The sequence below is a fragment of the Rothia sp. HMSC069C01 genome (assembly GCF_001814655.1).
GTDB classification, from domain to species: Bacteria; Actinomycetota; Actinomycetes; order Actinomycetales; family Micrococcaceae; genus Rothia; species Rothia dentocariosa.
The window spans coordinates 24,060-70,602 of the sequence record NZ_KV817383.1 but is presented as its reverse complement, the minus strand read 5'-3'; the positions used below and the strand labels follow the sequence as shown (position 1 = coordinate 70,602).

Here is a 46,543-nt window from a genome sequence, read left to right as displayed (position 1 = left end):
GCTGCCAAGGAATTTCTACAATCGGATCTTCATGGTGCTTCTTCAGGGTTTTTAAATCATCCGTTTCGTATATTGCATTCTTGAAACCAGATAAAGTATTATCTGGCATTGGGTGTTTATCAGTATCCATATTTTTATTATGAGAGGATAGTTTTTTCTTTTTCCAGTTATATATACTCACTACAATAATCGTGAAGATACTCATGATCGCTTCAAGAACGCAGGCACCTAGCATCCACTGTAATGGTCGGATATCGACATTTGAAGCCGTCACCTCTATAACGAACGATGTATAAAAAGCAGCAAGGGGCGCAATGATGAGCAGACTATAGATGTTTGTCCCCAAAACCCATGCGGTTTTGGTTCCCCGAATCATCTTTATACATGCCACAGTTTGCAGCAGAATATATACGATAAAGGGCGAAAAAAGGATGAGCGTAAGAAGAAGTACTCGAAAATCAACATAACCAGAACCATTGGGAAGGGCGGAAATCATCACGCCCTGGAGAAGCGTGGTTTCGAGCATTAGCCTAATAATCTGCACAGTTATAAAGATAGAAAGAAACAAGTTCCGATTCCCAGCTGAATCTGCCTCAGATTCTTTCTTTATCTCATGAGCATCTTGAGCTTGGATCGTTCCATGCTCAGGTTTTAGAAGGTCTTTATTAGTAGTCATGGCTTCACCCTAAGCTTATAGCCTGGGTATTCAGTGGAAGCTCCCTGAATATTCTCAAAAAACATTTTTGAATTTATTTAATGCTAAAAAGGAATTTTATTTAAATAGAAAAATATTTCTAAGGATTTTTGAAGGTTATTCATTAGTGGCATCTAAGTATTAGTAAATCGGGAGTAAAGATCTTCTTCGGGAACGGGGTAGTCGCCTCCGCCCCAAACTTCTACCCCCATTATGCATATTCGTCCTCTATGGTGTTCTGTCTCAATGAGTCCTCGCATCAGTAATTGACAACCAGTTGTCATTATTCGTAAACTGGTTGTCAAAATTGCTGCTGGAGGAAAAATGGATGCTTCATTACTGAGTGAACTCGTGGTGCAGATCTTCCGTGTGAACGGAACACTCACCGCATGGGGAGACCGGTTCGCCGCCGAAAGTGGTCTCACGACTGCGCGCTGGCAAGTATTAGGTGCAATCTCGATGGTGAAAGAACCGAGTACTTCTCCTCAAATCGCCGAACGTATGGGAATAACCCGGCAGGGTGTGCAAAAGCAGCTCAACCTCCTGCGGGACGAAGGGTTGGTTATGTCCGTCGAAAATCCCGCGCATAAACGTTCCCCGTGGTATTCCTTGACCGAACACGGCGAGCAGAAATTAGCGGAAATCCGAAAACGTTGGCGCCAACAGGTCGAACAATGGAGTGGGTCATATCAGCATGAATCTGTTATTGCCGCTCTTGAAGTTCTCGATGTTTTATCTGAACAATTTAATGAATAAAACAAATACAAAAAGCTACCGACGGAGGTTTAGATATGAATCCCGTTTTGCTAACTATAAATACTATTTCTGCGCTCATAACGATCGCCAGTGCGGTATTGGCAATGTATCGCCCAGGGCTTATGGTTCACGCTTCTTCCGTTGACGCTAATACTCGTTTCTACGTATACATGTATGCTGTGCGCGCCATACCGGTCGGATTAGCCGTTCTTATTGCACCCTTCTATTTTCGAGGCGGTGCCGTCGCCCTGCTTCTTGCGACTTTTGCGGTCATACAGGCGGGCGATGCCTTCATCGGTTGGACACGCAAAGAATGGGGCATGGTGTTCTTTCCCTCGCTCAGTGCGGCAGTACACACGGTCGTCGCGCTTTCGGTTCCGGGCGTATAGAGGTAGCTCTCAATAAAGGGAAGGATTGCCCGCAGGATATGTGCCTCCGTGTGCACCGGCTCAGCCAGCGGTACTGGGACGCGGAGCTGTGTATCACAGAGAAAACCTGCTTCGGATGTACGCTGACCACTCGGTTCTTCTAAGCAAAACTCTAGGTAATTCTGCGCTGGAACTGTAGTGTTAAAAAGAGCGTTGTATTCCCAAGTACTTCGTGGATTTAGTCATCGAGTAAACATAAAGAACGAGGAGGAAACCCATGAAACGCTTTGAAAACAAGACCATTCTGGTTACTGGCGCGAGCAGCGGTATTGGTTTGGCGGGCGCAAAACGCCTGATCGAAGAGGGCGCGCACGTTATCTTTACGGGTCGTACCGAAAGTCATGTGCAGGCTGCAGCAGCCGAGCTGGGCGATCATGCTACCGCCGTTCTGGATGATGTTTCGGATGGCAACACTCTGGAGCGCATCATGCCTGTGGTGGAGCGTGCCGGTGCGTTGGATGGTGTGTGGCTCAACGCCGCATACGCAGCCGGAGGTCCTTTGGAAGAGATGGACCAGGCGACTCTCGATCAGATATTTAAGGTGAATGTGGTGGCACCGATGATCCAAATGGGCGCGCTTTCTCCGTATGTGAAAGACGGCGGGTCGGTGTTGGTGACGTCTTCGACGGCGGCTTATGAGGGAGCGCCTATAGTCTCTGCCTATGCCGCAACAAAAGCTGCTATTCTGGCGGCGGCGCGCGGGTGGGCCTCCGAGCTTGCACCGCGCAATATTCGGGTGAATAGCCTGGTTCCCGGGCCGATTACGAGCAACCTGAGGTCGGTTCTTCCCGATGAGATGCGCGCCCAATTCGAGGAACGGCTTGCCGAAGCCGTGCTCCTCAAACGTGTGGGCGATGCGCGTGAAGCCGCCGCAGTGGCGCTATTCCTGCTCTCTGATGAGGCCAGCTATGTGACGGGTAGCTCGTATACAGTAGATGGCGGTCTGATCATGCAGTAGCGCTCTGCTGTTCGGCGGTGCGTGAATACGCGCATAGCTGTTTAGCCCCCAGGTAAGCGCTAAAAAGTGCCTTTATGTGAATAAAACATTTTCTAACGCATTATTCACATAAAGGCATTTTTTGATCGAAAAGTGTGACGAAGATTTTTAGCTATATGAATATCTACATTTTTACTCAGTTATGCGTGATGTACAAGGTTTCACAATACCTTGATGCCTAGAATCGTATTCCTATCCCCAATCACACATGAGTTGTAGCACCGGTAGAAATGTTTGCCCTTCCGCGCTTAGTGTGTATTCCACTCTTGGCGGTACTTCCGCATATACAGTGCGTTCGATGAGCCCATCTTCTTCGAGCTGACGGAGCTGCTCAGTCAGCACTTTTGAACTGATCCCTTCAAGTAGCAGAAGCAGATCGCGGGTGCGTTTTGCCCCACCGCTCAGATGGTAGAGAATGATGCATTTATATTTGCCTCCCACCAGATTCATTGCCATCTCTATTGCAGAAATTTTTTTCATTAAAAACCTAACGTAAATACTTAAAACTTACCTAAAAGTATGTATAGAACCTATAAGTAAGTTATGTTTTAATGCATTTTTGTACATTATACTGAATTTTGTAATAACCCGAAGAGAAAATGTTACCCATGACTTTGCAAGACCTTATACGTGACCGTCGCTCTACTCGATATTTTGACCCGGCCTGCCTGATAAGCCACGAGGAAATATACCGTCTTATTGATCTTGCTAACCAGGCTCCCAGCAGTAATAATTCGCAGCCGTGGCGGGTTGTGATCGTAACCGAGCAGCATTTACGCGAAAAGCTGTTGCCTATTGCGTATAACCAGCAGCAGATTATGACTGCATCGGCCGTGTTGATTCTGCTGGGTGATCGGCAAGCATACTATGCGGATAATTTGAGTCGAATACATCATGAAGAATATATTGCTGGATGCTTCTCCCAAGAAATCTGTGAGGCTCTGACCCAAGCCGCTATTGAATTTTATGAGCCGCGTAGCGAGCAGGAAATACAGAAATTTTTAGGTTTAGACTGCGGGCTCTGGGCGATGACTTTTATGTTGGCGGCGCAGGAAGCCGGGTGGAATACGGTACCTATGACGGGATATCAGCGTGCAGAATTGCGTGAGATGCTGCGCCTGCCAAGCCGATATCTTGACATTATGATGATTGCTGTAGGCTCCGGAACACGAGAAGGACATCGCACTTTACGGCATGAGGCGGAGCGCATAACGGTGTGGAATGCTCCTTCCTCAGAGCAACCTTAAGATCTCCGATTTGCCGCCCCGTATATGGTGGGATGCCGCTTTTCTATTCATAAGTGTCTTGCACATTCTATATGCATTTTGAATGCAAAACCTTCTCTGTAGACGGGGTTACGGAGCTCACCCTACAATGAGGGGAAGTACCCGCCAGAAGACAAGAAATAAAAGGAGCGTGCACCGTGAAAACCCTAGGCATTATCGGCGGCATGAGCCCTGAGAGCACCGCCCTGTATTACCGAATCATTAACCGTGAAGTCAACCGCCGCCTCGGAGGCAACCACAGCGCCGACATTGTGATGCACAGTGTAGATTTTGAGGAAGTCGTGCGTCTGCAAAAAAGCGGTGACTGGGAAGCCGCCGGGGCTCTACTGGCGGCAAGCGCCACAAAACTTGAGGGTGCGGGTGCGCAGCTGCTGCTGGTGGCCACGAACACCATGCACAAGGTTGCCCCCGCGATAGAGCGCGCCACCACCGTACCGCTACTGCACGTAGTTGACGCCACCGCCACCGCCATCCAAAGGCAGGGGCTGCAGAGGGTGGGGCTGCTGGGCACAACCTTCACCATGAGCGACGGGTTCTACACCAAGCGCATGGCGGCGCAAGGAATCCAGACGATCGTACCAACCGAACCGGAACAGGCAGAGACTAGCCGCATCATCTTTGAGCAGCTGTGCCTGGGGCGTGTGGAGCCTGAAGCCGTGCAGTATCTTCAGCAGGTCATTACAGGGCTGAAGGAGCAGGGCGCTCAAGGCGTGATTCTGGGGTGCACCGAACTCTGCCTGGCAGTGGATGAAGACAAGACCCCGCTGCCGGTCTTTGACAGCACCACCATTCACGCGCTCGCGGCAGTAGAGGCAGTGTTAGCGCCGCCGCTTACCGCATAAACCCCGCTTCTTGACCGAAATAAATAACTGTTCCCCATGAAAAGACTAGCTGCAGCCCTTGAACATAAAGTTCCGCCGCCACTTATAGGGGCACTGTGCGCCTCACTGATGTGGCTCATCTGCGGGATGCCGCCGCTGACAGGCAGACCACCGCTGCTGCTGGTTCCCGCCCTTGCACTGGTTGTACTCGGCCTAACGGTAGACGCGGCGGGGGTGCTGTCATTCAGACGTGCCCGCACCACAGTGAACCCGTTCGCCCCCGAACGCACCGTAAACATTGTCTCCTCCGGAATATATCGTTTAAGCCGCAACCCCATGTACTTGGGTATGGCCTGTATCCTTACCGGGTGGGCGGTGTGGCTGTGGCAGGTGCAGGCTGTGCTCGGGGTGGTGCTTTTCGTCGCCTGGATAACGCGTTTCCAGATTATTCCCGAAGAGCGGATTCTCACCCAGAAGTTCGGTACAGAATACCGGCATTACCGCCAGCAGGTACGGCGCTGGGTATAACCCAACACCTACCAAAAACTGTGTATGGCTGGCTATGCGGACATACATCCTGCCCAACCGAAACCCTGAATGGTTCAGGGAGTCACTATCGTATGTGTGCCTTTTACAGGATAGACTTAATAGCGGTGGGCTCTCATGAAAGACGGTGATATGCATGAATCGTATCTCAACCCATTTTCTCGATCTTGAGGGCATTAAAACCGCGTACTACAGTACGGAGGGTGAAGGCACGCCTATCGTGCTCCTTCATGGTGGCGGGGTGGATCACGCCATGCTCTCCTGGAAAACGATCATGCAGACCTGGACCGGATCTCAGCCTTTAGTTGCTCTGGATCTGCCAGGGTACGGCAACAGCGATAAACCCGAATTAGAGTACTCGCTGAGTTTCTACACGGGCTTCCTCAAAGCCTTCCTTGATACTTTGAACGCTCAAAATGTTACCTTGTGTGGCCTTTCAATGGGCGGCGCCATTGCTTTGCAATATGCGCTGCGGTATCCGAACTATATTGGCAAGCTGGTGCTGGTGGCACCTTGGGGTGTGTCCGCTTCACCGTATTCACTCATGGGACGGTTGCTGGTGCGTTTGCCGCTCAATCAGGCGGCATATAAAACCTTGCAGAACAGGTGGCTGGCAAAGAATATTATTGCCGGGTCACTGATTGGAAATCGCGAGAAAATTACCCCCGAAATTCTGGATGAGGTGCAAACTGCCGCCCATTCGAAAGATGCGGCACGAGTTTTTCAATCATTTCAGATCAGTGAGCTGTGGGGAGAACCTCCGGTCGGGCACCTAATACCGCTTCTGCCACAGATCAAGGTGCCAACCCTATTTATTCAAGGGGATAAGGACCCCGGCGTCAAAGTCGGTGATGTGAAGCAGGCAGCCGCTTCTATGCCGAATACACGGGTCGAAATTTTTGAGCATCATAAGCATTGGGTTCAGAAAGAGAGCCCCGAACGGTTTGTGGATATAGTGCGCGACTTCGTCGAATCGTAACTCTTGTCATACTGAACGAACAGCATAAAAATAAACCCCGAGAAGCGCTTTGAGAACAATACTTTCCGGTAATCGGCGGGAACAGCAGTCTCGGCTGGACACGCGCAAAACGTCTTTGAACTCTGAATAATGCAGCTTTGGGCGTATTACAAGGCCCTAGAGGGTAGGTAATACGCCCAAAGATGCGTTATTCGAGTTGGGAACAGAGGATAACCTACTTCACGATACGGTAGACTTTCGCTTCGTAGGGGCGTAGGGTGGTGCCCGCATCGGTCGGTGCGCCGGTGTCATCCTGGTAGTTGGAGTGCACCAGTTCGACGGATGCCCCGGCTGCACGCGCATCATCCAGCAGAGAGAAGGTGCGCTCCACCGAATCAGACGTGAAGTTAGAAACCACAAGCAGGGACTGGTTCGCGTCGGTGCCGTCCGGGCCGCCGGTACGGGTGTAGGCGTACACCGCCTCATCCTCGGAGTGCGGAACCTCAACCGAATCTACGGGCGCGAACGAACCATATACCATCAAATCTTTGAGCTCACCGCGGCGCAGCTTCGCCAATTCCTGATAGTGGTAGAACACCGAATCCTGATCGTCCAGGGCAGCCTGCGCATTAATCTGTGGGTAGTTCGGGTTCACCTTCAGCCACGGCTCGACTCCCGCGTTCGTGAACCCGCCGTTCGCCGAGTCGTCCCATTGCATTGGAGTGCGGGCGTTATCACGACCCTTAATGTAGATAGCGCGCATCGCATCCTCGTGGCTGAGTCGCTGATGATCCACGTGCATGTCCTCGTAGAAACGAATCGAATCGCCGTCGCGGTAGTCGTCGATCGACTCGAACCGCACATTGGTCATCCCAAGTTCCTCACCCTGATAAATATAGGGGGTTCCCTGCATAAAATGTAGGGTGGTTGCCAACTGCTTCGCTGAAAGCACCCGAAATTCGGGGGAATCGTTGCCGAACCGTGAGACCACGCGCGGCTGATCGTGGTTATTCCAGTACAGCGAACCCCACGCCTTGCCCTCAAGTTTCGTCTGCCACTCGTTCAGAATGCGCTTAAGCTCGGTCAGCTTGTACGGCGCATACGACCACTTGCCGCCCAGCGAACCTTCGGGGTCGTTATCGACGCCCATGTGGTCGAAGTGGAAGAGCATCTGCAGTTCGCCCGCATCGTAGCCCGCCCACAGCTTCGCGTCCTCGGGGCTGGTCGCGCTCGTTTCGCCCACGGTCATCACATCGTACTTCGAGAACGCCTCACGGTTGAGCTCTTTCATCCACGGATGCACCATCGTGCCGTTCGCAATCACAAACGGGATCGACGACGTATGCTTCTCAAAATCGGTGGAAGGATCATCCGGGAAGCCTTCGGGCTTAGAAATAATGTTGATGGCGTCCAGCCGGAAACCATCCACGCCCTTATCGAGCCACCAGCGCACCATCGCATACAGGTCTTCGCGCACCTTCGGGTTCGCCCAGTTCAGATCGGGCTGTTCCTTGAAGAAAATGTGCAGGTAGAACTGTTGCGTGGCTTCATCCCACTCCCAAGCGGAGCCACCGAATTCGGAAGCCCAGTTATTCGGAGGAATCGGGGCGCCATTCTCGTCAAACCCGTTGGGGTCTTTCCAAATGTAGTAGTCGCGGTACGGGTTATCCTTTGAGGAACGAGACTGCACAAACCACGGATGCTTATCCGAAGTATGGTTCGCCACCAAATCCATCAGAATTTTAATGCCGTGCTCATGTGCGGTCGCCAGCAACTCATCGAAATCTTCCATTGTTCCGAAATCGCTCATAATGTCGAAGTAGTCGGAAATATCGTAGCCGTTATCCACATTCGGCGAATCAAACACAGGGGAGAGCCAGATAACGTTAATGCCCAGTTTCGCCAGGTACGGGATTTTTTCGGTAATACCGGGCAGGTCACCGATACCGTCGCCATTGGAGTCGTTGAAGGAACGCGGGTACACCTGGTAGACCACCGCTTCCTTCCACCACTGCCGCCCGGCGTAGGAAGGAACCGCACGCTCTTCAGTCGTGGTTTCACTGCTCATCAGAAGCCTTTCTTTAAGGATTGCGTCGTTCGGCTCAGCGGGAAGACCCGTAAGCCGCATCGCCGCAGGTATATCTGTAAAAATTCTCAGTCAGGATGCGCCAGCGCTCCATCCGCCGCGCACTCTACGCCCTACCGGTACAGAACGCCCTACCGGTACAGATACACTTTTGCCTCGTAGGGGCGCAGAGTGGTGCCTTCGTCCGTGAACTCGCCGTGCTCATTCCGGTAGTTTGAGCTGATCAGTTCGGGTGCTTCTGCCATAGCCGCAAGCTCCTCAAGTTTCAGCACGCCCGGGTTCTTGAGCGCCAAAGAAGCGAGCTGACCGTCTGCATAGGGTAAAGACAGTGTTTCTTGGGTGAAATTAGCAACCACCAGCAGGGCGCGCTCGCCGGATGCGGCGGCAGCATCTTCGGCAGAGTTCACACGCAGGTAGGCGTACACCTGCTCATCCTCGGGGTTGAGCACACGGTATTCGCCGGTGAGCACGATGGGGTGCTCTTTGCGCAGATGAATGAGATCGCTGTAGTGATAGAAAATAGAATCATCGTTCGCCAATTCTTCGGCGGCGTTAATGTCGGTGTACCGCGGGTTCACCTTCAGCCACGGGGTGCCGGTCGTAAAGCCCGCATTGTCGCTCGCATCCCACTGCATGGGGGTTCGCGCATTATCCCGACCCGAAGCACTGATGTACCGCAGCATATCCTCGGGGCTAACCCGCTGGGACTCCACCACGTATTTACGCCAAGAATCATGGATTTCAAGGTCGTTATAGTCATCTACCGAGTCGAAGAAAACATTGGTCATACCCAGCTCTTCACCCTGATAGATGTACGGCGTTCCCTGCATCATGTGCAGAACCGTGCCGAGCATCTTACCGCTGACCTCACGGAACTCGGGGGAGTCATTGCCGAAACGTGAAACCGTGCGCGGCTGGTCGTGGTTATTCCAGTACAGCGAATTCCATCCGCGACCATGCAGCCCCGTCTGCCAGTGGCTGAGAACCTTCTTCAAATCCACCAGGTTAAAACGAGTATCCGACCATTTGCCGGTAGTGCCGCCTGCGCTGGCATCCACATCCATATGCTCGAACTGGAACACCATCTGCAGTTCGTGGCGGTCAAAACCTGTGTACAGGGCGGCATCTTCCACGCTCACGCAGGGAGTCTCACCCACGGTCATCACCGGGTACTTGCTGAGTACCTCGCGGTTCATCTCGCGCAGGAACTCGTGCACACGCGGACCGTTCGCGGCCACCGCCAGAGAATTATCTAGCCCTCCTGCGGTGACGGCGGGGTCATCCGGGAAGGAAAGATCCTTAGAAATCAGGTTGATAACATCCATGCGGAAACCGTCGACGCCCTTATCAAGCCAGAACCGCATAATGTCGTAGACCTCTTCACGTACTTTCGGGTTTTCCCAGTTGAGGTCGGGCTGCTTCACCGAAAAATAGTGCAGATAGAACTGCTGAGTGCCCTCGTCCCATTCCCAGACCGATGGTGAGAAACAGGAAATCCAGTTATTCGGCGGAATCGGGGTGCCGTCTTCAGAAAACCCGGCAGGGTCACGCCATACATAGTAGTCGCGGTACGGGTTATCCTTCGCAGAACGTGCCTGACGGAACCATTCGTGCTCATCCGAAGTGTGGTTCACCACCAAATCCATCATGAGCTTGATGCCGTGCTCATGTGCGGTCGCCAGCAGCTCATCGAAGTCAGCCATTGTGCCGAACTCGGTCATAATCGCCCGGTAATCCGAAATATCGTAGCCATTATCGTCATTCGGCGAAGCATAGATCGGGGAAAGCCAGATAACATCTATACCCAGCTTCGCCAGATACGGAATTTTTTCGGTGATACCGGGCAGATCGCCGATGCCGTCACCATTGGAGTCGTTGAAGGAACGCGGGTAAATCTGGTACACAACGGGCTGTTGCCACCACTGAATTTCAGTTTTCATGAGCTGTCCTTCCACGGAATACATATCAATTTAAAATCTGAAGGCGGAAACGCGCTAAGCTACGGCACCCCTAGGATCGCCGCACTATCCGGGCTGTACCTGCGACGGCAGCGGCACGGGGTGCATCCTGGCAGTGGGCTCGAAACTCGACTCGTTAAGCTCCACCAGCACGCCACTGTGATCGGAAATCGCCTTAGGAGAATTATCGCGAAATACCACCGCATGCGAAAGTACCTTCACCGCGCGGTCGGCAAACACGAAGTCAATGCGCTTGGCTTCCTCCTGCCCTTCCCACCCGGCAATACCGCGATGCACGGTGAACTCACCATCGGTACGGTCGGCAATCTCACGAGTATCCACCAGGCCGGAAGAAAGCACAAGATCGTACCCTTCGCCACGCACCTGCGCCGCCGTGTTGAAATCGCCGCCCATCAGAACGGGCGCATCCTGACCGCGCTCGGTGAGGGCCTGCGAAAGCCGTGCAAACTCATGTGCGAAAAGCGGTTCGCCCTGAAAATCCCACCACGACATATGGGTGCTTGCACACCATACGGAACCCGCATCAGTACCAACCCGAACCGCGAGAGAAGACCTGCGCTCAACCCGATCGTAGTCATACTGCGGGCTCATCACAATAGGCTCGATGCGCTCGATAGGCATACGAGAAAGTACAGCTACGCATTCGTCATACCGTTCCCATCCAATATGGGTTTCGGTTAGCGCCCATTCGTACTGAACCCCTAAATCAGCCAGGAACCGCACGAGCAGAAGTGCGTAATTATCCTCGCGGATAGGAATACCGGCCCCGCCTTGGTACCCCAGTGGCGTATCCACAATAGGGGAGTGCAGGTACTGATTCACCTCCTGCAACGCAATAACATCAACCCGATGGTGGGCAATGAAACGGGCAAGCTCGTGAATTTTAACGATCTGGTGAGGCTCGCACCAGCTGTGAGTGTTAAGAGTAAGAAAACGCATCGTCTCTAGAAATATAAAGGTGAGGGGACAACACGCGGTTCTCGCCCTCTGCACTTCGTGAAAATGTCGGTGGAAAACTACTTTTATATGCTAACCATTTGCATGGTCAATAACGCAGCAAAATACTCACCGGAAACACCAATACTTTTACCCGGTACTGGGACATGTTTCGGGTTCTGAAAAACTATGCCAAAAAACCCGATCAAGGAGGTTTTAGTCCGTAAAAGATGACATGATATTGCTATTAAATAAAACATTGCACCACACGCGCGGGCGCATCGCGCGGTAATTCCTGGCCAACACACGGCAGACACCTAGGCGCCCGCTCACTCTCAACCAGAAAGGGCGTCAGCCTTATGATGGAAAAAATTCAGAGGTTCGGGTCCGCCATGTTGGCGCCCGTGCTTCTTTTCGCCTTCGCTGGCCTAGCGGTCGGTATCGGCACCGTTGCCACCCTCCCAAATATTGTTGGCGATCTCGCGAACGAAGATACCTTCTGGTACCAAGCGTGGACTGTTTGGCTTGACGGCGCATGGACCGTTTTCCGGCAAATAGAGCTCCTTTTCGTGCTGGGTCTGCCGATTGCGCTCGCAAAGACCGCAAACGCTCGTGCCGTCCTCGAAGCCGGAATGGTCTATCTGACCTTCAACTATTTGGTGGCCGGTATGCTGAATTTCTGGGGCCAAGGCGGTTCGGGATTCTTCCAGCTGGATTACAACACCTCTATTTCGCTAGATAACTCGGATTCTTACGGTACCGGCCTGAAAATTATCGCCGGTATTAAGACGATCGATACCGGTATTTTCGGCGCTATCATCATTTCCGCGATCGTGGTGTGGGTCCATAACCGATACTTCGATAAGAAGCTGCCCGACTTCCTCGGTATTTTCCAGGGCACCCAGTTCGTCTACGCGATCTGCTTCTTCCTGATGATGCCCATCGCCTTTATCTTCGCGTGGCTGTGGCCTTACGCTCAGCATGGTATCGCAAGCATGCAGGGCTTCTTCATCGCCTCCGGCGCGTTAGGCGTGTGGATCTACACTTTCTTGGAGCGCATCCTGATTCCAACCGGCCTGCACCACTTCATCTACTCGCCGTTCATGTTCGGTAACGCTGTGACCCCGAACGGTATCGTGAAGGATTGGCCGACCCACATCAGCGAATTTGCCAAGAGCGACAAGCCTCTGCGCGAGCTCTTCCCCGGCGGCGGTTTCGCACTGCACGGTAACTCGAAGATCTTCGCGCCCCTCGGTATCTCTGCCGCCTTCTACACCACGGCACGCCGTGAGAAGCGTAAAGAAGTTCTCGCCCTGCTGATCCCGGTGACCCTCACCGCAATGTTGATCGGTATTACCGAGCCGCTGGAGTTTACCTTCCTGTTCGTGGCACCCCCGCTGTTCGCTGTTCACGCGGTGCTGGCGGCTTCGATGGCGTCGATCATGTACATGCTTGGCCTCTCAGGCAACATGGGCGGTGGCTTGCTTGATAACTTCCTCTTCCTCAACTGGGTTCCGCTGTGGCAGAACCACTGGCCCACCTACCTTATGCAGATCGGCGTGGGTCTGTCCTTCACCGTCATCTACTTCCTGCTCTTCCGATTCCTCATTCTGAAGTTCGATTTCAAGACCCCGGGTCGCGAGGCTGAGGGTGGCGAAACGAAGCTGTACTCGAAAGCCGAATACAAGGCCGCGAAGGCAGCCGAGAAGAAGGGTGCCGCATCCGCAGATGACGCTGGCGATGCAGATCTGTATGCCCCGCGAGCGGCAGGATTCCTCGAACTGCTTGGCGGTGCCGATAACATCACCACGGTGAACAACTGTGCTACTCGTCTGCGTGTCTCGGTGGCGGATGAATCCCTGGTTGATACTTCGGATGCTGCCTTCAAGGATGCCGGAGCCCTCGGTATTGTGCGCAAGGGCAAGGCATTCCAGGTGATTGTGGGTATGGACGTTCCGCAGGTTCGCGAGCGTTTTGAAACCATGGTGAACACCAAAGAGTAAGGTTATATTCACCTTCTAGGGAAACCTACCGAGCTCCTGAATCGAAGACGTTGTAATATTTATGTATTGCGCGTTTTCGATTCAGGAGCTTTTGAGTGGATTTACAAGATGTGGTGAACGCGAACCAACACAGGTTCAGCGATACCGAACGCGATATTTTGGCGTTCATGCTTGAAAACGAAGAATTTGTTGCGGAGGCGACTATCAACTCCCTCGCGCACAAGACCTATACTTCAACCAGCTCCATTATTAGGCTCACCAAGAAGCTCAATTTTTCGGGTTTTGCCGAGCTGAAATACTTCATTAAATCTTCCTTGACGAAATCGGAACCCTATAACCCGCGTTTTATCGAAAGCGGCCGCGAAGATATTTTGCGCACCTACGATTACCTGGAACATATGGAGCTTTCCGGGCTTTTGAGGAAACTTCATACGGCGCGCACAATCTACTGTTTCGGAACCGGGTACGCGCAACGAAACGCGGTACAAGAATTTGCTAAGTCTATGCAGGTCTGCGGCAAATTCTGCCATGTAATTCCTGCACGCAATGAATTTGAAAGCACCATGAGCGCTATGAATCAGGACGATGTCGTGATTCTTGTCTCCTTCTCAGGACAGACTGAAAATATGCGCGAACACGTCAAAATGCTGGCACTGCGGAAAATCCCCATGATCGCAATTACCGCTATTGGCGTGAACTTTATGTCCTCCTACGCCGAGTACTCACTGCACTACCAAACCACCCCCACCCAGTTGAGTACTCAGCGCAAGCCTTACCACTCGTTCGTGGCGCTCTCAGTGCTTTTGGACTATATTGTGCGCCGGTATATAGACCATGTTGAAACCCAACAGCGCGGCAACTCCACCAAAACAGCGCAGGTTCTTGAAAGTTCTGAATTTAGCGCCGAAACCGGGGCACTCGACGTCGCCGATATACGTGCCCAAGCTGGTGCAGTAGCTATTGATCGGCAGCACACAGACCCATCGGAGACCTAGCCCGTGATCGCAATCCTCGAACTTATCAATAATCCGCAGAAAATGCGCCGATACCTTTTCTGGTATCTCATTATCATGCCCCTGGCGCTCTTTGCGTGGATTCTGTTGGGCGCCGCCAACTCCGGCTTGGATTTCAAAGCTGCGATCAATATTCCGTTTTATGCTGTAGCATTTTTGAACGGGTGCCTGTCGATTCTATTCGCGGGACTACTCAAATTTGCTGCGAGCGAGAATGAACACACCGAACGCATGATTGCCTTCTACACCCTGGTGATGCTGGTGTTTGCAGGGAACCTGCCCGGTGCCCTGCTTGCGTTCTTCCTTTGGTGGGCACTGCGCGAGGCTCCTGAGGAACCCTTCGCCCCCAATTATCGATGGGTTTTTATCGCCTCGATGATTTTCCTCGGGCTGGTAACCCTTCTCGTACTTTTCGCAAATATACGCCTCTGGTCGGCATGATAACGGTACGTGAGGAACGCCCGTTCCCCGACCTGATCCGTGGAAAAGCACATCGGATACACGGGAATTAGCTAGAGCCTCCGTATGATGTTATGTAAGATTATCCCCACACTCACCACGAATCATCCAAGGACGAGCACACTGTGAACGAAACCCCGGATACACTGGAGAACACCGCTGCTAAGGAACCCCGCAGCGCCGAATTCCAGCCGGAATACCTGGATCCCAGCTCTCCCGCCTTCGACCCCTCGGGGGGTCTTGAACGCTGGGCGCAGCAGATGGACGTGTATACCGGGCCGGATGCGATGCTCGACTTCAACCAAGTCGATTACGTACACATCAATCTCAGTGACGCTAACCCTTCCGGGCTTGCGCAGCTGTTGGCCGGACGCAAAACACGTCTTTCCACCCTGATTCGCGATAAGTCCCTGCTGGGACACGAGATGCGTGCCGCGCGTACCCTGCGCACCAAAATTTATGAGCTCTCGACCGGACACGGGCTCGATGCCGGGTATTTTGTGGCGGGCACCGCATCATGGTTATCGCATGCGATGCGCGATGATGCCAAAGCCTCTGAAAAACGGTTTATCGCGCCAATTCTGATGGCGCCGCTGAACCTGACACCGCATCCGACAAGCGATGATTTTGAGCTGCAGCTAGCTGGTTCTGCACGCCTGAACCCCGCTATGGTGCGCCAAATCAAACAGGAATATGAGATCGACCTGGGCACTATGGATGTTGCGCAGCTCGCCAACTCAATGTCACGCCTGGACCCTGAACCCGTGATCGAGCGGATGCGTGCCTCCGCCGGGCGTATTCCAGGGATGACCATAGAATCAAAGTATTTTATCTCAACCTTTGCAGATCTGAAGGAAAGCATGGGGGAGCTGCCGCACACTGCGCATACCCCGCTCGTGCGCGATCTTGCGGCGCTCAAAGTTCCCGGTGCGCAGCCGCGCGAGATGAACGCGCACAACCTGCAGCAGCCCCTCAACCAGCGCGATCCCGCCCAAGAAACACTGCTGTTCGACGCAGACCCCGTGGCGCAGAATATTATTGATACCGCCGCCAGCGGATTTTCGATGACTGTGACAGCCGCACCCGGAACAGAACCGTTACGCACCGCCGTAAATATCGCCTCAACCCTGATGGGGCGCGGAAAGTCGGTTCTGGTCGTGGGAGAAAAACGTTCGACCCTCGCATCCTTCAGCGAGCTTCTGGGACGCACCGGGCTTAACGATCTGCGCTACGATCTGCTGGCAGAACACACTGCCGAAGATCAGCGAACCGAGTTTATTCGCGCTATCGTGCGTAACGAAAATACCGCAGAGCCTAATTCCACAAATCTTAATCGTGAGCTGATCGAAACCCGCACGGCGCTCACAGATCACACGCACGCACTGACGGCGCGCGACCCGCTGTGGCATATTTCTATCAGTGAAGCCTTGCAGCGAGTGGCCGAACTCGCCTCTGAGGAGAGCGCGCCGCAGACCCAGGTGCGTTTTAGCCGTCAGCTACTTGATACCCTGCAAGACCGCGAAGCCATTACCGCCGATATTGTGCGTTTTGCGGAACTGAACGGGTTCACACGCGCAACCCGCACTTCGCCCTGGCATCGTGCCCGTCTGCTTAACGAAGACGAGGCGGCGGACGCCTACGCCCTCGTCATTACCCTGCGTTCCTCGCTTCTTTCCCTGCGCGAGGCGATGAACGCCATGAACGCGAGCCTGCATCTGCGCCGGGCACGTACTATAGCCGATTGGGATGCGCAGCTTGCTATTCTGATTCGCATTCGGGAAACTCTCAAACGCTTCCGGGCAGAGGTGTACGACCGTCCGGTGACCGACCTGATTGCGGCTACCGCATCCGGCTCATGGCGACGGGAAAACCGTATCGACATGAGCAGTATGCAGCGTTCGCGCCTGCGTCGAGCGGCAAAAGAGTATATTTTGCCGGGAGTGCATATTGGCGATCTGCATGAACATCTCAAAGTTGTGCAGACCGAGCGCGCCGAGTGGATTCGGCTTCTTGATTCGCCCAGCACCCCGAAGATTCCCGAGAACCTGGATGCTTTGGCGAACGCCCTGCACTCGCTGGGCTCAGAGCTTTCGGGGCTTGAGATCATACTCCCTGATACCGCCGAAGGCGTCGACTTTGTGCATACGGATCTTGACCAGCTCGAAGCCCGCCTGGATGCTCTGCTCAACGACCGCGAAGTGCTCATGAGCTTACCCGAACGTGACGTACTCTTAGGGCGGCTCACGAATGCGGGTCTGAGCGATTTTCTGGACGAGCTGGGTGAGCGTGAGGCAAGCGCATCCGAGGTGACATCGGAACTCGAACTTGCGTGGTGGCAATCCGCACTTGAAGAGCTTCTGGAGCAGCACGCCGAAAAAATTCTTGACGGCGACGAGCTGCGCGATATTGAGGCTCGGTTCCGCCGCGCGGACTACGCCCATATGTCGAGCGCCCAGGCGCGTTTGTTGGCGCATACGGCACGGTTGTGGACGGAACGTATCGAAGAATTCCACGAGCAGGCTTCGTATCTGAAGAGTCAGCTGCGCGGCCGTGAGTTTGATCTCGAGTCGCTTCTGGTGAATGCCCCGGTCATGGCGCGTACTTTGCTGCCGCTGTGGACTGCCAGTCCGTTTTCGCTGGCGCGCCGGGTTCCCATGTCGATGCGTTTTGATGCGGTTATCCTGCTGGATGCTGAGTCCACCCCGCTGGCGGCTAACCTTCCAGCGATTACGCGCGCGGATCAGGTAATTGCCGTGGGCGACCCTCATGCCGGGTTCCCTGCGCCGTTTATTGTTTCGGCGCCAACTTCGGGTGCACCAGCATCGGATTCTCACCGGTTGGAGAGCACTTTTGGGGCGCTTTCACGTCTGCTTCCGAACCGCACGCTCTCGCTCGTGCATCGTCCCTTTGACCGCGTGCTTTTCGACTACCTGAATCGGGAATTCTATGGGTCTCATTTGCGCGAAATTCCGGTGAACCCGGCATCCCGCAAGCCCGTGAGCACGCTGAGTATTGAGTATATTGATACGCGCGGGAAAGTGAGCGATAACGCGAACCTGGAATCCCCGAGCGTTGAAGTGGACCGTGTAACCCGTTTGGTGCTTGAGCACGCCTACCGCCGCCCCGAACGTTCTTTGGCGGTGGTGACGGCGAGCCCGAAGCATGCCCAGCGGATTGCCGGGGCGGTGCGCCAAGCCTTGAATACGTACCCGCAGCTTGCCGAGTTTTTCAAGCCCGGTACCGAGTCTTTCCGGGTGGTGGATGTAAACCGTGCGGGGTCGCTGGAACGCGATACCGTCATTTTCTCGCTGGGTGTGGGGCGTGCCCGGCTGGGGCAGAGCTCCCATAATCTGGGGTTGCTATCGGGCCCGCACGGTCGTGAAGGCTTCGTAGTGGGACTCACTCGCGCACGGCGCGCTACGCATATTGTCAGCTGCGTGAGCCCAGCCGATATGAATGCGCAGAAACTCCACGAGGGTGCGCTGGATCTGTACCGGTTGATGCTCGCATATGAGGAGAACCAGCAGCAGATTGCGGCACAGACTCCACGCGAGGACGTTCTTGCGTCTAACGCCTGGCTAGAGACTGAGGACGAGCCAACCGATCCGGTAACTCAGGACTGGCTGCTTAACGATGCGGTAGCACGCCTGCGCGAACGCGGCGTTCGGGTGCGACCCGGCGAAGACGAGATCGCCTTTATCGCGCTGGCACCGCAACAGCTCATTCATACCGAATCTGAACAGGAGAGCGCACAGCAGATGCCGCTCATGGTGGGTTCGGATGTGCTGTTTGATTACACGACCGAGAGCGTGCGTGAGCATACTCGCCTGGTTCCTGAAAGGCTGAGCCGCACGGGCTGGAACTACGTAACCCTTAACACCTTGGAGGTTTTCGCCGATCCAGAGGCAGTGGTGGCGCGCATCCTACGGTATTTGGGCGTATATGCAGATTAGAAGCTTCTGCACCCTCCCAGCAGCGCAGAGTTGAAAGGACGACTCTATGGGCGAGTATTCTCCAACACCGAAACCGCGTAGAGGCCATCGCCGCGCCAGCGGGGGAGGCGCATTAGCAGGGGACGAGCCGCGCATCGCGGGCGTGAACGCACCGCTTCACGCACATACGCCAACGCCTGCACGCAAAGAGACCTCCGGGAAGTCAGCCGCGAATCGAGGAAACCTACGGCATGCCCGCGGCTCGACGCAGGAGCATTTGACCCCCGAAGAACGCGCCCGCCTAGAGTGGATGCGCGAACAAAAACCCCCGCACTGGGGCTAGTGCCGCAGTACAGGGAGGGAACGATTCTTCGTGTGACTACTCTGCTTGAGATGAGCTTGAGCTGGAACCTTTATCGGTGCTGTAGAACCCGGATCCTTTGAAGACGACGCCCACGGTGTTGAAGCGTTTGCGAAGTGTGTCTTCACCGCATTGCGGGCAGGTGCGCAGGGCGTCCTCGCTGAACGACTGGCGTTTCTCGAAAGCGTGCCCACAGTTTTTGCACTGGTAAACGTAGACCGGCATGGTTCTCCTGAATGACAGATCCTAGGGCAGCCGCGAGCGCGGCGGCTGCCGTGTGTTGCGTATAGAGTGTACCGCGAACCTCACCCGGTTTCGACTTGGGTGGCGTGCCGCGCGGGGCTTAGCGCAGGCAGAATGTTCTTAAGTTCTCGGTCTAGAGCGCGGAATCGCCGAGGGGCTCTATACCGTTCTCGGTCAGCACGCGGGGGAGCACGGCATCCCATTCATCGTAGGGAATGCTTTCGAGCACTTCGTGGGAAAACACCACGCCTACGGTGCTCTCACGCAGTTTATCTGCCGAAAGGGTAGGGATGATGCGGTCATAGTAGCCTCCGCCCTGCCCTAGACGGCGGCCGTTGCGTGCATAGGCGAGCGCCGGAACTAGCCGCAGGTCGGCGGCAACAAAAGCCTGGGTGTCATACTCTTCGCCTTCGGGTTCGGCAATGCCCAAGCCGTTGAGCGGATGCTCCACGTGTGGGTCCCAGATAACCCAGGCGAGGGTGCGTGCCGGGCGTACTACGGGCACCAGGATGCGGTGCCCGCGCGCGTGCAGGTCGTGAAGCGCCGCGGTGATAGGCGGTTCAGAGGTGGTGGGCAGGTACGCCGCGATAGTTTGCGCCTGCGCGTCCTTGGGGATCAGCGAAAGAATATGGTCGCGGTATTGCTGTTTCATCTGCTCGTGTTCCGCCGCTGTGCGGGCGTTTTTGGCGATCAGGCGTTGCGGGCGAATTTGGGAGCGCAGTATCTGCTTGTCGAGGGCGGTATCTTCGGGAGTTTTGCCGTGGGGTGCATCGTTGCTCTTGTGCGGGGTGGATAAGGTGCTGGGCTCGGGTTTCATGGTTCTCCTGGGTGAGTGCTTTCACCATTGCGATAACGTTGTGCGGCGAGTGCGATGCTCAGCGATATCTTATAGCGCCTAACCTGCAAAGGTACAGCGGGGTATTTTTAAATTCTTGCACGAAGGTACGTGTCAAATTGTAGTATTACAGGCTGTGAAAGAGGGTGCATGAGTTATGCTTATTGGTATGACTAAAGTATCTAAGTCTGTCACTAAGGCTGTTATTCCGGCGGCTGGTCTGGGGACCAGGTTCTTGCCCGCAACGAAGGCGACTCCTAAGGAAATGCTTCCGGTCGTTGATCGCCCCGCAATTCAGTACGTGGTAGAAGAGGCAATCCGCGCCGGCCTGAACGATGTTCTTATGATTACCGGCCGTAACAAGCGTGCGCTTGAAGACCATTTTGACCGTGTTCCGGTCCTAGAAAGTCAGCTGGCCGAGCAGGGTAAAGACGCCCTTCTGAAAGCTGTTGAAGCAACGAATGAGTTGGGTGAACTGCACTATGTGCGTCAGGGCGACCCTAAAGGTCTGGGCCATGCAGTTTTGCGCGGCAAGGTACATGTGGGGGATGAGCCCTTCGCGGTTCTGCTGGGCGATGACCTGATCGACGAAAAAGAGGATTTGCTCTCGCAGATGGTCGAGGTTCAGCAGGCTACCGGCGGCTCCGTGATCGCGCTTATGGAGGTTCCCCGCGAGTCTATCTCAGCCTACGGTGCCGCTGCTATCGAGGCGGTTGAAGGCCAGGACGGCTACGTGAAGGTCACCGGTCTTGTTGAGAAGCCCGCCCCCGAGGAAGCACCCTCCAACTATGCGGTGATTGGTCGCTACGTGCTCAGCTCGAAGGTATTCGAGGTGCTGGAAAACACGGCTCCGGGCCGCGGCAACGAAATTCAGCTGACCGATGCACTGCAGACTTTGGCAGTCGGCACCGGCGAAGGTGAGGGCGTATACGGTGTGGTCTTCAAGGGGCGCCGCTTCGATACGGGGGATAAGCTCTCGTATCTGAAGGCAAACGTTATTCTTGCTTCCGAACGCGAAGATCTCGGCCCTGAACTTCGTGAATGGCTGAAAGAATTTGCCGATAAGAACTGCTAATCACTCTTTGCATAATCTCTAGTCCTATCAGGGGCGATAGTTCGGTTTTATGACCTGCTGTCGCCCCTGATTCATTTACGTAATGTTCGACTGTGTTCGATAGTATTTATACATGCACGGGAAATGTGCTGAGCGCATATTTTCTAGAAGAGCCCTGAATAATCCAGGTTTCTTTGGTATATTTTCGCACGGTATACGTAGATGAATGCGAACACTGTCCTGTACTAGGTAAGATGAAAAGTCCTAGGTTTTATAAATGTTAGCTTGAAGGGATAGATACACATGACGATTTTGAGCACGTCGGGTGTTCTCGTAGTTTTAGCGGTCGTCATGCTGTTGTGGTTTATACCGCGGAATATGCGTCGTGCATCCGCCGCAGACACCCCCGAACAGACGGTTGTAAACCCACATTCCATGACTGATGATGTTCTGACCTCGCATTCCATTCTTTTTTCTGAGGAGTCCGCAGTGCCCGGTTCTGACCCCAAGAAATCCAACACCGTGAGCGGAAACGTGCCCCCGCTCAGTGAAGAAGAGACGAGCGCCGCGCTCTCCGATCTGCGCGAAGCCTCGCCGGTCGAGCCTTTTACCAGCCCTGTGCCCGTTTTAGAACAGAAACCTTGGCTGCCGGAACGCCTGCATCGCTTAGGAACCCTGCGCCTGACCCTGCTCGGTATCGGCGCGTTGGTGGCACTTATTCTGATTTTCTCGCTGATTCTCTCCCTCATGGGGTGGCTGCCGTGGAGCGCCCCCACGGTTTCCTTCGTGGCGCTCGCGGGGATCGGTGGTGCCCTCTACTACTTGGGGCAGCCTAAGGATGGACACGAAGAACCTGATGCGGTGTATCCCGAAACCTCCGGGCATAATGCGCTGCCCATCGAGGATGAGGCTGCCGAAGATGAATTCGCGCAGGATGAGGCACACGAGTTAGACGCCGAGGAGTCTGAAGAAACTTCGCCGAGTCGTTCGTCCAAGGCCAGCAGGTGGGGTTCGCTGCGCTGGAACTCGGGGCGCGCATCCCGCAAATCTACGCTAGAGGAAGAGTCTTCAGAACAGAGTGTTCCCGCCGACCACCCACCACAGATCGGTGCCGATGAATTCGCACCAGAGCCTCACGAGCTGAGCGAAGAGTCGGTGCACGAGGAATACGTCGAATACGCTGAATCGTACTCAGCTGAGGACGCGCAGCAGCACTTTTCCGGTACTTCGCACGCCCGCAGGCTTCCGGCGCAGTTGCACCCTAAGTACCCTCCGCAGCATGCTCCTGAACCCGTTCTGTACGATGAGGAGCAGGGTGCAGGCCACGAAGCTTCATACGAGCAAGCTCCTTCCGAGCATGCGTTTTTAGCATCGGCAGAGGAGGCTCCCGCACAGGATGTTTTTGCGCAGCCGAAGAACCTGCACCGCGCGCCCGCACCCCAGCCCGAGGCGCAGCGGCACGAGACCCGTTTTGTCGGGTCTGCATCTGCTCAGGGGCAGACCCCGCGCCGTCCGGCACGCATTCCGGGAACGCATCTGCGTCCGCTGGAACGCACGAGTGAACTTTTCGATCAGGAAGTTCAGACCACTCCAACCGGGCAAATCCCGGTGACTCCCGCACCCGGAAATACTGTGGATGCTCCGCAACGCGAAGGTGCTGTGCCTAGGAACGGATTCTTGGAATCGGCTCCTGCGAATACAAACCAGACTCAGGGTCATTCCGCGCCCTCCGGTATGAGCAATACTTCTGCTCAGGATGCGGCGTTCGACCCCGGCATGCAGGATTGCGCGGATGACTCTGCACGTTCCGCACCGTATCGTGGTGCAGCGCATAATCCATACCTTGCGCAACCGCAGAATACCGCGCAAAATCCGTATGCTGCGCCAGCTCAGGGCTACGGTACGCACCAAGGGCAGCGTGTGGGGCAACATCAGGGTATGCAGCAAAACCAAAACACTGGCCAGAACCGGCAGGCGGCTCAGACAGGCTTAGGACAGCAGAGTCTCGGCGAGCAGCAGGGATACGGTCAGCGCAGCTTTGCACCGCAAAACCAGAAGCATCAGACCTCCACGGCTCAGCATGCGAGCGCTCAGAATTTCGGGCCTGGATTTGCGCCTTCGCGCTCTGTAGCAGAGGAGAAGAATCTTCCTCCTGCAGGGTTCACCCCGCAAGGAGCTATCCGCCCCATGAACCAGGAACCTCCGCGGTCGCAGCGTCCGATGGGAACCCCCACAGGCTCAGATGCGCAGAATTCACGCTTCCAGCAAGGACCGGCGACCGGTTCTGTTCCGGTAGGAGGCGGGTCTGGGTTTACGAATACGAGCCAATTCGATGTTCCGGTTCCGCTTGATCTCGACGATTCTGAGTTCGAGCCTCTCGATATTATTCCGGTCGTGGATGAACCCGGCGAGCGTTCGGGCTCCGCCTCGAACGCATCCGCGTCCTATAAGCGGGGGAATATGCCGGGGACGGGAGCATCTTTCACCGGGGTATCGCAGAAAACATGGACCCCCACGCAGCTTCCGAAGCCGCTGAGCTCTTTGCATCAGAAGAAGCCCAATGGAAGTGATGGTGGCCCAAAGAACGGCGAGCAGAAGTAACGGTTCGTTGGATCTCTAGGTTATTTCTGCACCAGAGTAAAAAGGCTCCCCAGATATATGGGGAGCCTTTTTACGTACCCTGGGAAAAGAATGAAGTGAGTAATTCAGTAAGGATGCTTGCATAGGGAAAGGAGGAGGTTCCAGATGGAACCTCCTCCTTCGCATCACACACAGGAAGAAAAGTCTTCAAAACCGTATCTAGGAGGCCTTCCCACAAGGCGTATCCTATTTGGTAATAAAAATATAACCTAATTTTGAGGTGTCTGCCAACTGCAAATCCTGGAAAAATAGCGACATTCTGTCAGTATATTTAGGGTTACCTAACCGAAAACCCTGTGTTTACGGGGATAGAGCCCAAATAATAGGGTGCAGAAAAAATTTAAATTTTTTTGATTGCGGGATCATGTGCACTACGTAGAACCTCAGAGCAACATATGTACACCCTCAGCTGATGAGTACCATACCCAAAACATGAGAGAATGAGGGGGTGAAAGAATGGTTTGCGGCTCTGCCTCTCGAACTTGCCGTCGTCATCATGTGGGGCATCGGTATTTTGCGCACCAGCATCGTCTACGCCCTGGGCTACCTTGCCGCCACGGGAAGCGCGCGCCTAGAACGCATCCGTAACGCCATGCAGACCCCGCTCTACACACGAGCCACCGCCATGATCAACCGGTGGGGAGCCTACGCCGTGCCGCTCTGCTTTCTGACGGTCGGATTGCAGACCGCCGTCATCATTACCACGGGGTTCACGAAAATGCCGATGCGCCGCTGGCTGCCCGGCATGCTTCTGGGCACCCTGATATGGGCGATTATCTACGTCACGATCGGGTTTACCCTCCTTGCCGCCTTCGGATTTGAGCCGTGGATGGTGCCGATCATCTTTGTCGCGCTTATTCTGATCAGCGTGACAGCCTCAAAGATTCGCACCTATATTGCTGATAAGCGGCAGTCTTAGCCCGTTTTAACCTATATTCCATGGGTACACCCCGCGTACCCGCCCGCTGTGCTAGCGTGGTGGCATGAGTGAAAACAGCACCAACGCACGGGCAGAAGAAAAAGCAAGAACCAACGAGCTTCCGCACCATATCGCAAATCTTCTCTACACTCCGCAGGCCCTACCCGCCCAGGTGCTTGAACGCTCTGAGCTGCGCATTGCCTATGTGCCGGGAATTATGCCCGGAAAATGGTTCACCCGCTGGCATGAGCGCTACGGCGACCGCGCGCCCCTAGCTGAAATTCCGGTGGGGGAGGGGTTGGGAATTCAGGCCCTTACCACAGAGCTTTCCACCTCCCAAAGTGCAGAACCGCTTGCACATATGGCGATTGTGCGCCCCAACCACGAACCGCGCAGCAGAGACACAGACGAGTACCACAGCATCAGGCTGTATGAGGAAATACCCGTGCTGATCATGCCCAGCGACCACGTGCTCACGGTGCTTGACGAGGTGAGTTTTGAAGACCTCGCCGAAGAATTTCTGCTTCACGGCCCCGACGATTACCCCGCCTGGGCTGAAGTCTCCAGCGCATGGCGAGCCGAAAACCCAAGAGTCCTGCCCAAATTTACCGGCGATCGTGAGGCTCTTGAGCTCGTTGCCGCAGGAATTGGTCTGTACATTGCACCCATGTCCGTGGCGCGATTCTACCATCGTAAAGACCTCACCTATCGCCCGATGCGCGGCCTTGAACCCTACCCGGTGACCCTCACCTGGAGGCGGGCACCGGTGGCGCATCCGCGCCCCGAAAGAGAAGAAACCCTGATCCAGGACTTTATCGGTATTGTGCGCGGGCGAACCGCATCCAGCGAGCGAGGAAGTGAGACGAAGCAGAGTCGGGCTAAGCGCATTGCTGATGAGAAAGCAAAGACGAAAGCGAAAAACCGTGCCGCCAATGCCCGCCGTGAGGCTCGTGATCGGAAGAAATCGAACGCCAAAAAGAGCGGAAACCTCCGAGACTATGCCCGTCACAACGCTCAAGCCGCCCGTGCGCGGCGTGCCGGAAAGAAACGCTAAGGCGGTAAACTTAACATCATGGCATTGGTAATGGAAACTCGTCCCGCAGCCTACGCGGTCATTATCGAGCAGGGCAAACTGCTCATGACCCGCTGGGTGCCCGAGGACCGCGCCCAAAGCCCGCTCTGGTCGCTGCCCGGCGGAGGCATGGAACCGGGCGAGCAGGCCGACGAAACCGCCCTGCGAGAAACCCTCGAAGAAACCGGGTACAACGTTGCCATCGAAGATATTTTAGGCGTGCACGCCGGGCATTTTCCCGCGCGTAACGGGCTCTCCGACAGCACGCTGCCGTTCTGCGCTCTGCGCATCGTCTACCGCGCCCATGTGGTCACCGGCGAGCTGCGTGCCGAAGAGAACGGTTCTTCCGACAGCGCCTGCTGGGTGCCTATCGCTGAACTCGATACCCTGCGCTACGGCACCCTCATCGACGAGGTCGCATCCATGATGGGCTTTCAAAATGCCGCCGCCTGGTCGCGCGAATACCAAGAATTTCTTGCCGACGAGAACGCGAGGAAAATCTAGTGCATTACCCAAACCGCCCCGCGCCTACCCGCCGCACCATGATAAGCGCCTTAGCCCTAGCTCCGCTTCTTGCCGCTTGTTCGTCAGAGGACGATAAACCGAAAGTTGATCCTTCAGCATCAAGCTACGGAACCCTGCGCGTGGGCATCGGTGCCCTGCGCGAGATGCGGGCGGTCGCATACCTGTACGCTCAGGCGCTTCGCAACGTGGGATATAACGTTGAAGTCGTCACCAACGAAGACAGCCGCAGCAAATTTCTGGATGCGCTCAAACAGACCGAAGCGAACACCCCCGAACCAGACACGCTTGACCTTGTCATCGACTACAGCGGCGATTTGCTTCTGCATCTTACGAATGACGGCAAACTTAGCCCCGCGCAAATTCAGGCGGAGCGTCAAGCTGCCAGTGCCAGCGCATCTGCGGCGAGTGCCGGGGTCACACTACCGCCAACCCCCACCAACACGCCTTCGCATGATGCGTCTGCCTCCGAAGGTGCAACCGCAAGCCCCAGCGGAGCCATTAACGCGCGCGCGCTGAATATTACCGATACTGTTGCCGCTATTAACCGTGTGCTCCCTGAACATCTGGAACTTCTAGACGTTGCCAACGCCCAAAACCGTGATGTTCTCGTGACCACTCGCCAAAATGAAGTGCAGCATAAACTTCGCAGCCTCGCCAATCTTGCGGATGTAAAATCTACCCTAAGTTTTGCTCTTACCAGCGGATACACCAGCAGCAATTACGGCGTTGCAAGCCTCAAAACCGTCTACAAATACACGGTCGAAAACCCTATTCTCAACGAAAATTCGGCAGAACGGGTGAGTATGCTCAGCAAAGACACCGCGCAGGTGGTTCTTTTGCACAGCGCAGACCCGGCGATTGAGGATAACCGCTTCACAACTCTCGAAGATCCACAGACTACGCAGCTGAACCAACAACTTCTTCCGATTGCGCGTCGTAACCTGCCAGATAGTGCACGCGAAGCTATAAACCGCGTATCATCTACATTAGATACGGGAAACCTATCGTTCTTGCTTCGTCTTACGAGCGGTACTAACCCCATCGCTGACGACGAGGCCGCGAAATTCTTATTAGAGCATCCAAGGAAGTAATGTAATTATGGCGAAGTACCGTCAGTCCTCAAAGCTGAACAACGTCCTCTACGATATTCGCGGACCTATTCTCGAAGAAGCCAACCGCATGGAAGCGCTTGGCCACCGCATCCTCAAACTCAATATTGGTAACCCCGCCCCCTTCGGATTTGAAGCGCCGGATGCGATCATGATGGATATCATCCGCCACCTGCCCGTCACACAGGGTTATTCCGATTCTCACGGGCTGTACTCTGCGCGCACCGCCATTGTGCAGTACTACCAGAATCGCGGGATTCTTGACCTTGACACCAACGACATATATCTGGGCAACGGCGTTTCAGAACTGATTCCTATGACCCTGCAGGCACTATGCGAACCGGGCGATGAAATTCTGGTTCCAATGCCCGACTACCCGCTGTGGACCGCCTCCACCACGCTCGCAGGCGGCAACCCCGTGCATTACCTGTGCGACGAAGAGAACAACTGGTACCCGGATATTGAAGACATCAAGTCAAAGATTACCGAGCGCACCAGGGGCATTGTGATTATTAACCCCAATAACCCTACCGGTGCCGTGTACTCCCGCGAGATTCTGCAGCAGATTGCTGATGTAGCGCGCGAACATGAGCTCGTGGTCTTTGCCGACGAAATCTACGAGAAGATCACCTACGAAGGCGCCGAGGCTATCAACATGGCCACCATCACCGGTGATGATGTGCTTTGCATGACCTTCTCGGGGCTTTCCAAAGCATACCGTGTCTGCGGCTACCGCGCCGGATGGCTCGCCATTACCGGGCCGAAAGAGGATGCTAAAAACTATATTGAGGGCATTACCCTACTCGCGTCGATGCGCTTGTGCTCCAACGTGCCCGCCCAGCATGCAATTCAGACCGCACTCGGCGGCTACCAGTCTATTGACGAACTCGTTGCCCCCGGCGGGCGTCTCTACGAGCAGCGCACCCTGGCGTATCGTATGCTCAACGAAATCGACGGCATTACCTGTGAACAGGCCGACGGCGCGCTCTACCTGTTCCCCAAAATTGATACCGAAAAGTTCAACATCAAGAGCGACGAACAGTTCATGCTTGACCTGCTCAAAGATCAGAAGATTCTCTTCAGCCACGGCAGCGCCTTCAACTGGCACAAGCCCGACCACTTCCGCCTGGTTTTCCTGCCGGATGTGCAGACCCTCAAGAGCGCGCTTGAGCGGCTGGGTAACTTCATGGCGGATTACAAACAAAAGAATTAGCGGGGTTTGCTAGGCGGTTTTCCTGCGCTAGTTCACGCCCACTCCTACTGCTCTTGATGTGTTATCAAACGGATTTTTTCACGCCTGGTAACACATCAAGAGCTTTTTATGCCTTAGTCTTCGGACTCGGAACCCTCAGATTCAGCTTCTTCATCCGTTGTATCCTGAGTGTTACGCACCGCGTGCAGGCGTTCTCGGGCACCCTCAAGCCAGGCTTCGCACCGAGAAGCTAACGCCTCACCGCGTTCCCACAGGGCTATCGAAGACTCCAAATTTGAGGTGCCAGATTCCAGCTGCCGCACCACATTCTCAAGCTCGGAGCGCGCCTGTTCATAGCTTAGGGTCTCGACGGGAGCGCCCAGCTCTTCCGTATGAAAACTAATATTCTCAGACAATGATGTACCTTCCACCAGAGAGTTATAAATCAAGATTTGAGTCGTATGTTTTGACCACGCTGACCTCGGCGCCGCCCACCGCCGCGCGCATTGTCAGCTTGTCATGGACCGATAGAGTCGTGGCATTGCGTACCAGTTCACCATCGGCACGCTGCACAATCGTGTACCCCCGCTTGAGCGTTTCCATGGGCGAGAGCGCCCGCACCCGCGCAATCGTATGCGAAATCGCGTCCCGCTCGCGCGCCACACGGTACTCCACCGAACGGGCGGCTCGCTCCCGCAGCCGAAAAATATCCTCACTGCGCCACCCTAAATCCGTTTCCGGCTGGGTCAGCACCGGGCGCTCATGCAGCTGCCGAATATACTGCTCCTGATAGTTCAGGTAGCCTAAAACCGCGCGATCGGCACGCGCTCGCGCCTCACGAATAACCGCCAGTTCCTCGGCGACATCAGGCACAATACGCTTACCCGCATCGGTGGGGGTAGAGGCGCGAACATCCGCGACGGCATCCAGAATCGGACTGTCTGCCTCATGCCCAATTGCCGAAACGACCGGAGTTTGCGCCGCCGCCACGGCACGTACCAGAGCCTCATCAGAGAACGAGAGCAAATCCTCAAACGAACCGCCGCCGCGGGCGATCACAATCACATCAACCTCAGGATGCGCATCCAGCTCGCTCAGCGCCGCCATGACCTCGCTCGCCGAGCCTTCGCCCTGGACCTTCACGTTCCGTACCTCAAACTGTACTCCGGGCCAGCGTAGCGAAGCATTGCGAATCACGTCCTTTTCGGCATCGGAATCACGCCCGGTAATCAGTCCCACACGATGCGGCAGCAACGGGAGCGGCTTCTTACGGGCATCCGCAAACAACCCTTCGGCGGCCAGTTTTTCGCGCAGTATTTGCAGCTGTTCGTGCAGGTTACCCGTGCCCACCGCATAGATACGCCGCCCAATCAGGGAGAGCCGACCGTTCTTCCACAGGCTGGGCTTCGCTAGGGTCACCACCCGTGCGCCAACCTTCACATCCGAACCCAGGCCGCGCCCCGCCTGCCCAAAAAGGGCGAGCGTAAACGAAAAATCTTCCTGCAGATCCTTCAGCTCGATAAAGACGTTCCCGCCGCGCCCGTTGAGGGAAGCAACCTGCGCCTCAACCCACAGCTGCGGAACCTTATCGATATAGTTCTTCATATTCTGAGCCAAAAGTGCCAGAGGCCAAGGGTTCTGCGGTGTAGTCTCCTGCGACTTTGCAGGAAGCTGCCGCTCAGCCGCAGGCGGCACAATCGGGGGAGCCGACTGCGGGTATTCATGGTGCGCTGCCGAAAAATCAGTCATAACCCCATTCTCTCCCACAGCCTGCGATTTTGCCCATCTTTCGGTCATGCGCGTACTCTTCACGTCACAGTTTCCGCTGAGGGCACACTCATTCAACCTTTTCTGCCGAACCCGGTAATCTGTAACCTATGGGTGCACATGACGACCCCCAACCCCACGAACCCAAGCGCACGATCAAACTTGAGGTTCCAGAGGACTCACCAGACACCACCCGCGTATTGCCCGAACCTCCGCGCGATGACTACCGGGTTATCTCCAGCGAACCGCATGATCTTGAGGGCGCGGATGAAACCACCACGCTCTTATCCGCGCCCGAGATAAACCAGCAGACGCGAGTGCTCAACGAGTCCTCTGATGCGCTGCGCCCGCACAGCGAAACCCCGGAACCGACGGGTGCTCCCGTAGCCAACCTGGCGAATCAGAAACCGCAGCGGCATGTGCTAGAACCCACCAGCGTCTCAAAGCTGCGGTACGCCCTAGCGATTCTCGCCGCATCCTTGAGTATTCTGTGCGCCCTAACGGGTTCGGTTGCCAGCTGGGTCAATCAAAACCTCATCAGCCAATCCGGGTTCAACCAGCTCAGCACCCAGCTGGTGGAAGACCAAGACTTTCAAAAACGAATTGCCGATGCCGCCGTCACCGATGTTATGAACTCTGATGCGGTCAAACGAGTCTTCCCCGAATCCGGCAACAACTTTCTCACACAAATTCTGAGCACAAGCCGCGACGAGGTGAAGAAACGCCTCAGCGAGAATGCACAGAGGCTCACCGGAACCTCCGAATACCGCACCATGTGGCGGCAGGTTGCGGCAGATACGCACACCTACAACCTGGCGCATCCTGATGATCCAGCCGCGCTCGACATCAGCGCCTTCTATCGTGAGCTTGATGCCCGTGTGGGCAGCATCGGCATATACGACCCCGATATTTCATCCTGGGGAAAACACCTGATACCTATTGACCGTGACGGAAACCCCGTGCAGCATGCGGTGCAGCGGGCGCAGTGGGTTGGAAGTATGTCCGGAGCACTGATCGCAGCAAGTATTATCGGTCTAGTGATCGCCCTGATTCTGCTTCCGCGCGGACGCTTTGTGCTTCTGACCTGTGCATTCCTGATTCTTGCGGCGGGTCTGTGGATTCTGAGTGCGGTCATGGCGCAGCAAACCCCGCAGACACTTGGGCTCAGTACCGACAGCACGGTGGGAACTGTTTTCTTGGACGGCCTGGTGAATACGGCGCGCCCCATGCTGACGGGTCATCTGAATTCGCTCGCAAGTTACAGTGCATGGGCGGCCGTGGTCTCGCTTCTGGGTGGTATTCTTGCCAAACTCGTTGCGCTCACTGCGAGCGGCACCACAGTACGCACACACTAGAGGAACAAACAACGTAGGATAGTAGTCATGTCCACTGAAACCATTTCCCTCGGTCTGCCGCCGCTGCCGCGCACCCGCCGAAGCCGCGCCGATATTGAGGCTGCAACCCCCGTCACGAGCGCCAAAAAGGTACTGCTGGCCACCCCACGCGGGTACTGCGCCGGCGTTGATCGTGCCGTGATCGCCGTTGAGAAGGCTCTCGAACACTACGGTGCCCCGGTGTACGTGCGTAAACAGATTGTGCACAACCGTCACGTGGTGGAAACCCTCGAACAGCAGGGTGCCATTTTTGTGGATGAAGTGGACGAAGTACCTGAAGGTTCCGTAACCGTATTTTCAGCGCACGGAGTTTCCCCGGCGGTTGTATCTGCCGCGGGGGAGAGGCAGCTGAACACGATTGATGCGACCTGCCCGCTGGTGAATAAAGTGCACCGTGAGGCTGTTCGTTTCGCAAAACAGGACTACGATATTCTGCTCATCGGGCATACCGGGCACGAAGAAGTCGAAGGTACCGCTGGTGAAGCACCCGAACATATTCAGATCGTGAATTCGCCTGATGAAGTGGACTCGGTTACCGTGCGCGACCCCGAGAAGGTCGTCTGGATTTCACAGACCACCCTCTCTGTGGACGAAACCCTAGAAACCGTGGCGCGGCTGCGCGAACGGTTCCCCTCCCTTCAAGACCCGCCCTCAGACGATATTTGCTACGCAACCTCAAACCGTCAGGGCGCTATCAAAGAGATCGCCCCACAGTCAGATTTAGTGATCGTGGTCGGGTCTGCGAACTCTTCAAACTCTGTGCGGCTTAAGGAAGTCGCGCTAGAGTACGGTGCCAAACGCGCCGAACGTGTGGACTTCGCCCATCAGGTGGATGAATCCTGGTTTGAGGGTGTGGCGACCGTAGGGCTGACTTCTGGCGCATCGGTGCCCGAGGTGCTGGTGCAAGAGGTACTGGCGCTACTGGCTGAATACGGGTACGAGAACATCGAAGAGGTAGAAACCGCGAAGGAAGACATTCTCTTCTCCCTGCCCAAAGAGCTGCGCGCTGCCTTGAAAAACGACGAAAACACGGGCCGCCAGTTGGGAGGTCGCGGGGCAAAACCCACGCGATAGTTCGCACCTTACACGAACTTACGCTCCCGAATTAGCGGTACAACCGCAGGAAGCCCTAAAGCCAACCGTTATCGGCGGCTATACGTATTGCCTCCTGCCGGTTCGAGGCGTTAAGCTTCGCCATCGCAGAAGACAGATGGTTGCGCACCGTACCGGGGGAGAGGAACAGCTGCTCACCAATAGCGCGCGCCGTAGCACCATGACCGGCAACCCGCAGAATTTCGGTCTCACGCTCGGTTAGCGGAGACTCCCCATACGCCAAAGACTCTGCCGCCAACGCCGGATCCACCACATGCATACCCGCATGAACACGCCGAATACCCTCCGCCAGCTGGGATGCGCTCGTATCCTTCACCATAAACCCGCTCGCCCCAGCGGCGAGAGCACGCCGCAGGTACCCCGGTCTGCCGAAGGTCGTCACAATGAGCGAACGCACCGGCTCGCCGGTGAGCGTCACCAGTTTCGCATCCCGAATCGCAGCCGCCACATCAATACCGCTGGAGAGCTCAGAACCGGGCATTTCGATATCGAGAAGCACCACATCCGGGTGATACCGGTTGATCGCCGGAATAACCTCATCGCCGCCGCCAACCTGCGCGACCACCTCAATATCGTGTTCAAGCCCCAACAGCGCGGCCAGCGCCTCACGCACAAGCTGCTGGTCATCGGCGAGCATAATCTTAATCATCTGTATCTCCCGAAAGCTCGATCTCGGCGGTATTACCGTCCATACTAACCCGAACCCGCGTACCCCTAACGTCCACCGCCCCAGAACCGGCAGGATGCGCCCGCAGCCAGTGCGCCGGAGCATCCTCAACAATAAGGGTTCCGCCCGCAGACTCCACACGGCTCTTCATGCCCTTAATACCGCTTCCGGCGGCATACTCGGCGGGAATACCCACCCCATTATCAAGAATTTCAAGCCCGGTATTACTCAACCGCACCTCACAAAAACCGGCCTGCGAATGCCGCACAATATTCGTCACAGCCTCACGCAGCACCCACGAAAAAAGCGAAGAATTCACCCCAAACACTGAGAGAGCACGTTCCGCATCGGGCAGTTTCGCGGCGATCGACGCCGTCTGCAAGGCACGCGCCGACGCCTGAATCTCGCCCGAAAAATCCGGGATGCGCAGCCGCGTCACTGTCGAACGAACCTCCGCCAGCGAAGACCGAGAAAGCTGGGCAATCGCCTCAAGCTCCGCATCGGCACGGTCAGGGTCAACATGCAGAAGTTTACGCGCCAAATCAGCCTTAAGTGTGATCACGGTCAGAGAATGCCCGAGCACGTCATGTACATCGCGGGCGATGCGCTCGCGCTCGCTGACCATATCAAGTTTCGCTTGGGTTTTGTCGGCGTTTTTACTCAGCTGGATTAGGTAGGAGAACGCCATAATCCCGATCATAGGGATTCCCAACGATAAGGTTAGACGGGATTTATCCGCAAAATTGATAGGAAACCCGTCAGAGAACATATAAATTATCCAGGAAACTGCCGCTATGACGAAGGCGCCGCGAATCCGCGTGCTGTAGGGAATGTCCTCGGCAAAAGTCCACAGTGCCACAAAATAAATGGTGAACCCGATGAGTACATCTGCCGGTGGAATGGCGGCTATCAGCATTACGCCACATACGGGCATGAGGAGAAGAGCCGTCCAGAGAAGCATCCGCCTGAAATATGATGACGCCGGAAGAACCCAGGGGACCGTATACGCGGCAACATCTATGATCGAAAAAACGGCCAGGCAGATAATGACGTACACATGCTTCCACACCGGAGCATTAGGCTCTAAAAGACCGTCGTAGATGTACCCCAGGTATACGAGCCAAGGTGCGGAGAATCCTAGGCTAATCCAGTCGATAGTGCGGTTTTCAGGTGTTTTATTGCGGGGTTTTAGCGGTGTCATATGCTCCTCCTGGACTCTAGTATAAAGACGACTTTGTGCGTAGCGCAGAGGGCGCATCCGGCGGTGTGAATACCGGATGCGCCCAAAACCTAGCAGCCGTTGTCGTGAAAGACCTAGCGCCGCGTGGTTCGCCGCATAAGGAGCATGGTCGCCAGAATGAACAGCGCGCCCCAGGCAGCGAAGCTAACAACGCCGTACCAGAGTGGTTCGATCATGTTCCAGTCGGGGCCGCTACCGTTGATAATCGTGAGCCCTTGAGTGAAGGGATAGCGGGAGATTTCGGCGGCACCGTACAGCGGAGTGAACCGGGCGTAGGGCATAAGGTCTTTGGTGAGCGGGGCAAAGAGCGTGCCGAAGAATGAGAACACCACCAGAACGCCGTTGGCAATACCCACTGCGCTTTCGCTGGGTACCAGAAGCCCGATGGCCAGCCCGAAGAACCCGAAGACCATAGCGCATAGTATGCTGAGCGCGGCGCAGGCGATCTGCTGATTTAGCGGTATATCGATTCCGGTAAGGCGGGCAGCAATGTTCACTGCTATGACGGGTACCGCCGCCATTACGAACGCCACACAGCATTTGGAAAACAGATATTTACCGGTATTCATGGGGGTGAGGGCTAGCTGCCTGCCCCATCCGGCCACGTTTTCGACCACGGTCAAGCCACTGACCGATACGGTGCTGCTGATAGCGCCGTAGAGTGCCATGCCGATCATGACATAGGCGGAGGCGTTACCGTCTGCGACTTTGACCTTTGCGTAGTCCTGCAGCGCGCCGAAGAGCATGTAGAGCCCCACAGGCAGGATGATTGTGTAAAACACGGAAGACGGCGACAATACCGACCGGCGAATTTCGTAGAGCGTGTAACGTAGCATGTCTAGGACTCCTTTGTGGCGCTAGATGCGGCTGAATCGGTGTCTGAGGTGAGGAGCATGAAGGATTCGTCCATGGAGGGCTTCACGATTTCAAGGTCACTCACAATCTGTGTGTTGAGCAGAAGCCGCACGAAATCTTCGGCATCCGAGACGTTCAGTCGGTGGCGGTATTTGCCGTTTTCCTGGGTAATTTCGACCTGCTGATGCGGTAGATCGTCAAAAGTGAGGGGCGCATCCACCAGGAAGCTCACGTGCCGGTACCCGGTAAGGTCACGGATTTCTTCGGACGTACCATCGGCAATAATGGCGCCGTCACGCATGAGCACAATGCGCTGCGCGAAGTTCTGCGCCTCTTCCAAGTAGTGGGTTGCGAAGATAATGGTTTTGCCGGTTTCGGCGAGCTTATCCATGCGTTCCCAGAAGGTGCGGCGGGCGGTAACATCCATGCCGGTGGTGGGCTCATCCAGAATAAGGATATTGGGGTCATGCATGGTGGCGATAGCAAACCGGATGCGCTGCTGCTGCCCGCCGGAGCATTTGCCGACTTTGCGATGCGCCAGCTCGGTCAGGTCTGCGCTGGCAAGCACCTCATCAATGTCGATGCGGGTGGGATAGAGCGTGGCGAGCATTTCGAGGGTTTGCCGCACGGTCAGGTCTTTGAGGAGCCCGCCGGTTTGCAGAACGGCCCCAATATCGCCGCGCTGCACCGCCTTTTTAGGGGAGATACCTTGCACGGTGAGGGTTCCTCGCGCCGGTTCGGTCAGCCCCAGAATCATATCAATGAGAGTGGTTTTGCCTGCCCCGTTGGGGCCGAGCAGGGCTATGATTTCGCCCTTGCTGATGGTGAGGTCGAGATTATCAACGGCGGTGAGGGTGCCGCCTGGAACCCGGAAAACTTGGGTCAGATTCTCTGCCTGAATAACTGTTGTCGTGTTCATGCTTCTAGTACACCAGCTTGTGCCGGGTGCTATAAGTGCGTGCTGTCATGACGTACCCATGACAGGTGTCATGGTTTTTTTGGATGCGCCGCCTCGGCGGTGTTCTCTTTTGCGAGTTATTGTGCGTCAGATGGCCATTTAAGTCGCCCAATACAAAATAAACTCCAAAATAGCGGGGGAGGGCGGGCGCGTATCCGGCGGGGAAGGAGCACGAACCTCACCCTTCAGCGCAGAGTAACCGCCCGCGCGGTAGAATGTTAACTGTCTGTGCCTGCGCCTGGTATCACTCGGGGTTGTGGGCGAATTATCGTCGTCATTATGAAGGATTTTCTGTGGCTCTGACTATCGGCATTGTCGGTCTTCCTAACGTGGGCAAGTCCACCCTGTTCAACGCGCTCACCCGCAACACGGTGCTGGCGGCTAACTACCCGTTCGCTACGATTGAGCCGAATATCGGTGTGGTGAACCTGCCGGATGCCCGCCTGAACCGGCTCGCCGAGATTTTCGGGTCTGAGCGTATCCTGCCCGCAACCGTCTCGTTCGTTGATATTGCGGGTATTGTAAAGGGCGCCTCTGAGGGTGAGGGGCTGGGGAATAAGTTCCTGGCTAATATTCGTGAGGCACACGCGATCGCGCAGGTGGTGCGCGCGTTTGATGACCCTGACGTGATTCACGTGGACGGTAAGGTTGATCCTGCCTCCGACATGGAGACCATTAATACCGAGCTGATTTTGGCGGATTTGCAGACTTTGGAGAATGCGATTCCGCGTCTTGAGAAGGCCGTGAAGATTAAGAAGGGCGATGCCGCCCAGCTGGAGACTTACAAGCAGGCGCAGCAGATTCTTGAGGATGGGAACACGATTTTCTCGCGTGCGGCTGCTGAGAAGCTTGAGATGGCGCATTTGAAGGAGCTGAACCTGCTGACCGCTAAGCCTTTCATCTACGTGTTTAACGCGGATGATGGTGTGCTGGCTTCTGAGGAGAAGCAGGCCCAGCTGCGTGAGCTGGTAGCCCCGGCGGAGGCTGTTTTCTTGGATGCGAAACTTGAGGCTGACATGGTGGAGCTCTCCGAGGAGGAAGCCCGCGAAATGCTGGAAATGAGCGGTCAGGATGAGTCCGGCCTGGACCAGCTGGCTCGCGTGGGCTTCTCAACCCTGGGGCTGCAGACCTACCTGACGGCTGGCCCGAAGGAATCGCGCGCCTGGACGATCTATAAGGGTGACACGGCACCGCAGGCGGCGGGCGTGATCCACTCCGATTTTGAGCGTGGCTTCATCAAGGCCGAGGTAGTTTCCTTCGATGACCTGGATGCGGCAGGCTCCATGAACGAAGCAAAAGCCCGCGGCAAAGTCCGCATGGAAGGCAAAGACTACATCATGGCCGACGGTGATGTGGTTGAGTTTAGGACAGGGCTAACGTCTGGGAGCAAGAAGTAAGAGCTAGTTCGCATAAGTGCGGGCGAGGAGGGTATACCATTGTCGAGACTGACGGAGCTGCTGCGGCAGGCGCGTAAGACTGATCCGCAACTCGGTGCTGACTTGGAAGCCGAGATCGCTGCGCTGATCAAGCGCCGTACGTTCGGACTCGTCTTCGAGCAACATCAGCCCGAAGCAGTCGAATTACCCGGTAGGCCGGTGCGACGTGGCGACAAGGTACGGATGCTTGCGCCCCGCGGGAAGACGAATATCGGCGACCAGCGGCTGTGGCGAGTTTCGGGGATCAAACGGGTCAATGGACAGCGGGTGACGTATCTCGCGGAGTTGGACGCCGAAGAGCCTAAGACCCACTCTATCCTCGCTGACGACGTTGTGGTCGTTGCGGAGTTCCGCGACCGCATCTACCCCGGCCTGGTGGAGACAGGCAGGGTCGAGCGGGGCGGGGACAAGCCGTTCCACACGGTTATCAACGCGGAGAACTACCACGCCTTGGAGATGCTGACGTACACGCACAGGCACGCCATCGACGCTATCTATATTGACCCGCCGTACAATACCGGCGCAAAAGACTGGAAGTACAACAACGATTACGTTGCCAGTGATGACGACTATCGGCATTCGAAGTGGCTGGCTTTCATGGAGCGACGCCTGAAGCTCGCTCGTGAACTGCTTAACCCAGAAGAATCAGTGCTGATCGTCACGATTGACGAGAAGGAGTACCTTCGGCTGGGACTTTTGCTGGAACAGACGTTCCCGGAGGCAGACATCCAGATGGTGGCGTCGATGACGAACAAGAAGGGTTCGAGCAGGCCAGGAAGATTTTCCCGCGCCGATGAATACCTCTTCGTCATTTATCTTGGCGATGCAAAAGTCCTACCGAGTGGTGACAACATGCTGACCAACGCTGAGGCGCCACGGAAGCAAAAGACCATTTGGAACAGCCTCTTGCGACGAGGGGATGATGCTTCCCGCTCTTCAAGACCAAATATGTTCTATCCGGTATGGGTGGATCCGGAGACAGAACAAATCACGACAGTTGGTGATGCGCTCCCTATGGATGTCGACCGAAACTCCATCACGCCTCCGATTCCAGGACTGAAAGCCTGCTGGCCGCTACGATCCGATGGCTCTGAAGGGCGCTGGCAAGTGGGCGCCCCCCGACTTCGCTCGCTTCTTGAGCAGGGATACGCGAAGCGGGGATCATGGAATCGCTCCACGGAGCAATGGGCTGTGCTCTTCCTCAAATCCGGGCAGATCAAGGCTATTGAAGCAGGTGAGATCGTATCGAATGGCGAGCTTCTGGGAGGCGGCCTCGATCTGTCGTGGTCAGACTCCGGATCGAACCTGGGGGGGAGTGCAGCGCCGAGAACACTTTGGGTGCGAGACTCCCACGACGCCAGCGTATACGGGTCGACATTTCTTCGCGCCATGCTTCCGGGACGCAAGTTCCCGTTCCCGAAGTCGCTGTACGCTGTCGAGGATACCTTGCGGTTCTTCGTTAAAGATAAGCCAGAGGCGGTTATACTTGACTTCTTCGCTGGTTCGGGAACGACGGCGCATGCGGTGATGCGCTTGAATCGCCAGGACGGTGGGCGTCGGCAGTGCATATCGGTGACCAATAACGAGGTTTCGGCAGACGAGCAGGCGAGACTCCGTAAGCAGAAACTTCGTCCTGGTGATTCTGACTGGGAGGCGCTGGGCATCTGTGACTACATCACGAAGCCGCGCCTCACGGCTGCGATCTCCGGCCAGACCCCGGAGGGCGCACCGATAAAGGGGGACTACAAGTTCACTGACGAGTTCCCCATGTCTGAGGGCTTCAAGGAGAACGCCGCGTTCTTCACCCTCACCTACGAGGCTTCGCTGTCAGTCCGACACAATCGGGCGTTTGAGAGGGTCGCGCCGATTCTGTGGCTGCGGGCGGGCTCGCACGGTCGGATCATCTACGACCTTGGTGAGGACGGCTGGGACGTGGCTGAAGCCTATGGCGTCCTAGAGAACCTGGATCAAGCCGACGAGTTCGTTGCGGCTGTGAACGCTCGTGATGGCATCGAGATCGCCTATGTCATCACGGATGACGACAGTTCCTTCCAGATGGTGTGCCGGGAACTGCACAATGGTGTCTTGCCGGTGAGGCTATACGAGTCGTACCTCCAGAACTTCGAGATCAACACGGGACGGAGCATGTAGATGCGTTACACGCTGAAGGACTACCAGGCCGAGGCCGTCCGGGATGTGCTGCGGAACCTGGAACGTGCCCGAGACTCATACCGTCGTTACGGTGCGCTATCGCAGTTCTCACTCACGGCGACCACGGGTGCGGGCAAGACCGTAATGGCCGCCGCCGTGATTGAATCACTGTTTTTCGGTAACGACGAGTTCGACTTCACGGGTGACCCAGGCGCGGTCGTGCTGTGGTTCTCGGACGACCCGGCTCTGAACGAGCAGTCTCGTGCGCGAGTCCAGGCCGCCGCGAGCGAGTTGGACCGCTGTCTGTGCGTTGTGCCCACGACGTTCTCCGAGCCAACTTTCCGGCCGGGCAATGTGTACTTCCTCAACACGCAGAAGCTGAGCAAGAACTCCCGCCTGGTCAAGGGTGCGCCCGAAGTCAATGATGTGATTCCGGGCCTAGAACCGCGTCCGGACGAGGTCCAGTCCTCTATCTACGACACGATCACGAACACCATTGCCAACAAAGATCTGACCCTTTACCTCGTGCTCGACGAAGCGCACCGCGGTATGGGTACGCGCGCACGCGAACGGTTCACCATCGTGCAGCGGCTCATCAACGGCCAGGGCAGCGTGCCTGCGATGCCCGTCGTCTTCGGTATCTCGGCCACGGTTGAGCGGTTCGAGGCCGCGATGAAGGACGCCAAGGGTCGTGACGCCCTCCCATCAGTACAGGTTGACTCCGCGTTGGTCCAGGCGTCGGGACTCTTAAAGGACGACATTGCCCTGTCGATCCCTGCCGAGGATGGCGCGTTCGAGACCGTGCTCCTGACCAAGGCCGTCGAGAAGATCAAGGCCTCAGAGCGCGCCTGGAGCGACTATGCGCGCGAGCAGGGTGAGACCGAAGCCGTTCGCCCACTGATGGTGGTTCAGGTCGGAGATAAACCTTCACATGAGGCCCTCACCCGAACACTGGACACGATCTACGAGGCCTGGCCGGACTTGCCCTACGACGCTGTGGCAAACGTCTTCGGAGAGCACGCGGACCTGACCGTCGGGCAGCAGGTCGTGCCGTATATCGAGCCGCAGAGGGTTCAGGACACAACGCATGTGCGGGTGTTGCTTGCCAAGAGTGCGATCTCCACCGGCTGGGACTGCCCACGAGCCGAGGTGCTCGTCTCGTTCCGTCCGGCCAAGGACCGCACCCACATCACGCAGCTGCTCGGGCGGATGATGCGCACACCGCTGGCTCGGCGCATTCCCGGCAACGAACTGCTGAACTCGGTGGACTGTCTGCTCCCGCTGTTCGACCGCAAGACCGCGACTGGTGTCGCGGAACTGCTGATGAAGGGGGCCACGAGTAAGGACGCCGACGAAGGAGAAGACGGTGGCGGTGGTCTAGGCCGCAGGGTACTGTTCGACCCGATCCCGCTGTATGCGAACCCTGCCATCGCTCAGGCAGTGTGGGAGCGGTTCTCAGCCATCCCCTCGGTGACGATCCCGAAGAAGAACGTCAAGCCCATCCGCAGGCTCACTGCACTGGCTACGGCTCTGTCGAAAGACCACCTCATAGATGAGGCTGTGGAGCAGGCGTACAAGCACCTACACGCTGTCCTCAACGGGCGGGCGGTGCAGTATAGGGAGAAGATCACGAAGGCACGCGAGGACGTGCTCACAATGGAAGGCGAGGAAGTCCGAGGCCGGATCGGCGGCGGGTTCTCCTACCGCCCGTTCTCTGTCAGTGCTGACCCGCGCGCCATCGAGGACTACTACCGCACGTCCACCCGTGTGTTGAGCCCGGCTTTGTGCGCCTCCTACGTCGGCCACCTGGTCGGGCCAGACGGCGACGAAGACGAACTCCTCGAAGCTCACATCACTGTCGCCTCTCTCGGGCGTGTCCCCGAGATAGCGCAGGCCGTCGAAGCCGAGGCAGATGCGCTAGCCCGTGACTGGCTTACGCGGACTCGCGTAGCACGCAAGGGGCTGACCGACGAGCGCCAGGCTGAGTACGACCGTCTGGAGTCGATGTCTACCACCCCAGAGCCGATCAGCCTCACTACGCCGAAGAACGGCCAGGCCGACACCAAGGTACGCCATCCGGACGGCTCCGAGGAGGACTTGCCCACCCGCGAGATGCATCTGCTCGCATCCGCGGACGGGACAGTCCCGATCACCTTGAACGAGTGGGAACGCAAGGTCCTCGACTCTGAAGCCGCGCAGCCCGGCTTCCAGGGCTGGTACCGTAACCCTGAGCGGGCCGCGAAGGAATCCCTCGCCGTGGCGTACAAGGACGAGGTAGGCGACTGGAAGGCGCTGCGCCCTGACTTCATCTTCTTCGGCACCAACCACGACGGCGGCGTCGCCGTGGACCTCGTAGACCCGCACGGGCACCACCTTTCCGACGCGCTGCCGAAACTGCGAGGACTGGCTGACTTCGCCGAGCGGTTCGCGAACGACTTCCGCCGCATCGAGTCCGTGGCCGAGACGGGTGGCGTGTTGCGTGTCCTCGACGTCACCAAGCCTCGCGTGCGGGAGGCGATCCGCAATGCCCAGAGCGCCAAGGCACTGTACGAGTCGGAGTTGGCCTGTGACTACTGACCTGCTCATCCAACCCGCGCCCGTTCCTAGTGTGCGGGCCGGTATTCGTCGCGCAGGGAGGCACTGATGATGGGAGAATCGCAGCGAGCGGCCATCCAGGCGGAGGTGGCTCGCGTTCACGAAAGCGCGGTCTTCTCGGCGCAGGGCCAGTTCGAGGCAGCCAAAGCGTGGAGGACGCTCCACTGGACTCTCGGTGTCCTCACTGCGGGGCTCAGCACACTGGCTGCGGTGCTGACGTTCGCCACCGATGCTCAGGTCGCGTCAGGAATCCTTGCGGTGGTAGCGGCCATTGCTGCTGCGCTACTGACGAGCAGCCGTCCCGACAAACTCGCTGAGCGGGCTGTGGCTCGAGGCAACGACTACACGACATTGCGGAACGACGCACGGCGTGTGTTGCACGTGCAGGTTCCCAGCGATGAGATCTCTGTTCTTCGGGAAGCGCTCGACGGACTCGCCGAACGTGCTTCCGATCTTGACCACACCTCAGACCCGATTCCGCGCTTTGCCTACAATAAGGCCAAGCGCAACATCGACCGGGACGGTGGGCAGCAGTTCGAGGTTGATGCCTCGTGAGTGCGACAGCACTTTCCACGTTGGAGTCGCTGATCCGCACGATGACTCCAGACGAGTCAGCGCGCACTGCCGCTGCGAAGCACCGCAAGGAGATCGAGGACTGGCTCACGTGCGACCTGGGGATTATCCGCATGCGTGAGACAGGCTCATGGCATCACGGCACTGCGCTCGACAGGGTCAGCGACGTGGACTACTTCGTCTCGATGCGCGGCAGTCGTCCCTCTGTCTCCTCGACGGCTCTCGAAGAACTGCGCGCATCGCTGTCGCGCGGCATACCTGGCGCGTACATCTCAATTGACCGTCCAGCCGTGCGTCTGCGCTACTTCGATGACGGTCCCGATGTGGAGATTACGCCCGCCTATATCCGGGACACCGACGATTATGATATTCCCGATCCTGATAGCACCGGATGGATACGAAGCAACCCGGCAGTCCACCTGGAGTACGTAGATAGGGCGCAGAAGGAAACTGACGGTCGCGCCAAGGGCCTTATCCGTCTCGTGAAGACCTGGAAGTCCTGGAACAACGTTCCGCTCTCGTCGTTTTATCTTGAGATGCGCACTGCGCAATATGCGCTCAACAATAAGCCGATCATCTACGACTGGGACCTTCGTGATTTCTTCAAGAGTCTCGCCAACAGCGGACTCCGGGAGATGAACGATCCGACCAACTACGGACGGAGAATTACGACAGGCACGAGCAACCTCGCAGAGTCGATCACCGCGAAGTATGCGGTCGAAGAGGCCGCACGCCTGTCATGGTTAGCGCGCGAAGCGGCGGAGGCCGACGACCATCCCACCGCGATCCGTCATTTGCTCACCCTGTTTAACTACGAGTTGTAGACAATCCTTCGCACGTGCTGTCCTGCGGTCGTCGGCTTGTAGGGGATCGTCAGTCAGGTATAATCGGGTGTGGATAGGGCTCTGTACGTCTCTTACGTTTTATGCGGTAGTTTGGGTTTATGAACACGACGTCGATGACACCCCGCAAGGCAGCCATCTACCTGCCCATCAGCCAGGACCGAGAGATAGACGGGCTCGCCATCTACTGTCAGCGAGAGCAGTGTGACCTTTGCTCGCTTCAGCTGCACAGCTGGCTTAAGGCTCTTAACTTAGTGCGAAACACATGCGCTCATCACAGTCGCTTTTTAACAAAGTACATATTATCTCGCCTAAGTTACCTGCTACAGGTACCCATACTGACCTTGACTGCATAAATACCGACTGGAAACGTACTTTCGGACAACTTACACTTGTACAGTTTCTATTAGACCGTTTCGCCGTCGGTAATAAAAAACTTGTTGCCAGCAGTCATACAAACGTATCTAAAAGTTTAGGGAGTCCCTATTTCACTTATAGGAGCCCCTAATCACTGGCAAACGATAAGTAAGCTATGAACTATCTAGAACAAATAGCGTTTTGTTTAGAGTAGGATATTGCCAAAATTATAGAACCTATTCATACTGGTTGAATATGAGTAATATATTCCCAAATATTTACATCACGACACTGTGTACCGCAAGACCTATCAATGGGTGTGGTTCTGTGTGACTAACGTGTAAACATCACCCTATACCCCAGCTAATATAGGTTCATGGCTAAAAGAATCTTGCACATCGTGACGAATGTTGGTCAGTAAGATAATGGCGACCCGACGGGGCTGTGGCTATCTGGGCTGACGACCGCCTGGGATAGGTTTGAGTGGGAGGGCTTCGAGCAAGACATCGCCAGTCCGCGCGGGGGAGACGTCCCCTTAGAACCTCGCTCCCTGAAATTCCCGTTCCGCAATGAGAGCGCAAAATCCTGGCTGAACAGCCCGGAACGCATGGCGCTCCTGAAAAACACCCGCCCCCTCCGATCCATAGACCCGAACACCTACGATACTATATGCCTAGCCGGTGGGCACGGCGCCATGTTCGACTTCACGCATAACTCCGAGCTGCACAACCTCATCGCCAGCACATACGAGCGGGGTGCGGTCGTCGCATCCATAGGGCACGGGTACTGCGGGCTTCTCAACGTGCGCCTGAGCGACGGAAGCTACCTGGTGAACGGCAAAATACTGGCTGGGCCCTCGTGGATGGAAGAGAAGCTTTCTTTAGTGTCTCGAAAAGTTCCCTATAACGCCGAAGAACTAGCCAAAGAACGCGGAGCAGACTATATTCGCTGGAAGAGGCCTTACAGGGGCTCAGCGGCAGCGACTAATGGACTGGTTACGGGGCATAACAACTCCTCATCGGCTGATACTGTTGCAAGCTCTGTGTGCGATGAACTCGCTCGGCTCGACTCTCTGAAGGCTTAAGGCTCGGAGCCTCTGTAACTAGTTTTAACGTGCTTGATCCCGGTGCGGTTATCGTAAACCATACCGGGATCGAGCTTTGCTTCTTTCGTGTTGCCCGGTGCCGGGAGCACTCGGGCGCATAGGGGAGAGGATTAGTCCTCAACACCAACCATGACGTTGGATGCCTTGATAATAGCGGTAGCGGGCTTGCCAACCTGCAGCCCAAGCTCCTCAATAGCGGCGTTGGTAATCGAGGAAGAAACAATCAGACCGGGAGCGATCTCAATCTTTACAATGCCGTTGGTAGCGCCTTCGGTAATCTCAACAATGGTGCCAGTGAGCTGGTTGCGGGCAGAAAGCTTCATGCTCGGTTCCTTCCATAGTAAACGAATATCCCCTACATGTTACATGTCTTAGTTTTTGCGAGCATCTTCCTATGCGGGTATTAACTCTCAAGCCCCAGGGCTTACGCCAATTCCTGCAATGCGAAGCCGGGGTAATACTTGGATAGATCTGACTCAAGCACATGTATTTCATGGATAAAATATTCAATATTTCTTATTGTAAGAAGTTTAGAGAAAGAGTTATTTTAATTTTATAATACATATCTATTCTTTATTGTGTAATATATCCACTTATTTACACCCTGTTATAAAAAATATTTGCAAAATCTGGAAAATTCCTGACA

At 55.8% G+C, this 46,543-nt stretch carries 42 protein-coding genes; 28 read left to right on the top strand and 14 right to left on the bottom strand.

Going from position 1 to position 46,543, the window contains the following annotated elements; translation table 11 throughout:
* A partial coding sequence (locus HMPREF2981_RS03315; protein ID WP_070660797.1) for a hypothetical protein occupies positions 1 to 676 on the bottom strand: 676 nt, incomplete at its 3' end.
* Between the two features lie 342 nt (positions 677 to 1,018).
* Between HMPREF2981_RS03315 and HMPREF2981_RS03310 the strand changes: the two genes are divergently transcribed.
* From HMPREF2981_RS03310 to HMPREF2981_RS03300, 3 genes are all read left to right on the top strand, one after another.
* Positions 1,019 to 1,450 (top strand): MarR family winged helix-turn-helix transcriptional regulator, encoded by a 432-nt coding sequence (locus tag HMPREF2981_RS03310; RefSeq protein WP_070618507.1) that lies wholly within the window; start codon positions 1,019 to 1,021, stop codon positions 1,448 to 1,450.
* Positions 1,451 to 1,485: 35 nt separating this feature from the next.
* Complete coding sequence (locus tag HMPREF2981_RS03305; protein ID WP_070660796.1) at positions 1,486 to 1,839, top strand: hypothetical protein; 354 nt, start codon at positions 1,486 to 1,488, stop codon at positions 1,837 to 1,839.
* A 256-nt stretch (positions 1,840 to 2,095) separates the two neighbouring features.
* A complete protein-coding gene (locus HMPREF2981_RS03300) occupies positions 2,096 to 2,836 on the top strand; it encodes an SDR family NAD(P)-dependent oxidoreductase (protein WP_070618513.1) in 741 nt (246 codons plus the stop codon).
* Positions 2,837 to 3,067: 231 nt separating this feature from the next.
* Here HMPREF2981_RS03300 and HMPREF2981_RS03295 read toward each other — a convergent pair whose 3' ends face one another.
* Positions 3,068 to 3,355 (bottom strand): winged helix-turn-helix transcriptional regulator, encoded by a 288-nt coding sequence (locus tag HMPREF2981_RS03295; protein WP_070660793.1) that lies wholly within the window; start codon positions 3,353 to 3,355, stop codon positions 3,068 to 3,070.
* A gap of 128 nt (positions 3,356 to 3,483) precedes the next feature.
* On the opposite strand from HMPREF2981_RS03295, the gene HMPREF2981_RS03290 reads away from it, so the two are divergent.
* From HMPREF2981_RS03290 to HMPREF2981_RS03275, 4 genes are all read left to right on the top strand, one after another.
* A complete protein-coding gene (locus HMPREF2981_RS03290) occupies positions 3,484 to 4,122 on the top strand; it encodes a nitroreductase family protein (RefSeq protein WP_070660791.1) in 639 nt (212 codons plus the stop codon).
* 176 nt (positions 4,123 to 4,298) lie between these two features.
* Complete coding sequence (locus tag HMPREF2981_RS03285; RefSeq protein ID WP_004005210.1) at positions 4,299 to 5,003, top strand: aspartate/glutamate racemase family protein; 705 nt, start codon at positions 4,299 to 4,301, stop codon at positions 5,001 to 5,003.
* 36 nt (positions 5,004 to 5,039) lie between these two features.
* Positions 5,040 to 5,510, top strand: coding sequence for a methyltransferase family protein (locus HMPREF2981_RS03280; RefSeq protein ID WP_004005209.1), 471 nt, complete (start codon positions 5,040 to 5,042; stop codon positions 5,508 to 5,510).
* A 154-nt stretch (positions 5,511 to 5,664) separates the two neighbouring features.
* On the top strand, positions 5,665 to 6,507 hold the full coding sequence (locus tag HMPREF2981_RS03275) for an alpha/beta fold hydrolase (protein WP_037231111.1): 843 nt from the start codon (positions 5,665 to 5,667) through the stop codon (positions 6,505 to 6,507).
* 214 nt (positions 6,508 to 6,721) lie between these two features.
* On the opposite strand, the gene HMPREF2981_RS03270 is transcribed toward HMPREF2981_RS03275, so the two are convergent.
* From HMPREF2981_RS03270 to HMPREF2981_RS03260, 3 genes are all read right to left on the bottom strand, one after another.
* Positions 6,722 to 8,554 (bottom strand): glycoside hydrolase family 13 protein, encoded by a 1,833-nt coding sequence (locus HMPREF2981_RS03270; protein WP_004005206.1) that lies wholly within the window; start codon positions 8,552 to 8,554, stop codon positions 6,722 to 6,724.
* 149 nt (positions 8,555 to 8,703) lie between these two features.
* Complete coding sequence (locus HMPREF2981_RS03265; protein WP_004005205.1) at positions 8,704 to 10,512, bottom strand: glycoside hydrolase family 13 protein; 1,809 nt, start codon at positions 10,510 to 10,512, stop codon at positions 8,704 to 8,706.
* Positions 10,513 to 10,596: 84 nt separating this feature from the next.
* On the bottom strand, positions 10,597 to 11,490 hold the full coding sequence (locus HMPREF2981_RS03260; RefSeq protein WP_004005204.1) for an endonuclease/exonuclease/phosphatase family protein: 894 nt from the start codon (positions 11,488 to 11,490) through the stop codon (positions 10,597 to 10,599).
* Positions 11,491 to 11,846: 356 nt separating this feature from the next.
* On the opposite strand from HMPREF2981_RS03260, the gene HMPREF2981_RS03255 reads away from it, so the two are divergent.
* From HMPREF2981_RS03255 to HMPREF2981_RS10570, 5 genes are all read left to right on the top strand, one after another.
* Positions 11,847 to 13,490, top strand: coding sequence for an alpha-glucoside-specific PTS transporter subunit IIBC (locus tag HMPREF2981_RS03255; RefSeq protein ID WP_004005202.1), 1,644 nt, complete (start codon positions 11,847 to 11,849; stop codon positions 13,488 to 13,490).
* 95 nt (positions 13,491 to 13,585) lie between these two features.
* Positions 13,586 to 14,485, top strand: coding sequence for a MurR/RpiR family transcriptional regulator (locus HMPREF2981_RS03250; RefSeq protein ID WP_004005201.1), 900 nt, complete (start codon positions 13,586 to 13,588; stop codon positions 14,483 to 14,485).
* A gap of 3 nt (positions 14,486 to 14,488) precedes the next feature.
* On the top strand, positions 14,489 to 14,944 hold the full coding sequence (locus tag HMPREF2981_RS03245; protein ID WP_004005199.1) for a hypothetical protein: 456 nt from the start codon (positions 14,489 to 14,491) through the stop codon (positions 14,942 to 14,944).
* Between the two features lie 143 nt (positions 14,945 to 15,087).
* Positions 15,088 to 18,915, top strand: coding sequence for a DEAD/DEAH box helicase (locus HMPREF2981_RS03240; protein WP_004005197.1), 3,828 nt, complete (start codon positions 15,088 to 15,090; stop codon positions 18,913 to 18,915).
* A gap of 46 nt (positions 18,916 to 18,961) precedes the next feature.
* The gene (locus HMPREF2981_RS10570) at positions 18,962 to 19,237 is read left to right on the top strand and encodes a hypothetical protein (RefSeq protein WP_004005196.1); all 276 of its coding nucleotides are present in this window, start codon (positions 18,962 to 18,964) and stop codon (positions 19,235 to 19,237) included.
* Between the two features lie 36 nt (positions 19,238 to 19,273).
* On the opposite strand, the gene HMPREF2981_RS03235 is transcribed toward HMPREF2981_RS10570, so the two are convergent.
* Both HMPREF2981_RS03235 and HMPREF2981_RS03230 read right to left on the bottom strand, forming a co-directional pair.
* Positions 19,274 to 19,480 carry an FmdB family zinc ribbon protein gene (locus HMPREF2981_RS03235; protein ID WP_004005195.1) on the bottom strand — a complete coding sequence of 69 codons (207 nt, stop codon included), beginning with the start codon at positions 19,478 to 19,480 and terminating at the stop codon, positions 19,274 to 19,276.
* 151 nt (positions 19,481 to 19,631) lie between these two features.
* Complete coding sequence (locus HMPREF2981_RS03230) at positions 19,632 to 20,315, bottom strand: 5-formyltetrahydrofolate cyclo-ligase (RefSeq protein ID WP_004005194.1); 684 nt, start codon at positions 20,313 to 20,315, stop codon at positions 19,632 to 19,634.
* Between the two features lie 187 nt (positions 20,316 to 20,502).
* Between HMPREF2981_RS03230 and galU the strand changes: the two genes are divergently transcribed.
* The 7 genes from galU (at position 20,503) to HMPREF2981_RS03195 (ending at position 28,865) form a co-directional block, all read left to right on the top strand.
* Complete coding sequence (gene galU, locus HMPREF2981_RS03225; RefSeq protein ID WP_004005193.1) at positions 20,503 to 21,408, top strand: UTP--glucose-1-phosphate uridylyltransferase GalU; 906 nt, start codon at positions 20,503 to 20,505, stop codon at positions 21,406 to 21,408.
* Positions 21,409 to 21,690: 282 nt separating this feature from the next.
* Positions 21,691 to 23,988: a hypothetical protein gene (locus HMPREF2981_RS03220; protein ID WP_004005192.1), complete on the top strand. Its 2,298-nt coding sequence runs from the start codon at positions 21,691 to 21,693 to the stop codon at positions 23,986 to 23,988.
* 487 nt (positions 23,989 to 24,475) lie between these two features.
* Positions 24,476 to 24,946: a DedA family protein gene (locus tag HMPREF2981_RS03215; protein ID WP_004005191.1), complete on the top strand. Its 471-nt coding sequence runs from the start codon at positions 24,476 to 24,478 to the stop codon at positions 24,944 to 24,946.
* A 64-nt stretch (positions 24,947 to 25,010) separates the two neighbouring features.
* Entirely contained in the window at positions 25,011 to 26,000 is a 990-nt protein-coding gene (locus HMPREF2981_RS03210; RefSeq protein WP_070660790.1) for a LysR substrate-binding domain-containing protein, read from the top strand.
* Between the two features lie 30 nt (positions 26,001 to 26,030).
* Entirely contained in the window at positions 26,031 to 26,522 is a 492-nt protein-coding gene (locus HMPREF2981_RS03205) for an NUDIX hydrolase (protein WP_070660912.1), read from the top strand.
* Positions 26,522 to 27,634: a glycine betaine ABC transporter substrate-binding protein gene (locus HMPREF2981_RS03200; RefSeq protein WP_246825237.1), complete on the top strand. Its 1,113-nt coding sequence runs from the start codon at positions 26,522 to 26,524 to the stop codon at positions 27,632 to 27,634. The genes HMPREF2981_RS03205 and HMPREF2981_RS03200 overlap by 1 nt, the downstream gene beginning before the upstream one ends.
* Before the next feature lie 7 nt (positions 27,635 to 27,641).
* Entirely contained in the window at positions 27,642 to 28,865 is a 1,224-nt protein-coding gene (locus HMPREF2981_RS03195; RefSeq protein ID WP_070660787.1) for a pyridoxal phosphate-dependent aminotransferase, read from the top strand.
* Positions 28,866 to 28,978: 113 nt separating this feature from the next.
* On the opposite strand, the gene HMPREF2981_RS03190 is transcribed toward HMPREF2981_RS03195, so the two are convergent.
* Positions 28,979 to 29,260, bottom strand: coding sequence for an exodeoxyribonuclease VII small subunit (locus tag HMPREF2981_RS03190; RefSeq protein WP_048751915.1), 282 nt, complete (start codon positions 29,258 to 29,260; stop codon positions 28,979 to 28,981).
* A gap of 22 nt (positions 29,261 to 29,282) precedes the next feature.
* Positions 29,283 to 30,593: an exodeoxyribonuclease VII large subunit gene (xseA, locus tag HMPREF2981_RS03185; RefSeq protein ID WP_070660906.1), complete on the bottom strand. Its 1,311-nt coding sequence runs from the start codon at positions 30,591 to 30,593 to the stop codon at positions 29,283 to 29,285.
* Positions 30,594 to 30,721: 128 nt separating this feature from the next.
* Between xseA and HMPREF2981_RS03180 the strand changes: the two genes are divergently transcribed.
* Together HMPREF2981_RS03180 and HMPREF2981_RS03175 are read left to right on the top strand one after the other, a co-directional pair.
* The gene (locus tag HMPREF2981_RS03180) at positions 30,722 to 31,966 is read left to right on the top strand and encodes an MFS transporter (protein WP_070660784.1); all 1,245 of its coding nucleotides are present in this window, start codon (positions 30,722 to 30,724) and stop codon (positions 31,964 to 31,966) included.
* Between the two features lie 27 nt (positions 31,967 to 31,993).
* Entirely contained in the window at positions 31,994 to 33,079 is a 1,086-nt protein-coding gene (locus HMPREF2981_RS03175) for a 4-hydroxy-3-methylbut-2-enyl diphosphate reductase (protein WP_004005183.1), read from the top strand.
* A gap of 55 nt (positions 33,080 to 33,134) precedes the next feature.
* Here the strand turns inward: HMPREF2981_RS03175 and HMPREF2981_RS03170 are convergent, their stop codons facing one another.
* The 4 genes from HMPREF2981_RS03170 to HMPREF2981_RS03155 all read right to left on the bottom strand — a co-directional run bounded on the left by HMPREF2981_RS03170 (position 33,135) and on the right by HMPREF2981_RS03155 (position 36,799).
* Complete coding sequence (locus HMPREF2981_RS03170; RefSeq protein ID WP_070660781.1) at positions 33,135 to 33,767, bottom strand: response regulator transcription factor; 633 nt, start codon at positions 33,765 to 33,767, stop codon at positions 33,135 to 33,137.
* Entirely contained in the window at positions 33,760 to 34,986 is a 1,227-nt protein-coding gene (locus HMPREF2981_RS03165) for a sensor histidine kinase (protein ID WP_070660779.1), read from the bottom strand. The genes HMPREF2981_RS03170 and HMPREF2981_RS03165 overlap by 8 nt, the downstream gene beginning before the upstream one ends.
* A gap of 113 nt (positions 34,987 to 35,099) precedes the next feature.
* Positions 35,100 to 35,861, bottom strand: coding sequence for an ABC transporter permease (locus HMPREF2981_RS03160; protein ID WP_070660777.1), 762 nt, complete (start codon positions 35,859 to 35,861; stop codon positions 35,100 to 35,102).
* A gap of 2 nt (positions 35,862 to 35,863) precedes the next feature.
* The gene (locus tag HMPREF2981_RS03155) at positions 35,864 to 36,799 is read right to left on the bottom strand and encodes an ABC transporter ATP-binding protein (RefSeq protein ID WP_070660774.1); all 936 of its coding nucleotides are present in this window, start codon (positions 36,797 to 36,799) and stop codon (positions 35,864 to 35,866) included.
* A 332-nt stretch (positions 36,800 to 37,131) separates the two neighbouring features.
* Between HMPREF2981_RS03155 and ychF the strand changes: the two genes are divergently transcribed.
* From ychF to HMPREF2981_RS03125, 7 genes are all read left to right on the top strand, one after another.
* Positions 37,132 to 38,235 (top strand): redox-regulated ATPase YchF, encoded by a 1,104-nt coding sequence (ychF, locus tag HMPREF2981_RS03150; RefSeq protein ID WP_070660771.1) that lies wholly within the window; start codon positions 37,132 to 37,134, stop codon positions 38,233 to 38,235.
* Between the two features lie 39 nt (positions 38,236 to 38,274).
* Entirely contained in the window at positions 38,275 to 40,425 is a 2,151-nt protein-coding gene (locus HMPREF2981_RS03145; protein WP_070660769.1) for a site-specific DNA-methyltransferase, read from the top strand.
* Complete coding sequence (locus tag HMPREF2981_RS03140) at positions 40,426 to 43,002, top strand: DEAD/DEAH box helicase (protein WP_070660766.1); 2,577 nt, start codon at positions 40,426 to 40,428, stop codon at positions 43,000 to 43,002.
* A gap of 66 nt (positions 43,003 to 43,068) precedes the next feature.
* Positions 43,069 to 43,575: an SLATT domain-containing protein gene (locus tag HMPREF2981_RS03135; protein ID WP_070660764.1), complete on the top strand. Its 507-nt coding sequence runs from the start codon at positions 43,069 to 43,071 to the stop codon at positions 43,573 to 43,575.
* The gene (locus HMPREF2981_RS03130; RefSeq protein ID WP_141756658.1) at positions 43,572 to 44,417 is read left to right on the top strand and encodes a nucleotidyltransferase domain-containing protein; all 846 of its coding nucleotides are present in this window, start codon (positions 43,572 to 43,574) and stop codon (positions 44,415 to 44,417) included. The genes HMPREF2981_RS03135 and HMPREF2981_RS03130 overlap by 4 nt, the downstream gene beginning before the upstream one ends.
* A 119-nt stretch (positions 44,418 to 44,536) precedes the next feature.
* Positions 44,537 to 44,791 (top strand): Abi family protein, encoded by a 255-nt coding sequence (locus HMPREF2981_RS11245; RefSeq protein WP_141756657.1) that lies wholly within the window; start codon positions 44,537 to 44,539, stop codon positions 44,789 to 44,791.
* A 608-nt stretch (positions 44,792 to 45,399) separates the two neighbouring features.
* The gene (locus HMPREF2981_RS03125) at positions 45,400 to 45,876 is read left to right on the top strand and encodes a type 1 glutamine amidotransferase domain-containing protein (RefSeq protein ID WP_246825236.1); all 477 of its coding nucleotides are present in this window, start codon (positions 45,400 to 45,402) and stop codon (positions 45,874 to 45,876) included.
* Positions 45,877 to 46,007: 131 nt separating this feature from the next.
* On the opposite strand, the gene HMPREF2981_RS03120 is transcribed toward HMPREF2981_RS03125, so the two are convergent.
* A complete protein-coding gene (locus tag HMPREF2981_RS03120; RefSeq protein WP_070660758.1) occupies positions 46,008 to 46,220 on the bottom strand; it encodes a TOBE domain-containing protein in 213 nt (70 codons plus the stop codon).
* Positions 46,221 to 46,543: the final 323 nt, after the last annotated feature.

What these genes read in the sequence shown, in the direction of transcription:
- HMPREF2981_RS10570 (WP_004005196.1), top strand. Translation starts at nt 18,962, where the DNA reads ATGGGCGAGTATTCTCCAACACCGAAACCGCGTAGAGGCCATCGCCGC.
- HMPREF2981_RS03290 (WP_070660791.1), top strand. Translation starts at nt 3,484, where the DNA reads ATGACTTTGCAAGACCTTATACGTGACCGTCGCTCTACTCGATATTTT.
- HMPREF2981_RS03120 (WP_070660758.1), bottom strand. Translation starts at nt 46,220, where the DNA reads ATGAAGCTTTCTGCCCGCAACCAGCTCACTGGCACCATTGTTGAGATT.
- xseA (WP_070660906.1), bottom strand. Translation starts at nt 30,593, where the DNA reads ATGACTGATTTTTCGGCAGCGCACCATGAATACCCGCAGTCGGCTCCC.
- HMPREF2981_RS03305 (WP_070660796.1), top strand. Translation starts at nt 1,486, where the DNA reads ATGAATCCCGTTTTGCTAACTATAAATACTATTTCTGCGCTCATAACG.
- HMPREF2981_RS03140 (WP_070660766.1), top strand. Translation starts at nt 40,426, where the DNA reads ATGCGTTACACGCTGAAGGACTACCAGGCCGAGGCCGTCCGGGATGTG.
- HMPREF2981_RS03275 (WP_037231111.1), top strand. Translation starts at nt 5,665, where the DNA reads ATGAATCGTATCTCAACCCATTTTCTCGATCTTGAGGGCATTAAAACC.
- HMPREF2981_RS03135 (WP_070660764.1), top strand. Translation starts at nt 43,069, where the DNA reads ATGATGGGAGAATCGCAGCGAGCGGCCATCCAGGCGGAGGTGGCTCGC.
- HMPREF2981_RS03210 (WP_070660790.1), top strand. Translation starts at nt 25,011, where the DNA reads ATGAGTGAAAACAGCACCAACGCACGGGCAGAAGAAAAAGCAAGAACC.
- HMPREF2981_RS03195 (WP_070660787.1), top strand. Translation starts at nt 27,642, where the DNA reads ATGGCGAAGTACCGTCAGTCCTCAAAGCTGAACAACGTCCTCTACGAT.
- HMPREF2981_RS03220 (WP_004005192.1), top strand. Translation starts at nt 21,691, where the DNA reads ATGACGATTTTGAGCACGTCGGGTGTTCTCGTAGTTTTAGCGGTCGTC.
- HMPREF2981_RS03280 (WP_004005209.1), top strand. Translation starts at nt 5,040, where the DNA reads ATGAAAAGACTAGCTGCAGCCCTTGAACATAAAGTTCCGCCGCCACTT.
- HMPREF2981_RS03175 (WP_004005183.1), top strand. Translation starts at nt 31,994, where the DNA reads ATGTCCACTGAAACCATTTCCCTCGGTCTGCCGCCGCTGCCGCGCACC.
- HMPREF2981_RS03310 (WP_070618507.1), top strand. Translation starts at nt 1,019, where the DNA reads ATGGATGCTTCATTACTGAGTGAACTCGTGGTGCAGATCTTCCGTGTG.
- HMPREF2981_RS03180 (WP_070660784.1), top strand. Translation starts at nt 30,722, where the DNA reads ATGGGTGCACATGACGACCCCCAACCCCACGAACCCAAGCGCACGATC.
- HMPREF2981_RS03270 (WP_004005206.1), bottom strand. Translation starts at nt 8,554, where the DNA reads ATGAGCAGTGAAACCACGACTGAAGAGCGTGCGGTTCCTTCCTACGCC.
- HMPREF2981_RS03300 (WP_070618513.1), top strand. Translation starts at nt 2,096, where the DNA reads ATGAAACGCTTTGAAAACAAGACCATTCTGGTTACTGGCGCGAGCAGC.
- HMPREF2981_RS03170 (WP_070660781.1), bottom strand. Translation starts at nt 33,767, where the DNA reads ATGATTAAGATTATGCTCGCCGATGACCAGCAGCTTGTGCGTGAGGCG.
- HMPREF2981_RS03295 (WP_070660793.1), bottom strand. Translation starts at nt 3,355, where the DNA reads ATGAAAAAAATTTCTGCAATAGAGATGGCAATGAATCTGGTGGGAGGC.
- HMPREF2981_RS03260 (WP_004005204.1), bottom strand. Translation starts at nt 11,490, where the DNA reads ATGCGTTTTCTTACTCTTAACACTCACAGCTGGTGCGAGCCTCACCAG.
- HMPREF2981_RS03255 (WP_004005202.1), top strand. Translation starts at nt 11,847, where the DNA reads ATGATGGAAAAAATTCAGAGGTTCGGGTCCGCCATGTTGGCGCCCGTG.
- HMPREF2981_RS03265 (WP_004005205.1), bottom strand. Translation starts at nt 10,512, where the DNA reads ATGAAAACTGAAATTCAGTGGTGGCAACAGCCCGTTGTGTACCAGATT.
- HMPREF2981_RS03155 (WP_070660774.1), bottom strand. Translation starts at nt 36,799, where the DNA reads ATGAACACGACAACAGTTATTCAGGCAGAGAATCTGACCCAAGTTTTC.
- HMPREF2981_RS03160 (WP_070660777.1), bottom strand. Translation starts at nt 35,861, where the DNA reads ATGCTACGTTACACGCTCTACGAAATTCGCCGGTCGGTATTGTCGCCG.
- HMPREF2981_RS11245 (WP_141756657.1), top strand. Translation starts at nt 44,537, where the DNA reads ATGAACACGACGTCGATGACACCCCGCAAGGCAGCCATCTACCTGCCC.
- HMPREF2981_RS03165 (WP_070660779.1), bottom strand. Translation starts at nt 34,986, where the DNA reads ATGACACCGCTAAAACCCCGCAATAAAACACCTGAAAACCGCACTATC.
- HMPREF2981_RS03235 (WP_004005195.1), bottom strand. Translation starts at nt 19,480, where the DNA reads ATGCCGGTCTACGTTTACCAGTGCAAAAACTGTGGGCACGCTTTCGAG.
- HMPREF2981_RS03125 (WP_246825236.1), top strand. Translation starts at nt 45,400, where the DNA reads ATGGCGCTCCTGAAAAACACCCGCCCCCTCCGATCCATAGACCCGAAC.
- HMPREF2981_RS03230 (WP_004005194.1), bottom strand. Translation starts at nt 20,315, where the DNA reads ATGAAACCCGAGCCCAGCACCTTATCCACCCCGCACAAGAGCAACGAT.
- HMPREF2981_RS03205 (WP_070660912.1), top strand. Translation starts at nt 26,031, where the DNA reads ATGGAAACTCGTCCCGCAGCCTACGCGGTCATTATCGAGCAGGGCAAA.
- galU (WP_004005193.1), top strand. Translation starts at nt 20,503, where the DNA reads ATGACTAAAGTATCTAAGTCTGTCACTAAGGCTGTTATTCCGGCGGCT.